The organism is Nostoc sp. DSM 114159, assembly GCF_053470285.1.
This window is the reverse complement of sequence record NZ_JBPFEH010000001.1, coordinates 2,021,001-2,078,671: the sequence shown is the minus strand read 5'-3', so window position 1 is coordinate 2,078,671 and position 57,671 is coordinate 2,021,001. Positions and strand designations below refer to the sequence as shown.

General features: G+C 40.8%; 50 protein-coding genes and 2 pseudogenes. 31 read left to right on the top strand and 21 right to left on the bottom strand.

Features of this window, described 5'->3' with window-relative positions:
* The first annotated feature begins 179 nt into the window (after positions 1 to 179).
* The 18 genes and pseudogenes from ACR5KR_RS08405 to msrB all read left to right on the top strand — a co-directional run bounded on the left by ACR5KR_RS08405 (position 180) and on the right by msrB (position 17,958).
* Positions 180 to 1,280: a phage tail sheath family protein gene (locus ACR5KR_RS08405; protein ID WP_448266155.1), complete on the top strand. Its 1,101-nt coding sequence runs from the start codon at positions 180 to 182 to the stop codon at positions 1,278 to 1,280.
* A 327-nt stretch (positions 1,281 to 1,607) separates the two neighbouring features.
* Entirely contained in the window at positions 1,608 to 2,048 is a 441-nt protein-coding gene (locus ACR5KR_RS08400) for a phage tail protein (RefSeq protein ID WP_445626956.1), read from the top strand.
* A 20-nt stretch (positions 2,049 to 2,068) separates the two neighbouring features.
* Positions 2,069 to 2,431 (top strand): hypothetical protein, encoded by a 363-nt coding sequence (locus ACR5KR_RS08395; RefSeq protein ID WP_012408133.1) that lies wholly within the window; start codon positions 2,069 to 2,071, stop codon positions 2,429 to 2,431.
* A 17-nt stretch (positions 2,432 to 2,448) separates the two neighbouring features.
* Positions 2,449 to 2,583, top strand: a pseudogene (locus ACR5KR_RS08390) (DUF6760 family protein); the annotation flags it as partial.
* A gap of 11 nt (positions 2,584 to 2,594) precedes the next feature.
* Positions 2,595 to 3,077 carry a phage tail protein gene (locus ACR5KR_RS08385; protein ID WP_448266154.1) on the top strand — a complete coding sequence of 161 codons (483 nt, stop codon included), beginning with the start codon at positions 2,595 to 2,597 and terminating at the stop codon, positions 3,075 to 3,077.
* A gap of 4 nt (positions 3,078 to 3,081) precedes the next feature.
* Entirely contained in the window at positions 3,082 to 4,605 is a 1,524-nt protein-coding gene (locus tag ACR5KR_RS08380) for a hypothetical protein (RefSeq protein ID WP_448266153.1), read from the top strand.
* Entirely contained in the window at positions 4,596 to 5,258 is a 663-nt protein-coding gene (locus ACR5KR_RS08375) for a CIS tube protein (protein ID WP_448266152.1), read from the top strand. Before ACR5KR_RS08380 ends, ACR5KR_RS08375 begins: the two co-directional genes overlap by 10 nt.
* Before the next feature lie 3 nt (positions 5,259 to 5,261).
* Positions 5,262 to 6,332: a phage late control D family protein gene (locus tag ACR5KR_RS08370; RefSeq protein WP_445626960.1), complete on the top strand. Its 1,071-nt coding sequence runs from the start codon at positions 5,262 to 5,264 to the stop codon at positions 6,330 to 6,332.
* Positions 6,329 to 7,036, top strand: coding sequence for a phage baseplate assembly protein V (locus ACR5KR_RS08365; RefSeq protein WP_445626961.1), 708 nt, complete (start codon positions 6,329 to 6,331; stop codon positions 7,034 to 7,036). Before ACR5KR_RS08370 ends, ACR5KR_RS08365 begins: the two co-directional genes overlap by 4 nt.
* On the top strand, positions 7,036 to 7,422 hold the full coding sequence (locus ACR5KR_RS08360) for a GPW/gp25 family protein (RefSeq protein ID WP_445626962.1): 387 nt from the start codon (positions 7,036 to 7,038) through the stop codon (positions 7,420 to 7,422). Before ACR5KR_RS08365 ends, ACR5KR_RS08360 begins: the two co-directional genes overlap by 1 nt.
* Before the next feature lie 6 nt (positions 7,423 to 7,428).
* Positions 7,429 to 10,971 carry a baseplate J/gp47 family protein gene (locus ACR5KR_RS08355; protein ID WP_448266150.1) on the top strand — a complete coding sequence of 1,181 codons (3,543 nt, stop codon included), beginning with the start codon at positions 7,429 to 7,431 and terminating at the stop codon, positions 10,969 to 10,971.
* 134 nt (positions 10,972 to 11,105) lie between these two features.
* Positions 11,106 to 11,468, top strand: coding sequence for a four helix bundle protein (locus ACR5KR_RS08350; protein ID WP_445626964.1), 363 nt, complete (start codon positions 11,106 to 11,108; stop codon positions 11,466 to 11,468).
* A 132-nt stretch (positions 11,469 to 11,600) separates the two neighbouring features.
* A complete protein-coding gene (locus ACR5KR_RS08345; protein ID WP_445626965.1) occupies positions 11,601 to 12,548 on the top strand; it encodes a baseplate J/gp47 family protein in 948 nt (315 codons plus the stop codon).
* Entirely contained in the window at positions 12,529 to 14,127 is a 1,599-nt protein-coding gene (locus tag ACR5KR_RS08340; RefSeq protein ID WP_448266149.1) for a phage tail protein, read from the top strand. The genes ACR5KR_RS08345 and ACR5KR_RS08340 overlap by 20 nt, the downstream gene beginning before the upstream one ends.
* Before the next feature lie 14 nt (positions 14,128 to 14,141).
* Entirely contained in the window at positions 14,142 to 16,121 is a 1,980-nt protein-coding gene (locus ACR5KR_RS08335; RefSeq protein ID WP_448266148.1) for a hypothetical protein, read from the top strand.
* Between the two features lie 47 nt (positions 16,122 to 16,168).
* Positions 16,169 to 16,597 (top strand): hypothetical protein, encoded by a 429-nt coding sequence (locus ACR5KR_RS08330; RefSeq protein WP_448266147.1) that lies wholly within the window; start codon positions 16,169 to 16,171, stop codon positions 16,595 to 16,597.
* Positions 16,598 to 16,604: 7 nt separating this feature from the next.
* Positions 16,605 to 16,838, top strand: coding sequence for a hypothetical protein (locus tag ACR5KR_RS08325; protein ID WP_012408145.1), 234 nt, complete (start codon positions 16,605 to 16,607; stop codon positions 16,836 to 16,838).
* A 625-nt stretch (positions 16,839 to 17,463) separates the two neighbouring features.
* Positions 17,464 to 17,958 carry a peptide-methionine (R)-S-oxide reductase MsrB gene (gene msrB / locus ACR5KR_RS08320; RefSeq protein ID WP_448270132.1) on the top strand — a complete coding sequence of 165 codons (495 nt, stop codon included), beginning with the start codon at positions 17,464 to 17,466 and terminating at the stop codon, positions 17,956 to 17,958.
* 227 nt (positions 17,959 to 18,185) lie between these two features.
* On the opposite strand, the gene ACR5KR_RS08315 is transcribed toward msrB, so the two are convergent.
* Complete coding sequence (locus ACR5KR_RS08315; RefSeq protein WP_322694109.1) at positions 18,186 to 18,785, bottom strand: MBL fold metallo-hydrolase; 600 nt, start codon at positions 18,783 to 18,785, stop codon at positions 18,186 to 18,188.
* Between the two features lie 264 nt (positions 18,786 to 19,049).
* Between ACR5KR_RS08315 and ACR5KR_RS08310 the strand changes: the two genes are divergently transcribed.
* Together ACR5KR_RS08310 and ACR5KR_RS08305 are read left to right on the top strand one after the other, a co-directional pair.
* Positions 19,050 to 20,294, top strand: coding sequence for a pyridoxal phosphate-dependent aminotransferase (locus ACR5KR_RS08310; protein WP_448266145.1), 1,245 nt, complete (start codon positions 19,050 to 19,052; stop codon positions 20,292 to 20,294).
* 490 nt (positions 20,295 to 20,784) lie between these two features.
* Positions 20,785 to 21,156, top strand: coding sequence for a four-helix bundle copper-binding protein (locus tag ACR5KR_RS08305; protein WP_448270130.1), 372 nt, complete (start codon positions 20,785 to 20,787; stop codon positions 21,154 to 21,156).
* A 269-nt stretch (positions 21,157 to 21,425) separates the two neighbouring features.
* Here ACR5KR_RS08305 and ACR5KR_RS08300 read toward each other — a convergent pair whose 3' ends face one another.
* Together ACR5KR_RS08300 and modB are read right to left on the bottom strand one after the other, a co-directional pair.
* The gene (locus tag ACR5KR_RS08300) at positions 21,426 to 22,163 is read right to left on the bottom strand and encodes a hypothetical protein (RefSeq protein ID WP_448266144.1); all 738 of its coding nucleotides are present in this window, start codon (positions 22,161 to 22,163) and stop codon (positions 21,426 to 21,428) included.
* Between the two features lie 328 nt (positions 22,164 to 22,491).
* Entirely contained in the window at positions 22,492 to 24,363 is a 1,872-nt protein-coding gene (gene modB, locus ACR5KR_RS08295; RefSeq protein WP_448266143.1) for a molybdate ABC transporter permease subunit, read from the bottom strand.
* Positions 24,364 to 24,656: 293 nt separating this feature from the next.
* On the opposite strand from modB, the gene ACR5KR_RS08290 reads away from it, so the two are divergent.
* Positions 24,657 to 26,705: a potassium channel family protein gene (locus ACR5KR_RS08290; protein WP_448266142.1), complete on the top strand. Its 2,049-nt coding sequence runs from the start codon at positions 24,657 to 24,659 to the stop codon at positions 26,703 to 26,705.
* 277 nt (positions 26,706 to 26,982) lie between these two features.
* On the opposite strand, the gene ACR5KR_RS08285 is transcribed toward ACR5KR_RS08290, so the two are convergent.
* Positions 26,983 to 27,885 (bottom strand): class I SAM-dependent methyltransferase, encoded by a 903-nt coding sequence (locus ACR5KR_RS08285; RefSeq protein ID WP_448266141.1) that lies wholly within the window; start codon positions 27,883 to 27,885, stop codon positions 26,983 to 26,985.
* Positions 27,886 to 28,137: 252 nt separating this feature from the next.
* On the opposite strand from ACR5KR_RS08285, the gene ACR5KR_RS08280 reads away from it, so the two are divergent.
* Positions 28,138 to 29,646, top strand: coding sequence for a hydroxysqualene dehydroxylase (locus tag ACR5KR_RS08280; RefSeq protein ID WP_448270128.1), 1,509 nt, complete (start codon positions 28,138 to 28,140; stop codon positions 29,644 to 29,646).
* Positions 29,647 to 29,791: 145 nt separating this feature from the next.
* Positions 29,792 to 30,160, top strand: coding sequence for a DUF6464 family protein (locus ACR5KR_RS08275; RefSeq protein ID WP_322674884.1), 369 nt, complete (start codon positions 29,792 to 29,794; stop codon positions 30,158 to 30,160).
* A gap of 58 nt (positions 30,161 to 30,218) precedes the next feature.
* Here ACR5KR_RS08275 and fmt read toward each other — a convergent pair whose 3' ends face one another.
* Positions 30,219 to 31,223: a methionyl-tRNA formyltransferase gene (fmt, locus tag ACR5KR_RS08270; RefSeq protein ID WP_448266140.1), complete on the bottom strand. Its 1,005-nt coding sequence runs from the start codon at positions 31,221 to 31,223 to the stop codon at positions 30,219 to 30,221.
* A gap of 1,108 nt (positions 31,224 to 32,331) precedes the next feature.
* Between fmt and ACR5KR_RS08265 the strand changes: the two genes are divergently transcribed.
* Positions 32,332 to 33,666, top strand: a complete 1,335-nt coding sequence (locus ACR5KR_RS08265) for a hypothetical protein (protein WP_448266139.1) — start codon at positions 32,332 to 32,334, stop codon at positions 33,664 to 33,666.
* Between the two features lie 385 nt (positions 33,667 to 34,051).
* Here the strand turns inward: ACR5KR_RS08265 and minE are convergent, their stop codons facing one another.
* The 8 genes from minE to ACR5KR_RS08225 all read right to left on the bottom strand — a co-directional run bounded on the left by minE (position 34,052) and on the right by ACR5KR_RS08225 (position 42,651).
* Entirely contained in the window at positions 34,052 to 34,348 is a 297-nt protein-coding gene (gene minE, locus ACR5KR_RS08260; RefSeq protein WP_292776638.1) for a cell division topological specificity factor MinE, read from the bottom strand.
* A 36-nt stretch (positions 34,349 to 34,384) separates the two neighbouring features.
* Positions 34,385 to 35,191 carry a septum site-determining protein MinD gene (gene minD, locus ACR5KR_RS08255; RefSeq protein ID WP_012410009.1) on the bottom strand — a complete coding sequence of 269 codons (807 nt, stop codon included), beginning with the start codon at positions 35,189 to 35,191 and terminating at the stop codon, positions 34,385 to 34,387.
* A 172-nt stretch (positions 35,192 to 35,363) separates the two neighbouring features.
* Entirely contained in the window at positions 35,364 to 36,407 is a 1,044-nt protein-coding gene (gene minC / locus ACR5KR_RS08250; RefSeq protein ID WP_445626977.1) for a septum site-determining protein MinC, read from the bottom strand.
* Between the two features lie 145 nt (positions 36,408 to 36,552).
* Positions 36,553 to 37,875, bottom strand: coding sequence for a four-carbon acid sugar kinase family protein (locus ACR5KR_RS08245; protein ID WP_448266137.1), 1,323 nt, complete (start codon positions 37,873 to 37,875; stop codon positions 36,553 to 36,555).
* 160 nt (positions 37,876 to 38,035) lie between these two features.
* Positions 38,036 to 38,698 (bottom strand): hypothetical protein, encoded by a 663-nt coding sequence (locus ACR5KR_RS08240; RefSeq protein WP_322711332.1) that lies wholly within the window; start codon positions 38,696 to 38,698, stop codon positions 38,036 to 38,038.
* A 40-nt stretch (positions 38,699 to 38,738) separates the two neighbouring features.
* Complete coding sequence (locus tag ACR5KR_RS08235; protein WP_448266136.1) at positions 38,739 to 39,233, bottom strand: DUF29 domain-containing protein; 495 nt, start codon at positions 39,231 to 39,233, stop codon at positions 38,739 to 38,741.
* An 88-nt stretch (positions 39,234 to 39,321) separates the two neighbouring features.
* A complete protein-coding gene (locus ACR5KR_RS08230; RefSeq protein ID WP_445626980.1) occupies positions 39,322 to 40,545 on the bottom strand; it encodes a DNA-processing protein DprA in 1,224 nt (407 codons plus the stop codon).
* 6 nt (positions 40,546 to 40,551) lie between these two features.
* Positions 40,552 to 42,651 carry a RecQ family ATP-dependent DNA helicase gene (locus ACR5KR_RS08225; protein ID WP_448266135.1) on the bottom strand — a complete coding sequence of 700 codons (2,100 nt, stop codon included), beginning with the start codon at positions 42,649 to 42,651 and terminating at the stop codon, positions 40,552 to 40,554.
* A gap of 353 nt (positions 42,652 to 43,004) precedes the next feature.
* On the opposite strand from ACR5KR_RS08225, the gene ACR5KR_RS08220 reads away from it, so the two are divergent.
* The 3 genes from ACR5KR_RS08220 to ACR5KR_RS08210 all read left to right on the top strand — a co-directional run bounded on the left by ACR5KR_RS08220 (position 43,005) and on the right by ACR5KR_RS08210 (position 44,715).
* Positions 43,005 to 43,268, top strand: coding sequence for a hemerythrin domain-containing protein (locus tag ACR5KR_RS08220; protein ID WP_448266133.1), 264 nt, complete (start codon positions 43,005 to 43,007; stop codon positions 43,266 to 43,268).
* A 9-nt stretch (positions 43,269 to 43,277) separates the two neighbouring features.
* A complete protein-coding gene (locus ACR5KR_RS08215) occupies positions 43,278 to 43,484 on the top strand; it encodes a hypothetical protein (protein WP_448266132.1) in 207 nt (68 codons plus the stop codon).
* 109 nt (positions 43,485 to 43,593) lie between these two features.
* Positions 43,594 to 44,715, top strand: coding sequence for a Gfo/Idh/MocA family protein (locus ACR5KR_RS08210; protein WP_448266131.1), 1,122 nt, complete (start codon positions 43,594 to 43,596; stop codon positions 44,713 to 44,715).
* Positions 44,716 to 44,853: 138 nt separating this feature from the next.
* On the opposite strand, the gene ACR5KR_RS08205 is transcribed toward ACR5KR_RS08210, so the two are convergent.
* The 7 genes from ACR5KR_RS08205 to ACR5KR_RS08175 all read right to left on the bottom strand — a co-directional run bounded on the left by ACR5KR_RS08205 (position 44,854) and on the right by ACR5KR_RS08175 (position 51,022).
* Positions 44,854 to 46,143 carry a Glu/Leu/Phe/Val family dehydrogenase gene (locus ACR5KR_RS08205; RefSeq protein WP_448266130.1) on the bottom strand — a complete coding sequence of 430 codons (1,290 nt, stop codon included), beginning with the start codon at positions 46,141 to 46,143 and terminating at the stop codon, positions 44,854 to 44,856.
* A gap of 444 nt (positions 46,144 to 46,587) precedes the next feature.
* Positions 46,588 to 46,764, bottom strand: coding sequence for a hypothetical protein (locus ACR5KR_RS08200; protein ID WP_445626986.1), 177 nt, complete (start codon positions 46,762 to 46,764; stop codon positions 46,588 to 46,590).
* 19 nt (positions 46,765 to 46,783) lie between these two features.
* Positions 46,784 to 47,299: a GNAT family N-acetyltransferase gene (locus ACR5KR_RS08195; RefSeq protein ID WP_445626987.1), complete on the bottom strand. Its 516-nt coding sequence runs from the start codon at positions 47,297 to 47,299 to the stop codon at positions 46,784 to 46,786.
* Positions 47,300 to 47,445: 146 nt separating this feature from the next.
* Entirely contained in the window at positions 47,446 to 47,967 is a 522-nt protein-coding gene (locus ACR5KR_RS08190; RefSeq protein WP_448266129.1) for a GNAT family N-acetyltransferase, read from the bottom strand.
* Positions 47,968 to 48,195: 228 nt separating this feature from the next.
* The gene (locus ACR5KR_RS08185) at positions 48,196 to 49,341 is read right to left on the bottom strand and encodes a beta-ketoacyl-ACP synthase (RefSeq protein ID WP_448266128.1); all 1,146 of its coding nucleotides are present in this window, start codon (positions 49,339 to 49,341) and stop codon (positions 48,196 to 48,198) included.
* A 153-nt stretch (positions 49,342 to 49,494) separates the two neighbouring features.
* Positions 49,495 to 50,295 (bottom strand): peptidylprolyl isomerase, encoded by an 801-nt coding sequence (locus ACR5KR_RS08180; RefSeq protein WP_445626990.1) that lies wholly within the window; start codon positions 50,293 to 50,295, stop codon positions 49,495 to 49,497.
* A gap of 157 nt (positions 50,296 to 50,452) precedes the next feature.
* The gene (locus tag ACR5KR_RS08175) at positions 50,453 to 51,022 is read right to left on the bottom strand and encodes a photosystem I assembly protein Ycf4 (protein ID WP_322667183.1); all 570 of its coding nucleotides are present in this window, start codon (positions 51,020 to 51,022) and stop codon (positions 50,453 to 50,455) included.
* A 923-nt stretch (positions 51,023 to 51,945) separates the two neighbouring features.
* Between ACR5KR_RS08175 and psbD the strand changes: the two genes are divergently transcribed.
* The 3 genes from psbD (at position 51,946) to ACR5KR_RS08160 (ending at position 55,177) form a co-directional block, all read left to right on the top strand.
* Complete coding sequence (psbD, locus tag ACR5KR_RS08170; RefSeq protein ID WP_322694081.1) at positions 51,946 to 53,001, top strand: photosystem II D2 protein (photosystem q(a) protein); 1,056 nt, start codon at positions 51,946 to 51,948, stop codon at positions 52,999 to 53,001.
* Positions 52,985 to 54,376 carry a photosystem II reaction center protein CP43 gene (gene psbC, locus ACR5KR_RS08165; RefSeq protein WP_445626991.1) on the top strand — a complete coding sequence of 464 codons (1,392 nt, stop codon included), beginning with the start codon at positions 52,985 to 52,987 and terminating at the stop codon, positions 54,374 to 54,376. Before psbD ends, psbC begins: the two co-directional genes overlap by 17 nt.
* A gap of 615 nt (positions 54,377 to 54,991) precedes the next feature.
* On the top strand, positions 54,992 to 55,177 hold the full coding sequence (locus ACR5KR_RS08160; RefSeq protein ID WP_448266126.1) for a PCP reductase family protein: 186 nt from the start codon (positions 54,992 to 54,994) through the stop codon (positions 55,175 to 55,177).
* Positions 55,178 to 55,328: 151 nt separating this feature from the next.
* Here the strand turns inward: ACR5KR_RS08160 and ACR5KR_RS08155 are convergent, their stop codons facing one another.
* Entirely contained in the window at positions 55,329 to 56,165 is an 837-nt protein-coding gene (locus ACR5KR_RS08155) for an SWIM zinc finger family protein (RefSeq protein WP_445626992.1), read from the bottom strand.
* A gap of 803 nt (positions 56,166 to 56,968) precedes the next feature.
* Here ACR5KR_RS08155 and ACR5KR_RS08150 point away from each other — a divergent pair.
* Positions 56,969 to 57,136, top strand: a pseudogene (locus tag ACR5KR_RS08150) (hypothetical protein); the annotation flags it as partial.
* Between the last annotated feature and the right edge of the window lie 535 nt (positions 57,137 to 57,671).

Below are 57,671 nucleotides of genomic sequence, written 5' to 3'. Positions count from 1 at the left end.
TTTCATAGGCAAGCCAAGTATGAAAGTGGTTTTTTCCCACTCCTCACTGAATTACGAATTACGAACTATAGGACTTCATACAACTTAAAAAGCCTCCTTCCCTATTGCCTATTGCCTATTGCCTATTGCCTCCCCACCCAAGTAAGTTCAAAAATCAAAGCGGACTGCCATATACTCAAATGCCGACTTTAGAGCCAAAAATACCAGGTATCTCTTTAAACTATGTCGTTCCTACTCCAGAACCTGAGTTACTGACAGGTGTTCCGGTATTCTTTGGTCTGGTTACAGAGGAAGTGAAAGAAGCAAAAAAGCTAACTTTGGCGACGCATTTTCAGCAGTATTTTGGTCAAGCCAAAGGGTATTTAACAGATGCAATCAAAGGATTTTTTGAAAATGGAGGTCGTCTTTGTTATGTTATAGCCTTATCTGACAATACTATTGAGGCTCTTGAACAAGGTTTAGAGACAAGCGAAGTCTTAGAAAATGTTGATTTGATTTGTGTTCCCGACATCATGCTTGGTTCAGATGGGGAAGTTATGCAGATGCAGCAAGCTATTTTAAAACATTGCGAACAGATGGGCGATCGCTTTGCCATTCTTGATGCTTTAAATGATCTAGGGAAACTAAATGAGCAACGCAAACGAATTTCTAGCCAAAACGGAGCATTATATGCACCTTGGCTAAAAGTAGAATTTCGCGTCGATCCTATTCCCCCCTGTGGTCATATTGCAGGAATATATGCAAGTTGCGATCGCACAGTCGGGGTACATGGCGCACCTGCTAATATTCCACTTGCAGGGGTACTGGATCTTAGTTTTGCCCTAACTTCCGCAGATCAAGAACAGCTTAATCCAAAAAATGAAGCGGGAGTCAATTGTATTCGTAGCTTCCAAGGACGAGGTATGCGAGTGTGGGGAGTACGTACCCTCAGCCCAATCTCTGAATGGCAATATGTCAATGTACGTCGTTTATTTCTCACCTTTGGACGCTGGGTATATCGCAATTTAGCAGATACAGTGTTTGAACCAAATGCTTTTCCTTTATGGGTGCGACTGCAAAGGGAATTAAGCATTTATTGTGAATCTTTATGGCGACAAGGCGCTATCCAAGGTGCTTTGCCCCAAGAGGCATTCTATGTCAAATGTGATGCTGAAACGAATCCCCCTGAAAATCGAGAAATGGGACAAGTAATAGCAGAAATAGGTTTAGCTCCCACTATTCCGGGGGAATTTATTCAAATTTTAGTTGTTCAAAGTAGTAATGGAATTTCGCTGATATGAAGGCAATAGGCAATAGGCAATAGGCAACAGAAAAAATTGGAAAAAGGAGGTAGATATGTGTTGAGTGTTTCAAAAATTTAATGGGAATTATATAGGACTCATATTTGATTGCGTGAAAAAACCCCATATAACTCAAAAAGACTTCTTGCCTATTGTCCGTTGCCTATTGCCCGTTGCCTATCGCCTATTACCTATTGCCTATTGCCTATTGCCTATTGCCTATTGCCTATTACCCATTGCCTTCCTACCCAAGTAAGTTCAAAAATCAAAGCAGATTCCTATATAACTGATAACTCTTAATTCAAATTTATTGCAGGAGGTTCTTTTATGCCCACGATTTCTAATCCCCACGATCCATACAGTGGTTATAATTTCTGGGTGGAATGGGATGGTATTGTTCATGCTGGGTTTCGTGAATGTAGCGGTTTGACAGCGACTCGTAAAGCAGGAACTTATCGAGAAGGAACAGATAAAGCATTAAGCCAACGTCAAATTCCCGGTCTTAATACTTATGGTAACATTACCCTAAAACGGGGAGTTAGTGACAATAAAGAACTGTGGGAATGGCACAAAAAGTTACAGAATGGCGAGACAGATCGACGCAATCTTTCTATTATTTTGGCTAACGATCAAGGAGAAGAAAAGATTCGTTGGAATTTAGAAAATAGCTGGCCTACTATCTGGAATGCTCCAAGTTTTAATGCTACCTCAGACGAAGTAGCGATAGAAACTCTCGAACTAGTTCATGAAGGTATTACCATTGGTTAATATTTACTTTCAGTAAAATCATGCAGCAAACCGAATTTCCTTTTATCTTGCCTCAAGGATATCTCGACTCGGAAGGTAACACTCACCGCGAAGGCATTATGCGCCTTTCAACTGCCTATGATGAAATTGCCCCCATCCGAGATCCAAGGGTGCAGAAAAATCCTGGTTATTTGGTGATTATTCTCTTAGCAAGGACGATAGTCCAACTAGGAACATTAGACCAAATTAATACCAAAATAATTGAGGGTTTATTCTCAGGAGATTTAGTTTATTTACAGGATTTTTATCAAAGGATTAACCAAAACGGTCATAGTCGTCTGCGGGTAGCTTGTCCCCACTGTGATGGAGAGTTTGAAGTAGAAACTATTCCCGTGGGGGAGTAGTTTGCTACCCCACAGAACGACTGCTGGAGGAGGTAGCTTACCTTGCCTACAATTTTCATTGGTCTTACGAACAGATTATGGCAATGGAACACCGAGAACGTCAGCAATGGGTGGCGCAGGTAGTACAAATTAATCAGCGACTTAGCGATTGAACAGAAAATAAATGAATCCCAAACTTATCGCATTAAATGCAGCTTTAGCCGCAGGTTCAACAGCCAGTTTATTGGGACACGATCCCTATATGGCTTATAACTTTGCAGTGGAAATTGGAGGAGTTGTTGTTGGTGGTTTTAGCGAAGTTAGCGGTTTAAGTAGTGAAATTGAGTTGGAATCTTATCAAGAAGGAGGCTTAAATGATTTTGTTCATAAATTTCCCAAACATACTACTTATCCCAATTTAGTTTTGAGTCGAGGATTAGTAAATATTGATTTGTTTTATATTTGGTATAAAGCAACTAGCCAAGGGTGGATTGAGCAGTTAAACGGTACGATTCTCTTACTTAACGATCGGCAAATTCCGGTGATGTGGTGGACGTTTAAAAAAGCGTATCCCGTCAAGTGGCAAGGGCCAACTTTTAACGCTAGTAGCGACGAAATTGCTGTAGAAAAAATTGAATTAGTGCATCAAGGAATTTCTAAGTTATAGCATCATGGCAAATTTATCCAATTGGCAAGATTCAATCGATGAGAGGTTGGTAAATCGCCTGCATTGTCCTTTACGTCAACCGGGAATGATGAAAATGGCGATGAGTCAGCGCATTATTAATCGTTGCGATCGTTTTTTAAATCGTTTACCTCTTTTGACTCAACAAATGCAACGTTGGGGTAATACTAATAGCCTATCATCTGAGTCAATACCCATTGTTTATGCACAGCCTGTTTCATTAGCACAAGACCAAAAAGTAGAGAATAGAGTACATAATTTGCCAACTGTCTCCCAAGTTGAACCTTCTGCTAATATAATTCAAAGAAAATTAGATCCTTCTCAATCTCTAGCAGCTAAAACAGTTAATAATACTATCCCTTTCCAAAATATCACAGAATTCTCAAACTCGGATGTTGCGGATGAAACAGCCAAATCTTTAACTTTAGAAACACAAAGTAATAAAACCTCTATATCTTCATCTGAAGTTCCGGTAGTTTCGGCAAAACCAATTGCTGAACAATTACCAAAAATAGCAGAAATGACGTTAGGAAATTCGACAGACTCGCAAACATCTCCACCTAATAGCGCTGAATCAAATCCTAATCACCCATCTCAACCGATTGTAGATGTCGATTCTATGTTTTCACCAAAAATTCCCGTAGTTTTGTCACAATCTATAACCGAACAATTGCCAAAAACAGCAGAAATGACGTTAGCAGATTTGACAGACTTGCAAGCATCTTCGCCTAATAGCGCTGAATCAAATCTCAATCACCCATCTCAACCGATTATAGATGTTGCCTCTATCATTTCATCAGAAATTCCCGTAGTTTTGCCACAACCCATTGCTGAACAATCGCCAAATACTGGAGAAATAGAGTCATCACAAGAATTTACCAGCTTTACTGATACAACCCTACCTATTATTCAAGCAAAACTCCAGAATTATTCCAGATCGCGGTCATCTCTTCCTATTGTTAATGATTTAAATAATTTAGCTGACCAACAACAAACGCAAGCAGATAATTACGCAGGCAATTTAAGCTCAATTAAGCACCAATCAAAACAACTTCCCATTGTCACTGCTCAAGCTAATTTGACTCAACAAGAAATATCATTTGCTATCAATTCGGTAAGTTATCAAAATCAACCTGCAACGTTAGTCAACACACAACCTGTTACTGTTTCTACCTCACAAAATAATCAAACTAATCACAAGCAAAATATATCTTCTCTTCCCCTTGTCTCTGTAACTTCTGCAAGTAACCCATCCTTAAAAGCTCAATCTCTGCTTTTACCCGGAGCTAAAAATACCTCATCATCAAAAAGTAATAGTCAACAATCAAACCGCAATTCGATATCAAATACTGATTCTTTATCACCTCCTATAACTTTTGCTAGTCCTGTATCACCAATAGCAACTCAATCCAATATTGACGTTGATGCTATAGCGAGTCAAGTTGAACGCAAACTAATGCGACGGCTAGTCGTTGAAAGTGAACGCAGAGGAAAAAATCAATGGCACTAGAGAAATTAACTATCAAAGCCGAAAAAAATAATCCAGGAGACTTTGCTGATAAATTTAAAGTTCTTTTTAACCCTAATCAAGTGGAAGTTGTTAAAACAGGCTGGTCGATGGGAGACTATGGCCCAGTTGCATCTAAAGAATTAACTCAACTCAGTCTTGATTTGTTCTTTGACACCACGTTGATGGGATTTCCCCCAGAAAATGTCCAAAACTATACCCGCAAAATTTTTAGTTTGACTCAGCCTCGTATTGGCAAAAACCCTAAACGTCCCCCTCGTTGTCAATTGATTTGGGGAACTATATCAGGTAAAGATAGCTTGTTATTACCTGATGGTTTTTTAGAAAGTGTCACCAAAAAACTTACTCATTTTCTCGAAGATGGTACGCCTGTCAGAGCAACTTTAAGCTGTAAATTTAAGGAGTGGAAAGAACCGAAAAAAAAGGCAAAGATTGCTAATCCCATTGATGATCCTGTGAGAATCGTTAAACGAGGAGAAACTTTAAGTAGTATTGCTACTGAAGAATATGGCGATCCTGCTTTATGGCGTGTAATTGCGGTAGAAAATCGCTTAAACAATCCTCGGATGTTAAATCCTGGAACTGTGCTGACGATTCCTCCTTTGCGAATTACTAGCCTGACTCAGAGGAGTTAAATCATGCCAAATGATGCTTCCTTATTAAATCCTAATGTCAAAATTTTGGTTCAAGACGAACCCTTAGCCGCAGAAATAGAAGCTGATTTAGTATCAGTTTTGGTATCTGAGGATTTGGAAGCTCCTAGTATGTTTGAACTGCGATTGATTACTTGGGACTTATTAAAACAAGAAATGACATGGGTAGATAACAAAGTATTTGATGTTGGTAATAAAGTAGAAATTCAGATGGGATATGAACAAGAAATAAAAACTCTCATGGTGGGAGAAATTACAGGATTAGAACCAGAATATAGCCAGGATGTAGCACCTATATTAGTGGTGCGTGGTCATGATTTACGCCATCGTTTGTTGCGAGGAAGCCACACAAAATCCTTCCTAAAAATTAAGGATAGTGAAATTGTCAGTCAAATTGCTAGAACTAGGGGAATTACAGCAAAAGTTACTGATAGTAAAGTGAAGTTAGAATATATCTTGCAGCACAATCAAACAGATTGGGAGTTTTTAAAAGAGAGAGCTAAACGCATTGGTTATGAAATTGCAGTAGAGCAAAAAACTCTCTATTTTCGTCCCCATCAGAATGGTAAAGGTAAAGCTTTGACTCTAACTTATGGAGAAGATTTACAAGAATTTCTACCACGCTTAAGTACTATGAATCAGGTACAACAGTTAGAGGTAAAAGGTTGGATTTATCAAGAAAAAGAGAAAAAAGAAGTATCAGGTAAAGCAGGAGTAGGAAAAGAAGGTGGCACAATGGGAGGTTCAACTTCTGGAACGAAAGCAGTCAAAAAAGCCTTTGGTGAATCGAGCTATACGATAGTAAATCAACCTGTATTAAGTAAAGAAGAAGCTGATAGTATGGCATTGGGGCAGTTTCAAGATATGGCGATCGCCTACATTACTGGTGAAGGAACTTGTCAAGGTAATCCCAATTTACGCGCCGGAAAAGTGGTTGAAATTCTTGGGCTTGGTCAAAGGTTTAGTGGACTTTATTATATTAAAACTGCCGAACATAGTTATTTAGTAAACCAAGGTTATAAAACTTCATTTACGGTAGGGAGAAATGCTACATGAACGGACTAGATGTTTTATTATCAAACAACCAAAATCATCATTTTTACGGCGTAACTGTTGGTGTAGTCACTAATAACAAAGATCCAAATAAATTAGGAAGAGTCAAAGTAAAATTTCCTTGGCTATCTTCAGAAGAAGAAAGTTACTGGGCTAGAGTGGTAACTCTCATGGCAGGAAATGACCGTGGTATTTATTTTTTGCCTGAAGTTAATGATGAAGTATTGGTTGCTTTTGAACAAGGTGATATGAATTTTCCTTACATTCTTGGTGCTGTATGGAATGGAAAAGATAAACCACCAATAACAAATGAAGATGGGAAAAATAATCAACGAGTCATTAAATCTCGAAGCGGTCATATGATTGTTTTAGATGATACTAAAGAACAAGAAAAAATTATTATTCAAGACAAGACTGGTAAAAATAAAATTGTGATTAATTCTAAAGATAACAAGATGAATATTCAAGTTGAAAAAGATTTAACTATTGAAACCAAAGGAAAAGTTATCTTAAAAAGTAGCGATGATGATATCTCGATTGAATGTAAAAACTTGCAAATAAAAACTCAACAAAATTATCAATTAGAAGTAGGTGCAAATTGTACAATCAAAGCTAAATCTAAATATAAATTGGAAGCGCAATCTGGCTTAGGAATCAAATGTGCAGCCGGAGTGAAAATAAATGATGGTTCATTGGAAGTGATGTAATGGAGATTGATTTTTTAGGTGTGGGATGGGCTTTACCTGTCCAACTTGATAAAAATGCTCAAATTGAGGTGGCGCGCTATGAAGATGTTGTGCGTCAATCAATTTGGATGATTCTCAGTACTGCCAAAGGAGAACGGATAATGCGTCCTGATTTTGGCTGTGATATTCACGAAAAAGTATTTTCTCCTAATAGTTTGGGAACAGTTGGACAAATTGTTAGTGATGTGAAAGATGCTTTAATTGAATGGGAACCTCGCATTGATGTTTTAGATGTGGATACAATTCCCGATCCTCACCAACCAAATGTAATTTTAATTCAAATAAATTATCAAATTCGGACAACAAATAATATTTTTAATTTAGTTTATCCTTTTTATTTGCAGTAATTGTATATGCCTTCTTTACCTCCCAAAATTGACCAGCGTACCTATGAAGAAATTGTTGAGCAAACCGAGAAGTTAGTAGAACAATCTACCGGCTGGAAAGCTGCATCTGGAAATAAAACTGATGCGGGTGGGGCATTAATTCGCATCTTTGGGCGGATGGTAAAATTAGTCAGCGATCGCATCAACCAAGTTCCAGAGAAAAATTTTCTGGCTTTCCTTGATTTAATTGGGGGAGAACTCAAACCTCCTCAACCTGCTAAAGTCCCTTTAACCTTTTATTTGGCACAAGGAAGCCTTACAGATGGGTTAGTTCCCGCTCATACTCAAGTTTCAGCGCCACCAGCAGAGGGTACAGACGCAGAAATCGTGTTTGAAACGGATCGAGAATTGGTTGTCACAACAACGCAATTACAAGCAGTATTCCTGCGCGAACCCAATCAAGATAAGTATAGCGATCTCTCTGAGATCCTTTCCGAGGAGCGCACTTTGGCAGGAACAGGACAACAAGATGCAGCTTTTTTAGCTTTGGAAGGCGATCGCTCTATTACCCATTCTCTTTACATAACTTGTCCCGAAATTTTTACTTTACCAGACTTAAAGGATCTGCAACTAATTATTACTACCAATAATACGATTGAAAGTGTTAATCAATTACAAATACCGCTTAACTGGTCTTATTGGGATAGCTCTCAATGGCAAACCATTGAAACTCCTAGCCAAAGTCAGAACAATAATCAATCTACTATTACTTTTACTTTTGCAAATTTACCTATTCCGGCTCCTTATGAGCTTCAAGGAAAAACAGCAAGATGGTTACAAGCCAATTTAAATAATATATTTTCTTTAATCGAAAATTTACCTCAAGTTACTAATATTCAAGGTGTTATCAATATAAAGCAAGCTAACTTAATTCCTGAAATTTGCTTATTTAACACTACTCCTTTAGACCTTACCAAAGATTTTTATCCCTTTGGCGAACAGCCGGAACTTAATGATACATTTTATATAGCTTTAAACGATACATTTGTGAAGCCAAATGTAACTATTATTATTGATATAATTTTAACTCATCAGCCTGTAAATATAAATAATTTAAAAATTGTCTGGGAAATTGGTAACGGTCAAATATGGCAAGAAATAGCAGATAAAAATAACCAACTAAAATGGATAGAAAAATCATCAGCAATTCAGTTTACTGAAAAAGATACTATCCAGGCGAAGTTACAATTTCCCAATGCAGAAAATATACCTTCTCCTAGCACTGTAAATGGAGAAACTCGTTATTGGGTTCGCGCTCGGATTACTCAAGGTCATTATGGTAAAGCCGCAGATGAGCGCCTGTATCCTGTTTATGATGACTTAGCAGTTCTGCGAAAGGAATTCAAACAAGGAGCCAACGAAATTGAAGTTGATACTTTAGATTTATTTAACACTGGCGATACAATTCGTGTTCTTCCTTATACTGAGGGATTTCCAGAAGAAAATAAAATTACACAAATCATTAAAGATAATAATAGGCTGAAGCTAGAAACCGGAGTTTTAAACACTACTTTAGGGGTTGGGACGCGAATCATGCGTAAGTTAATTATCACGGAGACGATTCCTCCGACTTACGATCCACCTCTGATTAAGTCATTAAAATTAACCTACGAATTTACCCTTACAGAAAAAGTTATTTATTTTGCTGAAAATGATTTTACATATTCTCATCCAGAAAATTCGAGTACACAATCTTTTCAACCTTTTACACCTACCATAGATCGAGAACCTACCCTCTATTTCGGATTTGATAAATCATTTGATAATAAAACAGTTACTCTTTATGCACAGTTTGATACCCCATTACCTAATGAATTATCAGCTGACATTACAGCAAATACCGTCCTTGCATTAACAGTAAATACTGGAGAGAAAACGCTGCAAATAGCCGATGTAACTGGTTGGCAAACAGGCGATCGCCTACAAATTCAGAACCCACTCAACGCCAAACAATACGATAATTATACTATTAGTAATATTAGTAAAAATTTAGTTACCACTAATCAACCTCTACAACAAGATTATCCTCAGAATACCCCAGTGATTCGTTCGCAGCAACCCCAATTAGTTTGGGAATATTCTAGTACTCTGGGTTGGCAACCATTAGGAGTAGAGGACGAAACTCAAGCATTTTCTCAACCAGGTTTAATTAGATTTATTGCTCCCGCAGACTTTAGCCCAGGAGAAAACTTTGGCAAAGAACTATATTGGTTGCGAGTGCGTTGGGTATCAGGTAATTTTCGGGTTAAACCTCGTCTACGTCGCTTGTTAACTAATACTACATGGGCAGTTCAGGCAATTAGTCTCCAAGAAGAAGTATTAGGTTCAAGTAACTACGATCCAAATCAGGTTTTCATTGCCAATAATATTCCCATTTTGATGGGACAGCAGTTAGAAATTCAAGAAGCACAAATTCCCCTAAACATAGAATCTGATCGCATCAAGGTAATTAAAGATAATTTGGGAGAAATTGATGAAGTTTGGGTACTTTGGCAAGAAGTAGCAGATTTTTACGATTCTAGTGCCAGCGATCGCCATTACACTTTAGATCGGCAAACAGGCGAAATTCGCTTTGGAAACGGACAAGCCGGGATGATCCCCCCCAGAGGACGCAATAATATTCGCCTATCTTTTTATCGCACTGGAGGAGGTAAACAGGGAAACGTCACTGCACAAACCATTAGCCAACTGAAAACTACCATTCCCTACATCGATCGGGTAATTAACCTGGAAGCAGCAGCAGGTGGGGCGCAACAGGAAACTTTGGATCGTCTGAAAGAACGAGTACCAAAGCAACTACGTCACCGCGATCGCGCTGTCACTCTTGAGGATATAGCAGATTTAGCTTACGAAGCTTCTACAGATGTAGCTAGAGTCAAAGTAGTTACACCAGATTTGCTGACGGCTGATTTTAGCCCTTTGAATGAAAAACTTTGGCTCGATCCGACTAAACCAAATGTGCTATTTGAAGATAGCCTCCGAGAAAAGTTGCAGACAATTAATGCTACCGAAGCAGAAAACTTTGAAAAAATGATGCGGGAAATTAACCGCCGTGCAGGGCAAGTTAAGCTAATAATTCTGCCCTACAGTAGCGATCGCCAACCAACCCCTAGTTTAGCTTTACTAGAGCAAGTCGAAACCTACATTCGTTCCCGTTGTGCGGGGACAGTAGATTTAGTGGTTACAGCCCCAAAATGGCGAGAAGTAACTGTGACTGCAACTATCACTCCTGTGTTGCTCGAAGACGCAGACATGGTGAGAAACAGCGTTAGACAACACTTAGAAGCCTTTCTCCATCCCTTAACTGGAGGAACAGGGGAGGGGTGGCAATTTGGACGCTACCCGCAAAAATCGGATTTTTACGCCATTATTCAATCCATTACGGGAGTAGATCATGTTAATTCCCTAGAGGTGGAGCTACCTGCAACAGAAAGCAAGTTATTACTAAGTGCTGATTCTTTAATTTATTCTGGCAATCATAACGTCAAGGTAGAAGGGAATAGGGGATAGGGAAGAGGCAATAGGCAATAGGCAATAGGGAATGGGTAATAGGCAATAGGCAATAGGCAATAGGCAATAGGGAATGGGTAATAGGGAATGGGTAATAGGCAATAGGTTAGGTTGGTGAATATAAGGAGTAAAAAATGTCAGGGATTCGGGATTTTAAAGACTTAATAATTTGGCAAAAAGGTATGGAAATTGCTGAAAAATGTTATTTATTAACGAAAAATTTTCCTAGAGATGAACTTTTCGGAATGATTCAACAAATAAGAAGAGCATCTGTTTCTATTCCAGCCAATATTGCGGAAGGCTATGGCAGAAGATCGCCTGGTGATTATGCGAGATTTTTAAACATCAGTCAAGGCTCAATTAATGAATTACAAACTCATCTTATTCTCTCTTCCAGAGTAGGGTTATGCACTGTAAAAGATATAGAATTGATTCTCCAACATCTTCAAGAAGAAACTAAAATGATTATTTCCCTTCTCAAAAATTTAAAAAATTAAAAACTATTCTTTACCCCTATTCTTTTTATTACCTATTACCTATTACCTATTACCTATTACCTATTTGCCTATTGCCTATTGCCTATTGCCCATTGCCTATTCCCTATTTCCCCATCCCCCATTCCTCTAATCATGACTCTACCCTTACCCAATCTCGACGATCGCAGCTATGCCAACTTACTAGAAGAGGCAATTTCTCAGATTCCGCTTGAATACCCAGAATGGACAGATCATAATCCTACAGATACAGGAATTATCCTGATTGAATTATTCGCATGGTTAACAGAAATGGTTCTCTACCGAGTTAATCAAATTCCTGATGAGAATTATGCTAGTTTTTTGAGTTTACTTAAAGGAGAAGAATGGAACTTACCCATTAATATTTCTACCCAGGAACGACAAAACATTTTACAATCAGAAATTCAAAAGACTTTATTAGAAGTACGCAAAATTTATCGTGCCGTTACTCCAGAAGATTTTGAAAAATTGGTACTTATCGATTGGAATAAATCACAAGATGCTGATAATTTAAAAATTGCTAGGGTTAAATGTTTAACACAATGTAATTTAGAGTCAACATCTGATAATTTTGCTAAAGGACATATTAGTTTAGTAGTTGTTCCTGAAGATAACGAAATAACTCAAGTAAATAAATATGAACCTTTATTTAGATTTCTTGAAGATCGCAGACTATTAACTACCCGCCTGCATATCTTAGAACCTGAGTATGTATCCATATCTATAGAAGCAGAATTAGTGCTTCAGGATGGCGCACAAGCAGAAGCAGTTAAAACACAGGCAGAAGAGGAAGTCAAAATGTTTTTTGAACCTCTGCGATCGCAAAAATATTGGCAGGGAAAAGGATGGCCTTTTGGTCGGAGTGTTTATCTATCGGAATTATATAAATTATTAGATGACTTAGAAGGTGTAGATTATGTTGAAAACCTGCAAATTAAAGATAAGAATAATAACTCTAAATCTGAAATTAATTTAGCAGATAATCAGTTAGTTAAAATCAATCTCACAGACAGTAAATTTACAATATTGGTAGAAGTTGGTAATGAACGTAAAAAAATCTGAATCTATTAGTACATATCATCAATATTTACCAGCAATTCTCCAAAAAGATGTTTTTATTGCTCAGTTGTTGCTGTCATTTGAAAAAATTCTCAGTGGATTAAGTGAAACTCCGAATCAAGAGCAAATTATTACAGCCAAGACTCAAAATATACCAGGATTAGAAGAAATTATTGATAATATTCATGTTTATTTCAATCCTCAACATACTCCAAAGGAATTTTTACCTTGGTTAGCGGGTTGGGTAGCCTTGAGTTTACGAGACGATTGGGAAGTAGAGGTCAAAAAAGCATTTATTCAACAAATTGTTCACCTATACGGTTTACGAGGAACAAAAGCAGGATTAATCGAAATTTTGAGTGTTTATTTAAAAAATTCAGGATTTGGAGAAAAGGTTGAAGTCTTCGATCAATTTGATAATTTACCGAATTATTTTCAAGTTCAACTAACTCTCAAAGACCGCGATCCTGATAAGTATTGGCGACAAGCTAAAATTGCTAAAGCAATTATCGATAGAGAAAAGCCTGCACAGACATTTTATTCCTTAAAAATCCTTGTCCCAACGATGCAGCTAACTCAGCGATCGCACGTTGCTTATCCTTTCAAATTGTTTGCATCTCCAAATAATCAAACCTTTGCCATAGAAGTCACAATTACTCCTAACAACATTAATAGTATTCCCATTAATCAATTAGCGAACCAGTTAGCTATTCAGATTCAAGGAAACTCGGAATTAATTACCCCTTACTCACCAGAAATAATTATCAATAATCAATCATTTTCAATTAAACAAAATTTAAATTATCAGCATTTACAAGAAAATTTAGCAGGTTTCAATGTTATATTATCAAACCGAACCGATAAACAGTTCGTGGGCAATTTAACTATTAAGCTATATTTTTTAATTAATGAAGTTGAATATAACAATACACTCCTAGAACAACCTGTAAATCTATCACCAGTCCTAAAAATTTGTCATCAAAATGATAAAAGAGAAATTATTGCAGGAAATACAATTTTTTACCAAAATAGTCAGCCGCAACAATCGGGAATGAAGCTGACAGAATCTATATGGACTAAACCCTATAGTTTTCTACTGTTTGATCCACCGAAAGTTCAAGAGTTACAACCTAATATAACTGCAATTATTGAAAAATTAGACTTTGAAGCAATTGTAGAAATTACCCAACCAAATACAATCAACTCAGATTTACTAAATCAAATCACAGTTCGCCTTCAAGATGATGTTTCAGGATTTTATTTATTAACACCAGAAACTCTTAGAGAAAATAATACAATTAGAATTCAGCGTACCCTCTACTACCAAGAGTTTATGCAAACTATAGATAAATTTACAGTGACAATGAAAAATCTCAATAATCTTGATATTGCTGGTAAAGTCACTGTTCAAGCTTCCTTAAATATTAATCAGCGTTTATCTACTTATAAAATACTAGAGCAAACCTTTAACCTCACAGCCGTCTCTCCCTATAATATTTTACAAATTTGCCGTAAAAACGAGGAAGGTAAAATTGTTTTTGGTAACACCATTCTAGGAACAAATAGTCAATCATTGAACTAAATTCAGGATCAAACATGGCTAAAATTACTGATTTCACTAACTTTGGTAATGAACGTCCTAACTATTTTGCAGGGCAATACCTGCTAGAAGATGACTTTGAAATTCAACATAAATATCTTAGCGATCGCCAACGCTATCATAATCAAAGTCTTCATATTTCAGGAATTATTGAAGGGTTAGAAGTTGCAGTTATTCAGGATACAAAATCTGTTCAAATAAAATCGGGTTCGGCTATCAATAGTAGCGGCGATTTAATTATTTTAAAAGAAAATATTACATTTTCCGACTTCAAAAATCTTACTGACGGTGTACTCTACATCCAATATGCTCAAGGTAAACAAGTTCAACAGCAAAAAGATGTACCAGATAGCTATACTCGTTGGATTGAAAAACCTATTTTGGGATTTTCAACTACAATTCCTGAAAATAGCGTCAATCTGGGAAAACTAACAATAGCTCAAAATACCATTACTCTTGATGCTAACGTTCGGGAATATTCTGGTTTATCCTTACCAAATTCTAATAGTAAAGCTTTAACTCTTCGCTCTGGAGGAAATGCCACTCCAAACTTAGCAGTTTTGACAGGTAGCTTAAAAATTGATGGGGATTTAACAGTAACTGGGACAATCTCAGGAACAATAGATACAAAAAATATTACTTCTGGAATATTAAATGTTGACAGAATTGCTAATTTATCGACTGATAAAATCACTTCTGGAACATTAAATGTTGACAGAATCCCTAATTTATCGACTGATAAAATCACTTCTGGAACATTAAATGTTGACAGAATCCCTAATTTATCGACTGATAAAATCACTTCTGGAACATTAAATGTTGAGAGAATTCCTAATTTATCAACTGATAAAATCACTTCTGGAACATTAAATGTTGACAGAATTCCTAATTTATCAGCAAATAAAATCACCTCTGGAACAATTGTTGGCGATTTAACTGTTAATGGTAATATTACAGGTAAAAACTTATCCATTTCAGCAGACGGTAGTAAGCGTGGTGCATTATTTCTGGCTTCAATAGGAGACTATAACCACGTACTGTATAATAACCTGTCTAACATAGATAATGAAGGAGTGTGGGATGGAGCCAAGTGGAATGTCTTTAACGGATTAAATATCCGAGTAGGAAGTGGTAGCTCTAAAAGTACAGCTTTGTATATAAATAATACTGGCAATGTTGCCATTGGCATCAATAATCCAGGTGACTACAAATTAAATGTGCAAGGTAATCAGTTGCTTCAAGGTAGTCTGACTATTCAGGAAGGTAAAGTTAGTCTTGATGGCAGTCAACAAATTATTTTTTCAGATAATGGAACTACAAACCAACTGAAATTACAACTTTGGAGCGGATATGGTCTCGGTATTAATGGTTCTACTTTATTCTATACAGCTAACGGCAATCATTCTTGGCGAGATAATCAAAATACTGAAAGAATGTTGTTAAGCACTGCTGTAGATGGTGGGTTAACAGTCAAAGGAACAGGAAGTTCTTCTTTTGCTGGAAATTTAACTGTAACTGGTTCTTTATCGGTGGGTGTATCTGTTAACAGTACAACGAATATTGACCTATCGGGTCATGTCCAACTCAAGGAATATGGACTAAAGAATATTGCTTTTCTTCAAGCAAGAGACGACTCATCCAATCGAGATATTGGCTTGAGAATTAGAACACAAACACAAGGTAGTACACAAAGAAATCTTGTAGATGCAGTAACCATTACTCCTAGTGGAGAAATACAGGGAAAGATTTGGTATTCTGACGAATATGTATGGAAGAATGGTCAAACTGATGTCAAAATGGGACACAGTAGTAAATGCGTCGCATTCTTAACATATACGCAAGGAAAATTTGCTGGTAGTGGCGAACAAGTTTTCACTTATATAGGAAGTGACGGATATTGGTATCTTGGTGGAAAACAGGGAAGTGGAGGTGCTGATATAGTCGCGAAAGCAAGATGTATTGGTTCTCCTAGTTAGTGCGATCGCCAAGCTTATAAAATATATTTGCAATTCAATATGACTCTATGGCTGACTTCATTCTCATCACTGGCGATCGAGCCATGTTTAACAAAACTTTTGGCCAAGCCATTGTCACCGTCCGTCCAGGCGATCTAATTGGCACAGGTAAGGATAAAATTAACCAGAAACTAGTCTGTGTAGATGGCGACGAAAAAAAAGTTATCGTTCCTGGTTGTCCTTATATGACTTCCCAATATACTATCCCTGGAGTTGGGATACTGTCCATTGAATCCCTTGCTGGCAACCAAAAAGCCAAAAAGACAAAATCTGGTGGGAAACCAGTACTGCTCAAAGGTGCTTCATTTAAAGCCAAATTTCAAGTCACAGTTCCCGCACAAAAACCCTCTGCACCTAGTCCCATACCCGACGCTACCCCCCAATATTCCGGTACTGGCACATTTATTTCCCTAAATAGCAAAGTCAAAGGAACTTAATTAAATAATGAAAGAACAATTAGAAAAACGTCTCACTGAACTCAAAGCCGAATTGGTATCAGGACAAAAAGTCATGGCAGATTTAGAGGCGAAACAAGCAAATCTGCGCGATACCTTACTGCGGATTAGTGGTGCAATTCAAATTTTGGAAGAACTCACATCTTCTACTAAGCAAGATGATTATCAAAATAATAATTACGTACAAGAAGAATCAAACGTTCAATATCAATTAAAAGATTGACATCCTTCTTGATTAAAACATAGGATATTATGTGCTTTTACCCATAATTTAGCCAAAATTGTGAACCAAGATCAGCGATCGCACAGCGGTAAATAGAGTTTTATGACATCTTGAGATGCAAAGATGTAAATAACGTAAGGATTCAGCTGATGGCCTTGTACCAGACACTATAATTAATCTCTTCAAGGGGCGACAATCAAGCTAAAGTGCTTGCTGTATAAGCATCATAGCCTTTAAACCTCGTCGATAATATGCCTGCTTATTGCGAATGAAACCGACCAGTTCCTCGACCCATACTTGACACTCATGCAAAGCTGTTGTGGCAGTTGTTCCCATACCTGAATTATTATTTTGTGTAATGGCATCTGGAGAGATGGCGCTAACAACGCCTTTGAGAGTACCGTAATCGGGATAGGGACATACTCTTTTTTTGGCTAAGGTATTGTTGTTTCTTAGCCAATTTTAATCAGTTTATTAGGGCTAATTCAGAGCGTAGATGCGTTCGCGTAGCGTCTCGTAGAGAAGCGGCTTGTCGCCAGACATCGCTGATTATAGTCATTCATGTAGGGAATCCCGTACTGGAATTGATTGGCCAGTGAACCGGAAAATAGAAAATAATAGATATATGGACAAACGCTATTTTTTACAGGCTAGTGCAGTCATAGTCGGCACAGCATTGTTATCAAGGTATATCAAATGGGAGCCAGAAGCGATGACAACTTCTAAGAGTGGATTTGAAGTTACCAAACCAGAGTCAGAGTGGCGCACGATTTTAACGCCAGAACAGTTTAATGTATTGCGTAAACATGGGACTGAACGCCCTTATACCAGTCCATTAGATAAGGAATACGACAAGGGTACTTATTATTGTGCTGCGTGTGAACAACCACTGTTTACATCTGATACCAAATTCAACAGTGGTACTGGCTGGCCTAGCTTCTTTAATCCAATTGAAGGTGCGATCGCCACAACTGTAGACAAGTCGTTGTTTATGACCAGAACTGAAGTGCATTGTAGTCGCTGTGGTGGTCATCTGGGCCATGTTTTTGATGATGGGCCTGCGCCCACTGGGAAGCGCTACTGCATGAACGGTGTTTCGCTGAAATTTGAGCCTGCTTGATAAGTTGCGTCACCGATAGCGTAGCATTAGCGAGTCAAGACCTTCCTGTGTCGTTAACGCTGCACTATCGAGCGTCACAGCCGTCCTCACATCGCACACACAACTTAAATCATCAGATTTTCATAGTTGACCAAGAGTGAATAAATTTTTGACAATAACTTCTTCTATTCAGTGCTATTGAAAAAGTATTGTCAGGGTAGCATAGCTAGCTGTGCTACCCTAATTATTTACAGTGTCGCTACAAGCTCCTTTAAGCGATCGCGTCCATCCCGAAAGACGGGCCAACCATCCCCCACCAGCACTGCTTCTACCCGACTCAGTTGAGCCAACCTGCGAATAGAAGCAACAGCCTCCTCTCGATTCAGCAGCTTGTCATCTGGTAAAATTGTCAAGCTACCTGCTTTGCGTGCCCGGACTAAATCCCCTGTAATTAAAGTTGTCTCTTCTAGTAACAGAGCCAACTCACCGGGAGTTTTAGAACCATTGAGTTCAATCACTTCCAGTCCTGGGACAAATTCTTCACCATCAGATAGCCAGCGATCGCAAGGTATAGGAAAAGTGTCTTTTTCTGCAATCGGGCCAGCAATCTTAGCATAGGTTTGATCGGCAATTTCTTTACTTGCCCTGACATGCTCAGAATTCGTCAGCACAATCCAAACCACACCACCGAGGGATTTTAGATGATTCCAATCATGGTTTGATAAGGCTACTGGGTCAATCAAGATGTTGCCATCTGGGCGAATCCAGGCAATCCCATTGAAATCAATATTTCTTGCCGGATTGAAATTAGACCAGCTATACAGATCGGGACGGTGCAAAGATTTCATGATGATTCTGGATCGATACTTCAATAATTGACTATTAATCTCAATAATTAAGTATATAGATAATAAGGGCATTGGGCATTGGGCATAAGAGGCAGAGGTGCAGAGGGGGAGAGGGGCAGAGGGGCAGAGGGGAAAGACTTACTGCAACTTCTCCTCCGCTCCCCTGCTCCCCTGCTCCTCGGTCACTGAGCGTAGTCGAAGTGCTGCTCCCTTGCTCCCTCTAGCTCAGAAATTTGAGTATACTACGATAAATCTATCAATCTTATGGATTTAGTCTGGGTTACAGAAATTCACAGGATTTCGGCAATAACGATCGACGGAGGTATAGGGGTGAGTGAGATTAAGCGCCAAAAAATATCAGCGAAGGCAGAACAGTTTACAGAGTCTGTGATTCGAGAAATGACCAGGGTGGCACTGCAACACGATGCAGTAAATCTGGCGCAGGGCTTCCCTGATTTTCCTTGTCCTTTGGAGTTGAAACAGGCAGCATATCAGGCGATAGAGGCAGATGTTAATCAGTATGCCATTACTTGGGGCGATCGCCCATTTCGTCATGCGATCGCTAACAAAGTTCGTTGGTATCTCGGCTTAGATATCAATCCCGAAACCCAAATCACCGTTACTTGCGGTTCCACAGAAGCAATGGCATCTGTAATGCTGGCGACAGTCGATCCCGGTGACGAAGTAATTGTATTTGAGCCATATTATGAAAACTACGGCCCCGATGCGATTTTAGCTGGTGCTATACCCCGCTACGTGACACTGCATCCTCCCCATTGGACATTTGATGAAGCACAGTTGCGTCAAGCTTTCAATGCCAATACCAAAGCAATTATTATCAACACACCCCATAATCCCACAGGTAAAGTCTTTAGCTGTGAAGAACTCACCTTAATTGCAGAACTTTGTCAAAAATGGGATGTGTTAGCGTTCACAGACGAAATCTATGAACATATTCTCTATGACGGCACTCAACATATTGCCCTAGCGACTCTTCCCGGTATGGAAGAACGCACCGTTACGATTAACGGTTTGTCCAAAACTTATAGCGTCACTGGATGGCGAGTCGGCTATATTCTAGCAAACCCCGAATTGACAGGGGCGATTCGCAAAGTCCATGATTTTCTCACCGTTGGCGCACCTGCACCATTGCAACGAGCCGGAGTTGCCGCTATGCAACTACCACCATCCTATTATGAAGAATTAGCCAAACTTTATCACCAGAAGCGAGACAGCATTTTACAAATTCTAGACCGAGTTGGGATTCCCTATTTCGTTCCTCAAGGAGCCTATTACGTTCTTGCAGACATTTCCAAATTTGGCTATAAAACAGATGTTGAATTCACTTACCATCTAATTAAAGATATCGGTGTTGCTGTAGTTCCCGGTTCCAGCTTTTTTAGCCAACCAGAAAAAGGACATTCATTGATTAGATTTTGCTTTAGCAAAAGACCTGAGACATTACAAGCAGCGAGCGATCGCTTACTTAAATTGCAATCAAATCTATAACGTACATCATATCTTATGTAAGTTGTGAAAATTATTTTTTTCGAGGAAATTTTCTTTTAAGTGCAGTTGAAATTCCATTATGAATTACGAATTTTTCAAGACCTATATCTTCAAGTTAATATAAATTAATCAAATACAAGTTAATATAAATTTACAAATGCTTAGTTTAGGCATTCATTTGTTAAAAACAATAACATTATTTTCGACTTAAATTTAACTCTAACTTTTGATCCCCGATATAAAGTTGACTTGCCAAAGGAAACCACACTTGTAAGCGAGGGTTTCTAAACCTTAATGTATAGTATTTTCCAGAAAAACAACACCAAATTAGTGTAGAATTAGTTCAGATTCCCGGTAATTATATCGGGATAGTAGGCTTAAAAATTCTCTCTTAAAAACCCCATTGACTCTTTAAAAGGATAAGACTAATGTGATGAATAGTCCTTCGGGGACACTATTTTATGCATCAAAAAATCAGGAGATATTTCCGATGATGATGATGATGACTGAAACCATGACTCCAGAAATGCAGACTTGCATGAATGTTTGTATGGATTGTCATAAAATGTGCATGGAAACCATGACTCATTGTATGAGCAAAGGTGGTCAGCACATGGATAAGAACATGATGAGCATGATGAGCATGATGCGCGATTGCTCTGAAATGTGCATGATGTGTATGAATATGATGATGAGCGGTTCTGAGTTCATGGAACGCACTTGTATGCTTTGTGCGGAAATGTGCGATCGCACTGCAATGGCGTGTGAGATGATGAGCGATGACGCGAAAATGATGGAATGTGCTGCCGCTTGCCGTAAGTGTGCAGAGTCTTGCAGAAGTATGCACATGATGCCCGCATAATTCTACGACAATCTAGCAGAAGTTTCTCTGCAACCTAATATTCAAGCGCTCAGACTCTTTGGGGTCTGGGCGCTTGAAGTAATATTTTTTTGAAGAATTTGCCGCTTCTCGTGTATCTCTGCGTTCACTCTAGGAAAGTAAAAAGTAAGAAAGCCTGCCTGTAAAGACTCATAAAACTCCCTCAGGCAGATTTTTGCTAAACCAATGCTGTTCAGCTTTCTTACGCGGCACTGGCTAATATCTATACTTATTACAGAATTACTTTAATCTTAAAACGGGCACTTCTCAAACCATCGTGGAGTCTGGTTTTTAGCACTCAAAAAGTACTGTATAAGGTTTTTAGCAGTCTCATACGTCTTTGGAAGAGGCTTACATGATATTACATTCCATATCGAGTTCTCATCCTCACCTTGGAACTCTCTATCTTTTGTTTTCATGTGAATGATGCGATCTCGAATGTCTTTCAGTTTATTGAAATCATTCCATAGACTTTTGCCTTTTGGACTTTCAATGCTAAGAACCGCAGGAAGAACATCTCCTAATTTAATGTCCAATTTTAAATGCCTTTCGATTTGCTCTTTGTTGTACTGTTGAGTGCTTCTTTTCTCCACAACTGTGTGAATATAATTATCTGGTAATTCTTCATTTACAAATGATTCCAATGAAGTATATGCAAAAACTATTGATGCCATCATTTGTTCATAAAATGCGAATACATCAGGTTCCGGTAAATGACTAAATTTGTCCTTATTAGAAATAGACTTACTAATTAATTGCCCAGCCTGTCGATGGCACATCTGCGACAAATTGAGAAGCAAAGCAGTAGCGTTAGGAATTGTGATGCCAAGACGTTCTTTCCCATGATGAATGATTGCAGCTTGTGTCACTGCGGTTCCAGGGGGTATAGGGGTTGATGAACCAGGAACAAGAAATGGCTCAGTAGTCCATGTCAAATTGTTAATGCGCCAATCCATACTACTAATATGTTCTGGAGTTTGTTTACTCATACATTCACTTAATTAATAATCTAGTTACCTTCTTTTCACTTAACTGTGCATTCACCGATAGCCTTGAAGTACCATCTCAACCCATAACCGTGAGCAGCACAACAACCTAGCTCTCTGGTGGCACAATCAATTGTAACCGAATCTCCTAAAAATAGAGGTTAATCTTTATACCTGTATTCATGTATCTATCATGAAATTCATTTAGTTAAATCTATTTGCCATTTAGCAATTTACATCTAGAGGTGATCGTCACTGCGAACACATCTCAAACCCTCATAGCTTCGTAAACCTGCGTTTGCCACTGTGGAAAACACAGGTTACTGGGGATTCATTCCATCAAAATCAACCGCAGAGGATCTAAACGCACATACCAAGGAAAAGGTTGGTCTTTCATCGTTGCCCATTTTTCTTTGAAGACTTCAGCTTGCAGATGGTAATCTTGAGAATTCTTTCCAGTCGAATGTAATTTGAGAAACAACGTCATTCGATGGGGCGTTTCACTTGTTCGCACTAACCAGCAAGGAAAGGTATTTTCCTGTGATGAGTCGTTGGTAAAAATAAACTGATGGGCACGAATGCCGACGTGAGATAATTCGCTCTTAACTGGTTCAATTACTTGCAAAGTACAACCCCAATCAATCGCTTCTACCTGTTGTAATGACTGGAGAACAGCACGGGAGAAATTTTTGCATCCAGTGAGTTGGGCGACACTAACGGTAGCAGGATGCTGGAAAATATCATATTTGCTACCATAATGAACAGCTCTACCATGCTCCAATACCAATAGATTTGGGCAAATCCGATAAGCTTCTTCCATATTATGGGTGACAAATAAAGTCACACCTTGGTAGTCAGCAAGAGTTTCTGTCATTTGCTGTTCTAATTGGCTACGTAGATGGGTATCAAGTGCGGAAAACGGCTCATCTAAAAGTAATGCCTCCGGTTGACTTGCCAATGCTCTTGCCAAAGCTACCCGTTGTTGTTGTCCCCCAGAAAGTTGGTGCGGATAGCGATCGCCTAATCCCTGCAACTGCATCGCTATTAGTTGCTCCTCTACCTGCACCCGAATACTCCCAGCCGATAGGTTTTTAGGCAAGCCAAAAGCGATGTTTTGCGCCACATTCATGTGGGGAAATAGGGCATAATTCTGCACTAAAAAACCGATGCGGCGATCGCGACTGGGTAAATTAATTCCTTGTTCTGAGTCAAACAAAACTCTGTCATTTAAAACTATGCGCCCGGTTGTGGGTGTTTCTATTCCCGCAAGACAGCGCAAAATCATGCTCTTACCCGCTCCAGAACCTCCTAACAATCCCAAGGGTTGCTCATCAGTATTGAAAGCAACTTTTAAATCAAAACTAGGAAGTATTTTTTCAATGTTGACAAACAATCCCCCAGATTCAAAGCTAGTGTACGCAGTATAAAGATTTTCTCCCCCTGCCCCCTGCCCGACTTCGACTACGCTCAGTGACCTCCTGCCCCCTGCCTCCTGCTCCCGTTCGACTACGCTCACGGCAAGCCTGCTCCCCGCTCCCCTCTTCTTTTCTCTCAATTCTTGCCAGAAGTTGACTGCAATAATTCCAAAAAGAGAAATCGCCATAATTGCGATCGCCCAAAACCAAGCCTCATTCATTGCTCCCGCTTCCACTGCAAAATAAATCGCCATTGGAATTGTCTGCGTTTGTCCTGGAATGTTACCAGCCAGCATCAAGGTTGCGCCGAATTCTCCTAAAGCACGGGCAAAAGCTAACATTGTGGCGGCGACAATGCCGGGTAATGCTAAGGGTAAACTGATGCGCCAAAAGATTGTGGTTTCATTTGCACCAAGGGTTCTAGCTACTCGCAGCAAATTAGCATCTATTTGTTCAAAGGCTCCCAGTGCAGTTTTATACATTAAAGGGAAAGAAACTACCGTGGCTGCGATCGCTGCACCATACCAAGTAAAAACGATGCTGAAGTCAAAAGCCCCCATGAATTTCCCTACAGGGCCATTTTTGCCAAAAAATAGCAGCAACAAGAACCCGACAACTGTAGGCGGTAAAATTAGGGGCGCAATAAAGATACCCTCAATCAACGATTTACCTTTGCCACCATATCCCAGCATCCAGTAGGCAGCAGCGATACCCAAAAAGAAGGTGATAAATGTGGCAAGTAATGAAGTTTTGAGTGATATCCAAAGAGGCGATAAATCCAATGGCATAGTTGCGTAGGGAAGAATTAGCTCAACTAATCCCTAATTTACCAACTTTGGCTTTAATATGTTGGAAAAAGTTGGTAAATTACATCACAATCAATCAAGGAAATCCCAAAAATATCCAAGCTTTAAATCAGATTCGCCTTCAGTTAGGTATCAAATATCAGAATTCGATACGGTTTATTATCATTTGATACTCATCTTAAAACCAACTGCTAAAATTGTTGGAAATTACCGAAGTGTAAAAACCTTAGCAAACACATCCTGTTAGCAGTATCGAATGCTACCGTCAACAGAAAGTGCATCCTCCTCCTACCAGCAATCAAAAAAAACCCCAAGACCTTTTCTTAGTATGTGGACTCAAAAGTTTAGGGCAACATTGCGTGGCAATCCTCAAAGAATACGATGTTAAAGTCAGTGCCATTGAGGATGTGCAGCCCGAACATTGGGAAGTCCCAGAAGTACCTAACTTACTAGAAAAGTTAATTGTAGGAGACTGCCGCCAGCCAAGTGTTTTAGAGCAAGCAGGTATATGTCAGTGTCGTGCAATACTTTTAGTAACCAGAAATGAGCGGATAAATATAGAAGCTGCCTTTGCAGCACGGCGTCTTAATCCGCACGTTCGCTTGATTGTACGTTCTGACAAACAAAATTTCAACAAACTCTTGTGGGAAAATCTTGGTAATTTTGTTGCCTTTGAACCTACTCATCTTTCAGCTCATGCCTTCGCTCTCACAGCCCTTGGTTCTGAAGCTATTGGATATTTCACCTTAGAAGGGCAACTGTTGCAAGTCATAAAGCACCAAGTACAAGCAAAGGATAGCTGGTGTAATGGCAAGCCAGTACATAGACTCAATCTGACAACTCGCCGCATCTTGAGTCATACACCTGTTTCATCTAAGCCACTCAAAGAATTGTTTGGCTGGAATCCAGAGGCAGAAGTACAGGTAGGAGATACGCTAGTTTACATTGATGTGGCATACGATTTAGCTTTCTCTGAACAACGTCGGCAATCTCATAAGCAAAAGTGGCATTGGCAACAGTTTATCCAAGGTATCACAGCGATAAATCTCAAGGATAAAATAGTGCAATTTTGGCAATCTTACTACCAAAGCCAAAATCAAATCCGGCGAATTGCAACAATCTATGCGATTACTGTACTCATCTTGTGGTTTGTTGGGATAGTTCTTTACCGCTTATATTATCCTGATATCAGCATCCAAGAAGCTTTCTATGCGACAGCAATTTTGCTCTTGGGAGGATACGGAGATTTATTTGGTGGTGTTGAGTTTGCAGCGCAATCAAAGCCCTCAGACGCTATCCCTTGGTGGTTGCGGTTGTTTAGCTTGGGACTAACGTTGACAGGTCAAGCTTTCGTGGGAGTATTATATGCACTGCTGACTGATGCTCTTGTCACTTCAAGATTCCATTTTTTCAATTCCCGCCCTCCTATACCACAACGCAACCATCTAATAATTATTGGCTTAAATCGCTTGGGACAAAAAGTAGCTGCTCTTTTGCAAGAACTCAACCAGCCGTTAGTAGGAATTCATCCTACCACTCTCGACCAAGAAACTTTACCCGATATGCCCCTTGTCGTTGGTAATGCTACCGAAGCACTTACTAAAGCGAATATCTCCCATGCTAAAAGCATCATTTTAGTTGGAGACGACAATATGGAAAATCTGGAAATTGGTTTGATGGCTCATGCAATGAATCCCGCCACTACCTTGATTATCCGCTCTCAAGACCGCCAATTTAGTGATAATGTCGCCCCTCTGTTCCCTTATGCTCAAGTTATATGTGGTGCGGCTTTGTCGGCAGAAGTTTTTGCTTGTGCTGCTTTTGGAGAAAATGTTCTCAGCTTGTTTCACTTGAACGAGCAAATAGTCATGGTGACGGAATACAAAATTGAAAATGGCGATACCTTGAATGGATTGCTTTTATCTGAAATAGCATCTGGCTACAGTGTTGTACCGATTCTCTACCAGAAATATCAGCAAGACAATTATTCTTTAATGCCCTGGTATGATGTTAAACTTGATGCTGGCGATCGCTTAATTGTCTTAGCCACAAGCAGTAGTTTGCAGCAAATTGAATGGGGTGAAATGCTGCCTCGCCAATGGAGCGTGCAGATTGAAAAAGCTCTGACTACAAATGCCATTATGTATGGTGCCCAAGAGATAGTTTTGATTACGGGCTGTAGTTCCACCACCGCTAGACAATGGATGAATAATTTGCCTAGAGTATTGCCAATACCACTTTATAAACATCAAGCTCAACGTCTCGTGCGCGAGTTAACAAAAGTACAAGTTTTGGCAAATCTAATCTTCATTGGGCAGCCTTGAATCTTCCGTAACTATAAGTCATATCATGTCCGGTTAAACACTTATAATATCTGTAGGTTGGGTTGAGGAACGAAACCCAACATTTGCTCCATGTTCATGTTGGGTTTCACTGCCGTTCAACCCAACCTACGATTGATAGATTTTATTATAAGTCATATTATTTGTTGATAATGATTGGAGTTTATAGGCATTTATTGCAAAAATAAAAGCACAACAATGTTGTGCTCATGTAGATTATTTATATTCCGTTTATTGTGACAACCAGAGAGTTTCTTAATCAGTCCAGTTTCGTACTGTACGCACTAAAACCGTAAGCCAAAGTTTCTTTTAAATTATCTGATGGCTTGAGACTTCTGTTGATAGCATTAGCAAACGGCACGGGAATCCCTTTGATGGTTTCCGGCAAAATTGCATATTCTGCTGTTGGTTCGACAATGTATTCTGGACACTTCATTTTCATCCCAGCAGTAGCTAACATTTCTTCTATTTCAACAGCTGAATATTGCTTGAGATAAACTGGATTTCTCACAAATGGGTTCAGCCTTCTGATAAAATTATGGATAATATGAGAAGGACAAGACTTATTGTGAAAGGAATGATTAAAAACAAAAATTCCACCAGGTTTTAGCACGCGAGAAATATCAGCTAATAAATTTCTTAATTGAGCATCTGGAATATGCATAAAAACGCAATTAGAAATTACCAAATCTATAGAATTATCTTCTAAAGGCAATGTCTCAGCAGAAGTGCAAATCAAGTTAAATTCAGCTTCAGGGAAAAAATTGTATTCTTGTTTAACTTTGATTAGCCGCCGCAATAAAGGTTCAGAAATATCAATGCCGTAATATTTCTCGCATTTGAGATTTTTCGCTTTCGAGAGATGTAAAGGTGCGCGACCATAACCAGAACCAATTTCTAGAATAGAACCAACAGATTTATTCAACGGAAATTTGTTCCAAGTACCTCCAGGCGTACCAGTTAGCAGAGTGTAATCTTGTTTAATGGGCGATGTTGCTGCAACTTTTTCAATTTTTTGGGAGCCATAATATGTTTTACCAATTGCATCCCATGTTTTTTTATGTTGAGTATTAGTTAATTGTTCATAGTCGCTGGGAAAATAAATTCCATCTCGTAATTCAAAGTCATTTAGACTGGATTTTACATTTGCTAATTGAGACATTATGATTATCCTCATCAATAGTGAATTCTGTTTTCTGTTATACTCTTAACTCAGCATTAACCGCAAGTGATTTTTCCTGAACGGCTAACTCTCAAGCCTTTTTTAAAGTCTATAACTATTTTAAATTCGATGGAATGTGCTAGCAAAGAGCCTATTGCATCCAAGTGAAAACCGCTATAATGACAACCCTTGCTCGATCGCAACACAAGTTCGTATACATTAGTTGATGGACTGCAACAATTGGAGGCGGCGATGGTAGGAGGGTTACAACAAAAACGGGTGGTAGTTGTGGGTGCGGGTTGGGCTGGTTTAGGAGCAACCTACCATTTGGCAAAACAAGGTTATGATGTGACACTTCTGGAAGCAGGCCCCTATCCTGGTGGATTGGTGGCAGGTTGGCAAACATCTGCTGGAAAGTCTGTTGAAGCTGGCATTCATGGGTTCTGGTATCCTTACAGAAATATTTTTTCTTTAATCAATGAATTAGAAATTAATCCTTTTACTACTTGGACTCGTTCTTCGCAATATTCGCCAGCCGGTTTGGAAGTTGAATCACCAATTTTTCAAGATTTACCGCGACTCCCCTCGCCACTAGGAACTTTTCTCTACACTCAGTTTAAGCGGCTGCCACTAATTGACCGTCTCAGCGCCCTGCCTTTACTTTATGCTGTCGTTGATTTTGATAATTCCGATGCAGCTTGGCGGCGCTATGATTTTGTAACTGCCCGTGAATTGTTCAAAGACTTTAACGTTTCTTTCCGACTTTACCGCGATGCTTTTGAACCGATGTTATTAGTGGGCTTATTTGCCCCTGGCGAACAGTGTTCAGCCGCCGCAACTTTAGGAATGCTTTACTTTTTTATTCTGGCTCATCAACCGGATTTTGATGTGGTTTGGTGTCGGGGAACTGTCGGAGAAAAGATATTTCGTCCTTGGGTAAAACGTATCGAAAAAGCTGGGGCGAGAGTATTGCCAAAGCGTCGGGTTACAGACTTAATTGTTGATAGTAATCAAGTCAAGGGTGTGGTTTGCGGTGATGAAGTTTTTGAAGCAGATGCGGTGATTTTTGCGGTTGGAATCACGGGGATGAAGAAAATTGTCTCAACTAGCCCTAGTTTACAAAGCCGTGAAGAATTTCGTAATTTGAGCAATTTAGGAGCAATTGATGTTTTAGCCACGCGACTATGGTTTGACCGTAAAATTGATATTCCTCGTCCTTCTAATGCTTGTTTTGGATTCGATGCAAGTACGGGTTGGACGTTTTTTGATTTGAATGCTCTACATGATAAATATCGAGATGAGCCGGGAACAGTGATTGAAGCTGATTTCTATCACGCAAATCAGTTTCTTGGTTTGAACGATGAGGAAATTTTAGCAATCGTTCAGGGTTATTTAGCAACTTGTGTGCCAGCATTTCGGGAGGCAAAGATAATTGATAGCAGTGTAATTCGGCTACCTCAAGCAGTTACTCACTTTGCACCTGGTAGCTATCGTTATATGTTGCCCGCGAAGACAAGTTTTGAGAATGTGTTTATGAGTGGGGATTGGATTGTGAACCGTCATGGTTCCTGGTCGCAGGAAAAAGCTTATGTTACTGGTTTGGAGGCAGCGAATTTGGTAGTGTCTTATTTGGGAAAAGGTCAGCCATCTGAGATTTTAGCTGTAGAAGAGGATGAAGTGCATATCCAAATGGCGCGATCGCTCAACCAAACTTTGCGTAAATTGAGCAAATCTATCCTACCTGACTTTTGGCTGCCATAAACTGTAGGGTAGCACAGCAGTGCATCCCTACTGCATGTATATTTCTCGCAAATCTAGTTAATCATCAATTGTAATTTAAATTCGATAAGCTAAAGAAAGCGATCGCGATACTATCCTTATAATGTAAATCAAATCACATAAGCTTATGGAGCCAGACTCTTTACCAACTGAGGTGATTCTGACGCACCCGCGTGAGTCCCTCGGTAGAGTGCAACTTGATTGGACACCCCAACCCGGAAACTATCTTGATTTTGAAGGTAAAACCTACGCGGTTTTAGAGCGCCGTCATAGATACAAACTTCAAGCTGGGCGCTACCGCTTGCATAATATTGCCATTTATGTACAGTCTGCTAAACGACCATCTGAGAAAAGTTTGGTAGCGGGACGTTGGGTAGTCGGCGATGCCACCTGCTGCTACAATGCTCATTCAGAACTTATTCGCTGTGCAGTCAACCCCGATGGCCCTTGCGAATCTTGCCGCTTTTATGAAAAGTCTTCGGAGAGACGCGATTAACCGCGTCTGTACAAAATGAGGAGTTAAAAGTTATTCTCCTTCATCTCTTGCATCCCTGTCAGCTTCCCGTACCAAAAACTTCTCCCACAGTTAAGCGGGTACCATTAACAAAATCCCATCCAGACTGGGGACGTTTACCTGCTAACTGAATCTCTCGCAACAGCAATAAACCTTCCCCAGTCTGGACAATCGCACCAATTCCTTTAGCAATGCTGACTACAACTCCTGGTCGATCTGATGTATTTGACAAATCAGGCAATTTATGTACTAATTCTTGTAATTCTGGTGGGAGATCGCAATCGCTTACAGAACCAAGAGGAGCAGAAGCAGTGATTTTCAGCAGGTTGTTACGAAAGGTAGCGGTGCAGTTAGGGTAAAAGCCTCTGATTTGATTGTGTAATTGGATCGCGCTTTTTGACCAATCTAAAGCATAATCTTGTTTTTGAATCAGAGGCGCGTAAGTAGCTGCTAAATTATCTTGGGGTATTGGTTGAATTTCTTTACGTTCCAACTTCAACAGAGTTTCTACCAACAAATCCCCACCGATTTCTGCTAGTCTGTCGGCTAAATCTTGGGCATTATCCAGTAATCCAATCGGTGTAGTGGCTATTTGGAGCATTGCGCCGGTATCCATCCCCACATCCATCAACATGGTGGTGATCCCTGTTTCCTTCTCTCCGTTATACAAACACCACTGAATCGGCGCTGCACCGCGATATTTGGGTAAAATCGAGCCATGCACATTAATGCAAGCTAATTTCGGCATATTCAAGATTTTTGCCGATAAAATCTGTCCATAAGCGACAACAACAAACACATCTGCATCTAATTGTTTGAGTTTAGTTAAAGTCTCGGTGTCTTTTTTCACCCGTTCGGGTTGCCATACTGGTAAATTGTGAGCAGTGGCGATCGCTTTTACTGGTGTTGGCGTCAGTTGATTTCCGCGTTCCCGGCGTTTATCTGGTTGGGTGACAACAGCCAGCACCTCAAATTCTGAATGATTCAATAATTTTTCCAAGGTGGGTACAGCAAATTGAGGTGTACCAAAAAATACAATTTTCATTAATAATTAATAGTTTTTAGTCGTGAGTCATTAGTTAATCGTAAGTGCGCCCCTGATAACTGACAACATTTAAGTTTCATGTTGAAACAGAATTAACTAAGCTGCATCTAGCAGTTCGCCAAGGAAACTTGGCAAGAGAAAGGGGAAAGGGCAATGGGTAAAGGTGTTTTATCCTTTCCCCTTTAACCTTTAACCTTTAACCTTTACCCAATCCTCACAAGCGCATTTTTGGGTTGGCTGACTACTAGCAGGTTTCTGTATTCGAGACGCAGTTGCAAAATACAGTTGTTAGCTGTAAATAATATTGGCTGTTTGGTGGTACAATATTTTCGTATTCATGAAACCAAAGGCTGCTTGATTAACTTACCGGGTTAAGTTGACAAGCGTAACAGCTAGTATCAGCCGCATTTGCCTCTAGTGAAACTAATCACTTAGTGGTTTTTCTTTGCGAGTCGCTAGAGCATCTACCGAGTGAATTTTGTTGTGTTCCCGTTCGTCTGCCCGAAATTAACTTTAAATGTAGTTACATTTCCGAAAAACTATTGCATCTAACTACTTCTGTAGTTTAGATAGCAATTTATAACTTTGGGTTGCTGATAGCAATATATTCTGAGTATGATGTATTATGCGTCCGGTTTCCCAGGTTTTTAATTAACGCCTCACGTTTACTATCATGAGGGTTTGCGCTGTTATATTTAGTGTGTAACCTAGCTTATTTGCTGTGTACTAGCGATCGCTAGTACGATCCCCGATAGCTGAGTTATCTAACTCTTGTTCGCCAGCCTCATTCCTCAAACTATATCCTAAATATTCCTTAACCAAGACTTATTTTTGGTGTGTTTGGGTATAGGGACATTATATATCGTGTAGTAATTACTGAGTTCTCAGCATATTTACTATACTCGCATATTTTTGCGAAAAAATATTCCGTATCTAGGTAAGAAAAGGTGTAGACAATGATACTTAATTTTTGTAAAGCTCTGCAAACTTTGAAGATATTATTTCGTCATTAGTTTTAGTTTCTTGTTATACATATAACTACCACCTGCTCATTGCTGTTGATGTATTGCTTCTCACATAGCAATTGCCCCCTCTAGAGAGTCTACAAATGCTTAAACCCCTTTTGCTGTCAGGATGGTTCCGCACCCAACCATTTCTCAATTATGTTGTCGTTGCGATCCTAATTGCGCCATTATTAGGAGCATCGGCTCACTCGATCCCAGTAAAATCCGAAGTACATAAACTAACTTCGATAACTGAAGAATCTGACTCTGGATCAAAGGAAATAGCTGTAGTTGGGGAACCTGAGATAGCTGAAACATTAAAAACAGATCAAATCGAATCGATAACAGAAGAATTTGACTCTGTGCCAACACAAAGTACTGCTGTTCAGGAACCGCAAGTATTACCAGCAAATAAAATTGAGTCTCCAACTGAAGTAGATAATTATCTCTCAAGCAGCGATTTAGATGTAAGTGATGTAACTGTTCCCGATTCTTTGGCAGCAGTTGAACTCGCACCATCAACAGATGTTCCTGTTAGTCAACTTAATTTAATACGCAAACTTAAAGCTGCTAATGTCAAGTCTTTAAGAGGACAAGAAAATTATCTCTCTAGAGAAAAGTCTTTGACTGAATCATTGACAGCAACTCAAGTAGCACCAGCGATTAAAGAATCTCAATCAACCACAACGACGGAAATACCTGTTGTGGAACCAGTTGATGAGTCCCAAGCAGAACAAATAGACCCAATAGGTAGTCCTCATCCGATTCCTTGGAAATGGATTACAGCAACTCAAGAAGCTGTTGCTGCTAATGGTGGTTCTGGAGTGCGTCACTATCGCAGCGTACCCGTGATTTCTCCAGATGGTAAATATGCTGTTTATAGCCGGGTGCAACTGGAGGTAAAACCCCAAATGTACAACAGCCGTGTCACCAGCGTGCTGTTTGTCCAAGATATGCACACTAAGAAATTGTGGGTGATGGCTTCAACGACTCCAGTTAGCGATCCTTTATTAAAGGTAAAGGCTGCAAAAGCGGAGTCTTCAGAAGAAACTGATACGAGCGGTAAGATTGGAGTATTAGTTCCAGTTAGCTGGTCAGAAAAAGGCGATCGCTTCTTAGCACGCAAGTTTGATGGTATATTTAACACGGGTGATTCTACAGATAGTGCTGTGATTTGGGATCGGCAAAAAAATCACGCTAACACAGTTGCTCCTCTTAGTGACGAAGAACATGAAAAAGTTGCTGTATTGTTAGGGTGGAGTAAAAGCCAACCAGATCGCGTGTTATTCCGTGCGGGAGAATTGGGCGAGGAAAACTGGCCATTAATACAAGTTGCTAATGATGGTAAGGCTATTACTACAACCGACAGCGATCGGCCGATTACTTTTGGTAAAAAGGTGACAGAAATTTGGGCAGGCCCCCAAGTTGCCTACCGATAGATTATAAAAAACCCTACATACTCCCGTTGTCGTCACTGCTGATAACGGGATTTTTTTATCTGTGTTTTCGGAGAGTGACAGAGGTTGAATATCTTCAATAGACCTCTTGCAAAAGTGCTTTTGCAAGAGGGAGAAAAGGGTAAAGGTTAAAGGGGAAGGGGACAATACAGAGCCTTTTCCCCTTTTCCCGACAAATGCCAAGAAGTCTAATTTTTACTGTTTTGGTGAGATAAATTCATATTTTCAATCAGCAATATAATATCTGCCAAACCATTTATAAAAAGTAGTTTGTAGTGGGGACTTTAGTCCTCAAAGCCAGGAATAAAGTCCTGACTAGGAACCAACAATTTAACTAGATCGTAAATAAAAATACTTAAAATTAAAGCTAGAGAGGCTTATCACCTCTTTCCCATTCAGGTATAGCACCCTTCACCCGGCGGATGGGTAAATTGGCAATTAAAGCTGTGGTTCGTTGGTTGCTTTCTAAGGAGAACTCCAAGCCCTCTGTCTCAATTTCTACATAGCGACAGACAACATCTAGGATTTCTTTGCGCATTTTTTCCAACGTTTGAGGATCTATATCAGCGCGATCGTGAGCAATCACCAATTGCAGGCGACGTTTAACTTGAGTTCGACTGCTATCAGGGCCGCGAAAAAAAAGTTTTTCTAGAAGTTCAATCATTACGAATAGGTCTGGGGCGGAGACTGGAAAGGTAAGTTAAACAATCTTTGTCCACAACAACCTTCGTAGGCGGGCGAAGATGCTGTCTTGGGACGAGTCGATCTCCAGAAATTCGACACTTTCCCCTTCTAATCTACGAGCAATGTTCTCAAAGGCTGTGGCAGCTAAAGAGGGATTTTCTGCTAACACTAAGGGTTCGCCGCGATTGGTAGATACAATAACACGCTCGTCGTCAGGGATTACCCCGATGAGGGGAATGGCGAGAAGTTCCTGAACATCTTGCACTGACATCATATCATTTGCCTGCACCATTGCGGGTCTGATACGGTTAATTATTAAATGAACACGCTTGATACCTTGTGCTTCTAGTAACCCTACTACCCGATCGGCATCACGAACTGAGGAAATTTCTGGTGTGCTGACAACTAGCGCTTCTTTGGCCGGGCCGATCGCATTTTTAAACCCATTTTCAATACCGGCAGGGCTATCAATAATCACGTACTGATATTTTTGCGCTAGTGCATTCACCAATAACTTCATCTGTTCGGGTGTGACTGCATCTTTAGAGCGATTTTGGGCTGCCGGCAAAAGTACGAGATTCGGTTGGCGCTTATCTTTCACCAAGGCTTGTTCTAATCGGCACTCTCTGGCTAAAACTTCTACCGCAGTATAAACGATGCGGTTTTCTAGCCCTAAGAGCAAATCCAAATTTCTCAAACCAAAATCCGCATCAACCAAAGCAACTTGACGCCCCATTTTGGCTAAAGCCATACCCAAATTTGCTGAAACTGTGGTTTTACCCACTCCTCCTTTACCGGAGGTAATCACAATAATGCGAGTCATGATAGAAATGCGGTCAATGAGGGTTCAGGAAATATAAAACAGTAAATTGCAGTATAAAGTATGAAGTATCGTATCAAGTATGAAGAAATATCTGTTCTCCCTGATGAGGGCGAGGCATAAATATTTGTTTTATTTCATCTTTACTTATATACTTCATTCTTTAAGTAAATATTTATGGTTCTTGATTGCTCTTGGTGAATTGGTTTCTGGAAAAATCAGTCGCCCTAGCGATCCGAATTCCTTGGGGCGTAATATGTGCCACCTCTGGATAAAACTGCACTGGCGGTTTTTCTGGTGCTCTAGCGACAGCATCTGCGATCCGCAGTTGGGTTGGTTCCATTTGCAAGGCCATAATCAGACACTCACTATTGCCTCCAGCCCCAGCATGAGCGATTCCACGCAGACGACCCCAGATAATAATATCTCCATCTGCAATTACAATACCACCTGGATTTACATCTCCCAAGATAATTACTGTCCCAGGATGACGAATTTCTACTCCAGAGCGGACTGTGATTTCTAAATAAAGGGCATCTTCTTGGGGGATCGCTGTAGTTGTTGGCTCAGAACTCAGGGAAGTTACGGGCTGTAATTGTTCTACTGAATACCCAGATGTCACAGCAGCGATCGCAGTTTGCCGCCGACTTGTCGAGACAGATATCAGTCGGAGTTGGACTTCACTCAAAGCCTCGGCGAGTTCTTGGAGTTGTCTGGTATCTACCAAACGGTCTTGTGCCATTAAATGCACAGGTGTATTAGATACCCGAAAGCGATCGCCTGCACTCAGACGTTGTCTGATTTGCTGCCAAATATCAGACCAAGTAAGTTCTGAAGCAGATACTTGAGATTCTGAGGGCAAAATTAATAACAATCGTCCCTCCTTACTTTTTAACTGGACTTGAGTATTATCATTTACGCGATGCGCTGGTAATGCTAACTCATTGGGATTTAAATCAGTCAGGATAAAATCCGATCCGGCATCAGTATTAGTTGACTTTACATCTGGGTCAGCAGGATTTGACTCTACATCTCCAAGAACAGTATTTGATTTTAAATAAAGCAGGACAGATTTTAACTCAGCATCCGGGAGGATAGAATCTGACTCTACATCAGAAACAGTAGAATTTACCTCTATCTCAGAAAGGATAGAGTTTGATTCTGCATTAGGAAGTGCAGAATTTGACTTTAGATTGGGAATCGCAGAATCAGAAGTCATGGAGTACTAGCCAAAAGACAAAGGATACACAGATTTTGGATTTTAAATTTGGGATTTTGGATTTGTATTACCGACAAGGAGTGATGCGTAGCAAAATGTTAGTCTGGCATGAACCAAAATATTATTTAATCTCAAGTCTCAAATCTCAAATTGGCAAGGTCAACCTCTGATAAACTGTCCCCAAGGCATCAGCATCGCCGACATTACCTGGAAACAGCACCACAGGCAAATCAGGAAACTGGGGATGATCGGATGACGTTAACACCATTGAACAACCAGCTAAAATTTGACCGAGTAAACGGGCTGAAGTTAAAGCTAGTCCAGTACTCAAGACATCGTTTGAAGTAATGCCACCCTTGCTGATTAAGAATCCTATATCAGATGGTAAACCGCGCACAATATCCATCAATAAACTTGAAACTTTTTCCCCAAACTCCAATCGTGTCTTGGCATCTTGAAAATTTAGTTCCTGACGGCTAGTATAAACCACTGGTGTTTTGCCATCTTTGTGTGCCGTCCGTGTACTTTCTTGGATTTCAGTTAGTAATGTCGCAGATTGATTTGCATCATCGAGTAATCGCTCTACATTTACTTCGATGCCTACAGTTCCTTCTAGTTGCAACAGCGCCTCTAATTGCTGGGTAGTCTTTTTCACATGGGAACCAACAATCACCGCACCTGGTTTGCCTTGGCGCACGTACTGAGCCATGTTTTCGGCAGCAATGGGTTGGGGAGGTAAAGCAGCTAAAGCCGTTAAAATGCTTGCAGCACTGCGAAATAAAAAGCGTTTGCCTTGACTTGCGGCTGCTAATATATCCACTGCAAAGCGGTTGAGATCGGCTTGAGTTTCACCATCGACGACAGCGCACTGATTACCATGAAGTTGTAACAATCGTTCCAAACTGCCAGCGCGAATATCGGCCAAGAGAAACCTTTCTACAGCTTCGGCACTAATTCGTCCTTGAGTCTTTTCTTCGACGTACTTGGGTAAGTAACTGTGATGGTAGCTGAAGACGGAATCACGGGCAAATTCGGTTTCATGGACTGGGGTGGGTACACCGCCAATCATCAAGTAATGCACGCTGTCACGGGTGATGCGTCCCCCCTCAAAAAATGCTGGTACGAGAAAATGAGCATCAAAGGGGCCGAGTTCTTGGGCGATCGCATCTGTTTCAATGGGATAATGTCCCCGCAAAGTAGAATCAGAACGGCTGACAACTAGAAAATCTTCAATTCCTTCAGCCTTCAAAGCGATTTTCAGGTTATGGCAAACTTCTTTGGTGACAGATGCAGCTGACTCTGGCGTTAGCGCTCTAGTATTAGTCAGCACAAAGAAAATCGGCGAATCATCCTGTAACCCACTGCGTAGAGTGTCTACATCCCAGTGCATTAGCAGCAGGCAGCTGTGGACTGTTTGAGAACCTGTAGGGTCATCATCCAGGACAATTATTTTGGGTTTGTTGCTCATTTAAGTCAACGGGGCGATTGTTTTCTGAAAAAATATTGGGTGACTAGAAGTCACTACTACATGAGTAAAGTCCACCTCCCGTGAACTAATCCAAAATCAAGGGTTTTCTAACCTGTGGAGGCAGGTAAATTCTCGTGTAACCACTTTTACAAACATTCTCTTAGCCTTTTTGCAATTTTCTGATTTCTGCTTGCACATCGATCGCAATTTGCAATGATTGATTTAGCAGTTGAGCATATTCGCCTGCTTGACTACTAACTTGTAAAGCTCGCAGACTCGCTAAATTATTCACAAATAACTCTTGGTTATTAGCAAGCAATTTTTTATTATCTCGCAAAATTCGTTCCGTTTTCAGAGCGCGAACTAAATCTTCTCTAATTAGTTGCAAGGCAGCAGTGACTTTATCTCGGTCATGGATACTGCTTTCTACGTTTCCTGATGCTGCTAATTGGTCATTAATATCTATAGCAGCAACTAGGTCATGATATTTATCAACTTCATCTAAAAGTATTGTCAGTCCTTCGGGACAGGTTAATTGTCGCCATAGCCATCGCCCCACTAATATCGGCATTGGCACTAAAATTAGTAAAAGAATTCCTAGTCGAACTGAAGAACCAATAGTTGGTAGAATAATAAACGCGTAAACAAAGCCTACAATTATTGGCGTTAGCGCCAGCGTCACCAGCATTTCACTGATAAAAAACCCTAATCGCTTTTTGCCATCTCGCAAAACCGAGGGTCGAAAAACGTCTTCTGGATCGAACCCAGTCAAACGTCTCAGTTCCCCCTTACTAATTTCCAAGCCTATTAAGTCCGGCTGCACGTCTGCATACTCCTATGGAAACCCAAGTTGCGTATTCATTTTAATCGGGTTTACCGTGATGATTGTGGTTATATTCAGGAAACCAGTTTTCATCTAAGATTTGTTCTAAAGAGCCAATGGGTATAGAGGGGAATATGTCAATGGCAAGTTGAGAGCGATCGCTTGCTTCTTTCCTTGCATCTTGATAACATTGATCAAATATTTCTAAAATGTAAGGTTTTAAGCTAGGACTATCTTTGAGTTCATCCTTAATATCTCTACGGAATGTCCTGATTTCACCTTTCCAATGCCCTTCATTTCGCTCCCGTTCCATATCCCAGTATGTAAGCTTAAGTAGATGTTCAAAAAGTCGAATTAACAAACTTTTCACCGTTCGCTTGTGGTTCCTCCCCATATCTTCCAACTCTTCAATTAAGTTATCTAAATCTACAGATGAAAACTGACCAGCGCGAAGTTGGTTGATGGTTGTCCTCAGCCAAAGGTAATAATCTTGGTCGTATAAAGTCTGAGTTGTTGGTTCTATTTGTATCACCATACACTTGTTAAACTCCTATTATTCCTATTAGACACTGGTGTTTTATACACCAATTATGCTTAAGATTTTGAATTCCCTGATGACACCATCATAATAAAGAAAGTTGAGTCACTGGTTTATTGACTATATAAGCCACTGGTCTATTAATTTTTCTCACCTTACCTTCATTTACAGCCCTGTTTAACCAATCCTGCATTTGAGATAATCTGATATCCAAAGATTCCGCCAGAGATTTTGCATCTTTCGGTTGCTGTAAATGATTAAGAATAAATGGTAAAACAGCTTGATAAATATCTTGTGGATGAATATCCAAGACAGTCTTTTGAGTTGTTGTTTCTACCTCAACCTGTACTGATTCAACCAAAGAAGCCGCTTTTGCCAAAAGTTCTCTCAATGAATTATTCCAGGGTTCAGCCGGAAAAGCTTTTGCGCCTTGATTGTGGAGTTGCTGATTACCTTCTGACACAGACCCATCCAACCGGGCAAAAACTGGGATATCTTGAAGTTTGGAAAGCGCTTCTACTGCACCCGCCCAAGTACCGCCTTTACCAAAAGAAGAACTGACTACAAGAGCATAATCTGCTAAAGCATAAATATATTTGTTTCGCCCCATCGCATTACCAGTATTAAAACCAGCTTCAGGGTCATAACTAGAAACTAAAGTAAGCCTACCCTCTTGAATACTAGAGCGATATTTGCTGTTCACTGCCGATTTCGTCAAACTATCCGCTAAGACACCAACAGATGTTCCTCCTGCGTCCAACACGGCTAGCATTGCTGCTTGGTCTACCCCACGCGCCCCACCAGAAATCACTTGCATTTCTTGTACAGCGCTGTTTTGTGCAACTCTTCGCGTGTAACCAAGTATTTCGTCATCGACATCACGAGAACCGAGAATTGCTAATCCTCCTAGAGATAGCAGTTCGATATTGCCAACACCATAGAGAATTGCTGGTGCTGAATGTCTCAGCTTTTGCTTGAGACGTTTAGGATAGTTTGCGTCACTTCTTCCCAACACCCACAATCCCTGATTAGTCCACTTCTCAACAGCTAAACTTAGCATCATACCCCGTTCTAATAAAGCTGAAAGCCTTTCAGGGTTAAGCTTATTAACAGTAATTTTTTCTAACTGTTCTTTGCCTGTAGATTCTAGTAAATCTGCTGGACGCATCTGGTTTTCCCGCAACCACTCTGTTAGTGAATTATATTCACTCAGAGTCAGGGGTTGTGGCTCAATTTGGCGATTTTGCCCAAAGCTGGCACACAACAGCAAAATTGCTTGAGTATCTGGTTGCAGGACATGATTTAACATGATTTTCTAATCCCCTTGACCGAATGAATTGAGTGCTAATGCCACAGGAAAAACTACCCCACTGTTAGCACGACGCAAAAGTGCTGCAATTACAGTAAAAGTCCAACGGGAATCAACTATATCATCAACCAAGAAAACAGAACCACTCATTCCTTGCCAAGAGTCAACAGCAAAAGCTCCGTCCAAATTATGAGCTTGTTGGTAACTGTTGCTCATCTTTTTCTGCAATTCAGTTTGATGAACTTTCTGCACAATTGGCATAAAAGGTAAGCTTAATTTCTCTGCCAGTTTTTGAGCAAAGCTTGGTACGAGTTCTGGACGATTCAATGAGGGAACACAAGTTATCCAAGTCGGAAAGGGTTGTGGTTGCCAACGTTGAATCATGTCAAAAATACCCTGAACTAGTGCATCATCAAAATGATTATCTTGATATTTACCTTGCTTGACTAATTCTCCCCAACCTGCATCGCCCCATAAAGATAATGCCCTTCCTTCTTCTGCTTGAAAATTATTTTTAATATTGCCTGAAAAGCCATAATTAGGCAATGCTTGTGGTGGCCATTTTTTACGTGGTTCAATGATTTGGTCGCTGCGACGTAAATATTGAATTGCTTTATTTACAAGCTCAATTGAGAAAGCTTCTGGTAATAACGGTCTATTCAAACACACAGCACATTTACCGCAAGCTATGGGATGAGGATCGTCTAATTCTGTTGCGAGAAAACTCATCAAGCATTCTTGACTTTGCATATATTGTAACATTCTAGCTTGTTCTTGGCGACGAATGTGTGTAAGCTTTTCAATCTTTTCAGTGTCAGGTTGAAAAGAGACTGGGGTCAGATACCATTTGGAATTTTGCTTAGTTACAGGTGCAGTAAATTCCAATGAAAGCAGTTTTAAAACTTTCTCAATTTGTCCTCGTGATAGATTCAGTTGCTGCTCCAATTGGGGAATAGAAAAACCATCTAAAGCTGCATTAAGTGCATTTAAAATTTGTTGCGTATGCACCTCTGGAGGAAAAGCTGTATTGATGAAATAGTTAGTGATATCATCATCCTCATCACCACTGAGAAGAATTCCATAAGCTTTTTCTACCGCTCTCCCTGCTCGTCCTACCTGCTGATAATAATGGACAACTGAGCCAGGACGCTGGTAATGAATGACAAACCCTAAATCTGGTTTGTCAAAACCCATTCCTAATGCTGGTGTTGCTACTAATACTTTAATTTCATTGTTCAAAAGTTCATCTTCTAATACTATACGAACTTTATCGTCTAAATTACTATGATATGCCTTAGCATTAATATTTTGAGTTTTTAACCAATTAGCAACTCTTTCAGCATCTCTCACAGTTAAGGTATAAATAATCCCACTTCCTGGTAAGTTAGGAAGCTGTTGAGCTAACCATGCCATTCGTGCTGCTGGGCTGGGGATAGAAATATTTTGCAGATGTAAACTTTGTCTGGTTAAATTTCCTCTGGAAACACGCAGATTTGATCCTAATTGAGCAACTAAATCGTTTACAACTCGATTGTTAGCTGTAGCCGTTGTTGCTAAGACTGGGATATTTTGGGGAAGTGCCTGTAAAATTCTCACAATCCGGCGATAATCAGGGCGAAAATCATGTCCCCAATCGGAAATACAATGAGCTTCGTCAACAACAAATAAACCTATGCGTTGAGATACTGGTAAAAGAATTTTTTCCCGAAATTCTTCGTTAGCTAGTCTTTCGGGAGAAATTAGCAGAATATCTACTTCTCCTGCTAGCAACTGTGTTCCTACTAATTGCCATTCATCTGTATTGCTAGAGTTAATTGTTTTAGCTTTTACACCAATGCGTTGGGCTGCTGCAATTTGGTTTCGCATCAAAGCCAGTAGTGGCGAAATCAAAAGAGTAGAACCAGCGCCTCGATCGCGTAGTAGGCGAGTTGCTAAAAAATAAACTAGACTTTTACCCCAACCGGTACGTTGAACAACTAGTAGACGCGATCGCTGCTGGAGTAATTCTTCAATCGCTTCCCATTGTCCAGGGCGAAAATTGGCTGTGGAATTATCAAGCGCTTGACGCAGAAGCAATAATCCCTGTTTTTGGAGGTCGGTTGTCATATATACTAAGTAGCTTTTGTCATTTCTGTTGTAACATCAAAGACAAACAAAACTTAGTTGTGTTTAAGACTTACACCGCTTCTTTGTAAGGCTGTACCAAATGTGTGGGAATCTTCAACAGGTGTTCGAGGTTTGGGTTGTAGCTTTGACCTGCTAACGCTACATACTCAGCATCCATCATGCTGAGGTTATGAATTTCAGTTAAGGTGCAATACCGAAAATATTCCTTAAGTCTAAATTAAAGCTTACTCAAAGACTGAGGTTTTCATTTCCCAAGTCATTGAGAATATACGAGTTCTCATTCATTAACCTCCAAATATCAGTCTGAGAAATCGATTATTCCTGAGGTAAAAATGGCTAAAACTAAAGCTAAATCAGCAGACATTCTTTCATTAATTGAAGCAGAGCATCGCCAAGTTGAGAAACTTTTTGCAGAAGCAGAAAAAGCTAAAGGTGCAAAGTTGGTTGAGCAATTCAATCAAATCTATATAGAATTGATCTTACATGCAAGAACTGAAGAATTAGTTTTCTACCCAGCTTTGCGAGAATACGAAGAAACTGAACAATATGTTGAAGAAGCTGAAGAAGAACATGAAGAAGTCTCAGTTATTTTATAAGAAATTAAGGTGCTTAAGCCTACTCAACCTGAGTTTAAAGAAAAAATGAGCGAATTGAAGGAAACACTTGAGCATCATGTAGAAGAAGAAGAAGGCGAAATTTTTAATGCTGTGCGCGAATGTATGAGCGATCGAGAACTAACTGAATTGGGACATGAGTTTCAAGAAACTAAAGCTAAGTTGGTGTCAAATGTAGAAGCTGCATTAGCAATGTAATAATGCACTTGGTTGTAAATGTTTGCATAAGCATAAATAGTTAGCCATAATTTCCACGTAATTAGGGCATCAAAATTACCAAAATATTCCTTCATCAAAGAGTAGAAAAATGACCACTACAAATGGTAAGAACAAAATTCGTTACGCCGTTGTTGGTTTAGGTTGGTTTGCCCAACAAGCTGCCTTACCTTCCTTTACCCACGCTGAAAACTCGGAATTAGTCGCACTGGTTTCAGACGATCCGACAAAAAGCGAAGAACTAAGCAAAAAGTACGGTATTAACCATACTTACTCTTACGAGGAGTATGAAGACTGTCTGGCAAGCGGCGAGGTTGATGCAGTTTATATTGCGCTACCTAATCACTTGCATTGTGACTATACTGTGCGGGCTGCTAACCAGGCAATTCATGTATTATGTGAAAAGCCAATGGCAGTAACAGAACAAGAGTGTGAGGCAATGATTAAAGCTGCCAATGACAATAATGTGAAGCTGATGATTGCCTATCGCTTACATTTAGAAGAAGCTAATTTACAAGCAGTCGAAATTTTGCGCTCAAAGCAAATTGGTGAACCACGAATTTTCAACTCGGTTTTTACTCAGCAAGTAGAAGAAGGCAATATTCGTTTACGAGATATTACAGGTGGTGGCACGCTCTATGATATTGGCATCTACTGCATTAATGCTGCACGTTATCTATTTCAAGATGAACCAATTGAAGTATTTGCTGTAGCTGCCAATAAAGGAGAAGAACGCTTCAGCGAAGTGGAAGAAATGGCTAGCGTTATCTTGCGCTTCCCAAATGAGCGTTTGGCAACATTTACCTGTAGCTTTGGAGGTGCAAGTGTTTCAACTTATCAGATTGTAGGTACTCAAGGCGATTTACGAGTAGAACCTGCATATCCTTGGCAGGGCGAAATCAAGCATTACTTAACAATTAATGGTGAAACTCAAGAGCGGACTTTTAAGGATCGCGATCAACTAGCAGCTGAATTTACCTACTTCTCTGCTTGTATTCTGCAAGATAAAGACCCAGAGCCATCTGGAACGGAAGGATTGATTGATGTTAATATCATTCAAGCACTTTATCAGTCAATTGAAACTGGTCAACCTGTGCAGATCCAAACTCGCGATCGCCATCAACGTCCCACATCGGCTCAAACTATTGAGCGTCCTCCTGTTGAGGAAACACCAGACTTGATTCATGCTGCTGCACCTTCTAGCGAGTCATAATGCGATAAACCACTAGTTATGTTGTAGCGATCGCTTAACAGAAACATCGGCTATTCATAACATAATAAGGACACAATATTATAGTTGTGCCCTTATATGTTATTTATTCAATTAAAAACTGCTGTCTATGCCCAAATATTAAGGATAAAGACCTCTGTCAGTCAACGCTTGAGCCACTCTACCTACCCCCAGTGTATAAGCTGCTAGCCTTAAAGAAATTTGCCGTACCTCCGACTGATGAATCACCTTGCGATAGGCTTGCACCATCAAATGTTCCATTTCGCGGTTGACGCGCTCCTCATCCCAAAATACGTAAGAAAGACCTTGCACCCACTCTAAATAACTGACTACTACACCGCCAGCATTCGCCAAAATATCTGGTAACACTGTCACACCCCGCGCCTCTAAGGCCAAGTTAGCCTCAAGAGTAACCGGGCCGTTAGCTGCTTCTGCGACAATTTGCGCCTGCACCTGATTCACATTTTCTTCAGTGATTTGGTTCTCCAAAGCTGCTGGTATTAAGACATCACAGGGTAGAGTTAATAAATCTGCATTGCTAATTGGTACAGATTGCGGGAAACCGACAATACTCTTGCGATTTTCAGCCGCGTAGACTTTTAATTTGGGAATATCAAGACCAGCTTCGGAGAATATTCCGCCTGCACCAGTTGAAACGGCGATAATTTTCGCGCCTGCTTCATGTAGTAATTCTGCTGCGGCACAGCCAACGTTACCGAAACCCTGAATGGCTACTTGCACTCCTACCAAAGATTTACCTCGATCTGCTAGCGCCTCACGGACAATAATCATTGTGCCACGTCCGGTTGCCATTTCTCGTCCCAGAGAACCACCAATCGAAAGGGGTTTCCCAGTTACAACTCCTGGTACAGCATGACCAACATTCACAGAGTAAGTATCCATCATCCAAGCCATTTCACGGGCAGAAGTACCCATATCTGGCGCAGGAATATCTACAGAAGGCCCAATATCTTTAATCAACTCGCTGATATAACGGCGACTGATTCGCTCTAATTCGCCAACACTGTAGCGTTTGGGATCTATAGCAATGCCACCTTTCCCACCACCGTAAGGAATACCTAATAAGGCACATTTCCAGGTCATCAGCATTGCTAAAGCAGATACTTCGCGCAATGTCACAGCCGGATGGTAACGAATTCCGCCCTTGTATGGGCCTAAGACATCAGAGTGCTGCACTCGGTGTCCAGCGAGAACTTGTATTTCCCCATCATCTAGTTTCACGGGAATGGAAACCGTGACAACCTTACGCGGGTGGCTGAGAATTTCTAGCAAACCCTGATTTAAATTTAATTCTTTAGCTGCCGCTTCTAAGTAACTACACGCTTGGTCAAAGGGGCATATATGCGCTGGCGAAGCAGGTTCTGACAGCAACGAGGATCTTGAAATCATAAATTTTCTCCTAATCACGGTATCTTTGCGAACCGGATCTCATCTGTACCTAAGCTTATCCTTTTTTTTGGGTAAAAGACTTATTTTGTAGTTTTTGTTACAGTTTTATATTGTATATTCTGATCTGGGTGTAAAGCAGTCCGCCCACCGTTAAAACGGCGGTCTAATAACCCAAGTCCATTAAAATGGACTGTAATCTTCAGTCCTCTTCAGAAGACTTTTGCTATGAGACAGGGATTTTAATCCCTGGCGGACGTTCGGTTTCACGTTAAGTTGACACCAATGACATCTTGTCCGCCCCTGTCAACGGGCGCTCGTGTCGCCCACCCCACAAGAGTGGATAATTTATTTCTTGGAAGTCCCATAGCAAAGTGCTGTACATGGATAGCGGGGCGTTGAGCCAGTGCTAAGTATAAAACCCAGTTTTGTCAAGGCTTTGAGCGATCAACACTGTCGCAATCTATGTAACTGTGGTTCTGGTGCATTTGTTCTAGGAGAATAGTTTACTGCTGTAGGCATCGCTTCGCACCGTTGATTGCCTCTTCCTCTAAAGTTGCGATGAAAGGTTCTGCCTGCGATCGGAATTGGCTTGTTAGCTGCCGATGATGTAAGCTTTGACAAAATCTATAAAAAAATTTCTTCATCCACTGTGAATAATGCTATCGAGTTGGAGTTCAAGATAGATAGTTTTAAATCCGCTTTTGTTTGGGGATTCACCAATTTGGTAAAAACCGCGTTTGAGATAAAGCATCCGGGCTACATAAGAAGAAGGATGTTCCCAAGTATACAAACGTAAGTACCTTTTTGCTTTTGCTTGTGCTAAGTCGATGGTAAAGTCTAATAGCTCTTTTCCAATTCCTTTTCCTCGAAATCGTGATGCTACACAAAACCAGCCTAACCAGTCAGCTTCTTGTTCGTCTTCGCTTTTGCAATATAACCCAGTTAGCCCAATTACTTGGAAAGATTGCTCATCGATCGCAACCCAGTAATTGAGTTGGGTAATTCCACTGTTTGAAAACCATTGAGCATATTCATCTAGATATAAACTTGCCACCAGCGATGGACTATCACTACTATTACTCACGCCTGGGAAAACTTCTTCTCTTAGGTGAATTGCTTGCTCCAAGGTTGCTATCGATAATGATTCAATGTACATAGCACTAGTCACTCAAGCTTAAAGTAGCTATACCTATATCGAAGCTACTATCTCAATTAATCTGTAAATTTTTCGGTGAGCAGGCATTAAGTGGGAACCATTATTGCTGCCATTCTCTCTCTTCATCCTGAAGAACTAATTTTACCCTAGCTTTCATACCTAATTTGCTTTTCCTCTTTGAGTTTGTTTTTCTTAGTTGAGGATGGCACCAAATCGAAACGAAATACAAGCATGTCCTGAATCTGAATGCTGTTTTCGTAACTTGGCTGAGGTAAATACCAAAAGTAGTCATGGCGCACACGATCCATCCGAAATCCGCACTTTTGATAAAAAGCAATGTTGCCAAGACTTGAGTTAGACGTGCCAACGAGCATCTGTTTCTTGCCGCGTTGCTTCGCCTCTTGAATCAACCAAGCAACGAACTCCTTACCTAAACCCTGCCTTTGAAACTCAGGGGCTATACCAAGTTCCATAATTTCGCAGGGGTCGCTGCGCCATTTCATCGTTGCTGCACCAACCAAGTGTTCGTTGTCGTCCATGCGATATACAGCATCAACGAGGTTAGCAAGCCCCCATTGCAGTGCACGCTCCGATTCTTCTGCCAACAGTAGTATCGGAATCAGCGCTTCAAGTTCGTCGTCACGAGCTTGTCGAATAGCAATCGCCATTCATATTCCCTTTTAATCACAATTTATTTTTCAAAACTATAGTAACAAGTAGATGCAATACTACTCGCTTTGTGCATTTTGAACTCAGAATTTGGTTTGGGGAAAAGGTTACTGGGGTTGGGTTAAAGGTTTTTTCTTTCCCTTTTCCCCCGCCCCTTATCCCCTTCTTGGGGCCCCACCTTCCCCTTTTCCCTTTAACGTTTTTGACTTGAGGAGGTGACAAGGGAGCTAAAGAGCTGCTAACGCGATCGCGGCATTCTGTCCCCCAAAGCCAAAACTCAAACATAATACCTGTCGAATTTTACTTATACGTGCAGATGTCACGATATCTAAATCAAACTCTGGCTGCTGCAATCCTAAACAAGGCGGTAATATTTGATGCTTTAGCGCCATGAGAGAAAAAGCTACACCTATAGCTCCAGATGCCCCTAGTGTATGACCTGTGCTTCCCTTGGTGGAACTAACCGCCACGCCTTGGGGAAACAAACGCTGAATTACCATACTCTCCATCTGGTCATTTAGTTGGGTAGCTGTACCATGAGCATGAATGTAATCAATATCGCCTGGTAATAGACAACTACGTTCTAGACATTGTTTGATAGCAGCGATCGCACTTTTCCCTTCTGGTTCTGGTGAATTACTATGATATGCGTCGTTGGTTAAGCCAAAACCGAGAATTTCACCATAAACTTTTGCCTGACGCTGCTTTGCCAATTCTGCTGATTCTAAGACAAATACAGCCGCACCTTCACCCAAGACTAAGCCTTCTCTGTGCAAATCAAAGGGATAAGCCCCAGTTTTCGCCAAAGCACCCATCTGCTGAAATCCAGCTAAAGTTAAGGGTGTAATCGGTGCTTCTACTGCACCTGCGATCGCTTGTTGACATTGCCCAGTTTGTATAAGCATAGCTGCTTGGGCAATAGACCAAATTCCAGTAGCACAAGCTGTCATTGGTGCTAAAACTATACCTGATGCACCGATTTGTCTTGCGGCTGCGATCGCATTTATATGAGGTAATGTATCTAGCCAATTTCCCAAAGAGGACACAGGAAAATTTTCCGCGTTATACATTTGCCGCGCCAATTTTTCCCAAGACGCTTGATAAGAGCGACTCGATCCAATGACTACAGCACAATCAGCTAAAGGTGCAACTAACCCAGAATCTTGTAAAGCAGAAGCAACAACCATCTGAGTTAACCTTGTCAACTCAGATGGTTGTTCGCCAATCAAACCTAGAGGAAGTGGTGTAAGTTCTGGAAACGGTTGATGTAACCGAATTCCAGATTTACCTGCGATTAAATTTCGCCAGCTATCCTCGAAGCTTCCACCCAAGGCGGAAACTAAACCAATACCAGTAACAACAATTTTGACCAATTTAGGAGTTAGGAGTTAAAAGTAGAGACGCGATTAATCGCGTCTGTACAAGAGTTAAGAGTTTTTCCTTTGCCCCCCTGCTCCCACTTCGGCTCATTTCGGCTACGCTCAATGACCAACGCTCAGTGACCACCTGCTCCCCTGCCTCTTTCCCTACTTTCCTGGTGTTTTCAGGTTTTCAGCACCTTGAGTGACTTTAGCAGAGTCAATGCGATCGCCTTGCTGAATTTTGTTTACGACATCAAAGCCTTGAGTGACATTGCCAAACACGGCGTAGTTACCATCCAAAAATGCTAGATCCGCTAAAGCAAAGTAAAACTGGGCAGAAGCTGAATCTGGTGATTGCGATCGCGCCATTGCTACTGCACCCTGTTTATGGGGCAATACGACGGGTTGAGCAGTAGCATCAAATGGTTTATTGTAAATCGGAGTATCTGAACCTTTGGGCTTAACTTCTAAAGGTATATAACGAGCATTTCCTGTTTTTGGGTCAATATAGCTACCTGTTCCCAGTCTGTCTGCTGGAACTTTCGGGTCTTTGCTTTGAGGATCGCCCCCTTGAACTACAAACGGTTGGGGTTCGCGCACAACTCGATGGAAAGCTAAACCATCGTAAACCCCCTTTTGCACTAAATCTACGAAGTTGCCAGCTGTAATGGGGGCATCAGTACCGTCTACTTCGATAGTAATCGGCGAACCTTTAACCGTGATTACCACAGTAGCCTTGCCTTCGAGGCGCGGTAAATCTGCCAGTCCAGGAATGCTCTCACTACTAGTTTGAGATACAGAAGTTGCTTCAGTAGTTGTCTTGGTACTCGCCTCGGTTGTGGTCGAGGTAGCTGTCGAGTTTGGAGAAGAGCTATTAGAAGCGACTTGCTGTGTTGAACATCCTCCCAAGATCAAAGCACTGATAATCACAAGAGAAAGCAAAAATTGAGAAATTTTTAACCGCATTGCCTGTTACCGATTTAACCAGAGTATCTTATCGTTTTGAGGAGCATTGGGCACAAGAGACAGAGGGGCAGGGAGCTGGGAGCAGAGGGGAAAGAAGGAATTTTTCTTTTCCCCCTTGCCCCCTGCCCCCTGCTCCCCCTCTTCTTCCCTCACTCCCTTACAATCCTTCTAACGATACTCCCAAAAAGCGGGCTAACTTTGCGCCTTCTGTTTCCAACTCTGTTAAAGATACTGGTTGTCCAACCCGTGTTAATGGTATATCTCGCCGTCCTTTAATGCGTAGATAGAGGGCGCGACGGGGGTTAAGACCTTCTTTTATGTCTATTAATACAGATTGGACATCTTCTATGCGGCTATCAATCTGAATTCGGCGGTTTTTACCAGGAAACCCCCAACGGAAGATTTTGATTGCGCCAGTTTCCCGATCGAATTCGTTGTAACCGCCTCCAACATCCAATAAAATCACTAACCACAGGTATGTAGCTAATAGCAAGCCAGCAGTACCATATAACCCCATTACTAATCCTTGGGGGACAAATACCAGTTGAGTGGGATCGGAAACTATGAGTAAATTAACTTTTAAATAACTGGATATTCCAGCCAATAGAAAGCCGCTTGCTCCCAAGGTAACGATAGTTGCCCACCAGTAGTTACTGAACCGACGAGAACCGAGAACATTTTGGTGCAGGAGGCGATCGCCTTTGTTAATCGTTGTTGATGTCGTCATTGAACTACCATTGCCCGTGAGATACTCGCTGTCACATACTCGTACACTAAATGCTTTTGCATAGAGTGGTGGGTTTCTCTGCCAATCCGGCTATTGCTTAGGAGGCACAAAGAGCTATGTTTTAAGTCCACGGGAACCCTGCCGCAGACTAGAAATTTTTCACTTTGTACCCTACAAATTTTCCTGTTTCGGATAATGCTGGCTTTCTTGTACTACGGGACAAACCACTTAGGCTATTTGTATTAGTCAAGATATGCCAACTTCCTTTCTCCTTGTCTAACGTTTCACATAGGTTTTCCAGAGGTGTATCACCGACGTGGCCGCAAAGTCATTATCCAGATTATTTTACCAAATATCGTTGACAAAAACTCAACTGCGCCGTTCCATGTTCCTGCTACCGATATAATTTTTTCAGGTAATGTTGTACTATTTTTTTACTCAATGGCCGATCAAAATTCTTTACTCCCTCACTCTCTGCCCCTCTTAATTCCCTGCTTTCCTGTCCCTGCCTCTTTTTGACCTCTTGAAATGAGTTATTCTACCTACCTCCATCTGCATTAAATTTTTTTAGATTTCTGAGAAAAGTTGTGTCAAATTGTAAAATTTCTGATATTCATATTATTTATAAGGTTCGTGTTTCATAGCTCATTTCCTTTTGCGTATCAGGCAAAAACCCTGAGTAGTGTGATAAGTTAAGAATCATTAAGTTACCACAAGCTAAATTACTAGCCGATGGTACGTGTAATGTCATAACCCTGAGAAATAATGACTTAACTAGTCAGTAAGCTCTCAGAATCTCAGTTACTTAAAAGCAGTTGAGATTGTCAAAAAAACGTTAATTCCTCACGGCAGTCGGTTACATTGGCTTTCCGTAATGCCTTAGAAACGTTGCAATTTTAGTAAAAAAAGAGGATTTAAGTCCGATGACCATCGCAGTTGGACGTGCGCCCAGTAGAGGGTGGTTTGACGTTCTAGACGACTGGCTCAAGCGCGATCGCTTCGTATTCGTAGGTTGGTCAGGGATACTATTATTCCCCTGCGCCTTCCTAGCACTAGGCGGTTGGCTGACCGGCACCACCTTCGTCACCTCTTGGTACACCCACGGATTAGCCTCCTCCTACTTAGAAGGCTGTAACTTCCTAACAGTGGCAGTATCCACCCCCGCCGACAGCATGGGACATTCCCTATTGCTGTTGTGGGGACCAGAAGCTCAAGGCGACCTCACCCGTTGGTTCCAATTGGGTGGGTTGTGGCCATTCGTTGCCCTACACGGCGCCTTCGGTTTGATTGGCTTCATGTTGCGGCAATTTGAAATTGCTCGTCTAGTAGGTATCCGCCCTTACAACGCTCTGGCATTCTCTGCTCCCATTGCGGTATTCGTCAGCGTATTTCTGATGTACCCCTTGGGACAATCCTCGTGGTTCTTTGCACCCAGCTTTGGCGTAGCCGCAATTTTCCGATTCCTGCTATTCTTGCAAGGGTTCCACAACTGGACACTCAACCCCTTCCACATGATGGGTGTTGCGGGTGTATTGGGTGGTGCGCTACTGTGCGCGATTCACGGTGCCACAGTGGAAAATACCTTGTTTGAAGACGGTGATGGTGCTAACACCTTCCGCGCCTTCAATCCCACCCAATCGGAAGAAACTTATTCAATGGTGACAGCAAACCGTTTCTGGTCACAGATTTTCGGGATTGCTTTCTCTAACAAGCGCTGGTTGCACTTCTTTATGTTGTTCGTGCCAGTCACCGGCTTGTGGATGAGTGCCGTCGGCATCGTCGGTTTAGCACTCAACCTGCGGGCTTATGATTTCGTCTCCCAAGAATTACGGGCGGCGGAAGACCCGGAGTTTGAAACCTTCTATACCAAAAACATTTTGCTCAACGAGGGTATCCGCGCTTGGATGGCTCCTCAAGATCAACCCCACGAACAATTTGTATTCCCTGAGGAGGTATTACCACGTGGTAACGCTCTCTAATAGACCAAATATCTTAGGCGGCGCTGGACGCGACCAAGAATCCACCGGGTTTGCCTGGTGGTCTGGTAACGCCCGTTTAATCAACTTATCTGGCAAACTACTGGGTGCTCACGTTGCCCACTCTGGTTTGATTGTATTCTGGGCTGGAGCGATGACTTTGTTTGAAGTCGCTCACTTCATTCCTGAAAAGCCCATGTACGAACAGGGCTTGATTTTGTTACCTCACCTTGCCACTCAGGGTTGGGGTGTTGGTGCTGGTGGTGAAGTTATCGATACTTTCCCCTACTTTGTTATCGGTGTACTCCACCTAATTTCCTCAGCCGTCCTTGGCTTTGGCGGTATCTATCACGCCGTTCGCGGTCCAGAAACCTTAGAAGAATATTCTTCTTTCTTTGGTTACGACTGGAAAGACAAGAACAAGATGACCAACATCATCGGGTTCCACCTGATTATTTTGGGATTCGGTGCATTGCTATTAGTGTTAAAGGCAATGTTCTTTGGTGGGTTGTATGACACTTGGGCACCAGGTGGTGGTGATGTTCGGATTATTACCAATCCGACATTGAACCCAGCAGTTATCTTTGGCTATGTAATCAAGTCTCCCTTTGGCGGCGAAGGCTGGATTATCAGCGTCAATAACTTAGAAGATGTGGTCGGTGGTCACATCTGGGTCGCCTTTATCTTAATTTCTGGTGGTATTTTCCACATTCTTACCAAGCCTTTTGCTTGGTCACGTCGTGCATCCATCTGGTCTGGTGAGGCTTATCTCTCCTACAGCTTGGGCGCTCTTTCTCTTATGGGCTTCATTGCCTCAATCTTTGTTTGGTTTAACAACACCGTTTATCCAAGTGAGTTCTTTGGTCCTACTGGACCAGAAGCTTCTCAAGCTCAGGCTTTGACCTTCTTGATTCGTGACCAACGCTTGGGTGCTAACGTCGGTTCTGCCCAAGGCCCTACTGGTCTAGGTAAATACCTGATGCGCTCTCCAACTGGTGAAATCATCTTTGGTGGTGAAACCATGCGCTTCTGGGATTTCCGCGGCCCTTGGTTGGAGCCTCTACGTGGTCCGAATGGTCTTGACTTGGAAAAAATCAAGAATGATATTCAGCCTTGGCAAGCTCGTCGCGCTGCTGAATACATGACCCACGCTCCTCTGGGTTCTTTGAACTCCGTAGGTGGTGTGGCTACCGAAATTAACTCCTTCAACTACGTATCTCCTCGCGCTTGGTTGGCGACTTCTCACTTCGTACTAGCATTCTTCTTCCTAGTTGGTCACTTGTGGCACGCTGGTCGCGCACGGGCTGCGGCTGGTGGTTTTGAGAAAGGAATTAACCGTGATACTGAGCCGGTGATGTTCATGGACGACCTAGATTAGGTTGTAAAGTTTATTTCATCACTGACTATTAATTTAAAAGCTCTTGCATAAAAGCAAGGGCTTTTTTTATACGAAAATTAGTAATCTATTAATTAAACGTGAGTTCGACAGACCTCTCCCGGACAGCCTCCCTCTCCTAAAAGGCGAACGCGAGTGCGTCTCCCCTTGGGAGAGGGAGGAGTAACGAGTAAGGAGGGTTTTTGCTCCCCTCTCCTAGTAGGCTACGGTGTACACATATCTTGGTAATGAAGCTTAAACCCTGAATTTACCCCCCCTTAATCCCCCTTTCTGGGGCAGGTTTTTTTGATTAGACAAATTTTTGGGATTTTAAAACCAAAACCATTGTCTGAAAACTTAAAACTACGTTCAATAATTGAGAACATTCTCAACTATTTATCGAAAGCCTAAAAGCCTGCCCTTGAAAGCCTTAATCCCCCCGATGTTTTGGGGGGAAATATCCGGTTCTTCCCTTTACCAAGGGGGAGTTAGAGGGGGTCAGAAGGACTTGTGTGTACACTGTAGCTCCTGGTAGGAGAGGGGCTGGGGGAGAGGTCAAAATAGCACTCGTCGAACTCACGTTAATTAAAGTAAGCGACTTGCCAAGGTAACTAATTTATGAACGATTCCAATTTTATTGATACTTTGCGATGGACATCTGAAGCTAAAGAAAAGTTACAAAATATTCCCTTTTTTGTCCGCTCTCAAGCTAAAGCCAGAATTGAACAGCTGGCTCGTGAAGCAGGCCAAGATGTTGTGACTGGTGATTTGGTAGAACAGGCTAGGCTTGAGTTTGGACAATAAATCAGGAGTTAGAATACAGAATTGGTAAACACTCTACCCATAAAGAGATAGAGTTTTAAGGCGAGAATATTCTAGTCAATTTAATTCATAATTACGAATTATGAATTACGTAGCTTGCTTCTCGCATGAAGGCGAGTATTACGAATTATTATCAACTTCCTTCTACATTCATTGCTGCTAAAACAGCCTTCTGACTTACATCTCTGTAAACGGTATTTAAATATTTCATTACCACATCACTCGAAGTTGAATTTACTGCGTTTTCCTCTTCCTTTGCTAAGGGAATCGCTCCCAATACATCTAATATCGTCTCGCTGCTAGACGGTACAATCACTACCAAGGATGACTCTAGTGGCTCATTGTATTGCCAGAAAGAGTCAATTTTTACTGAGTATTTGTTATTAGTAATTGACTGTTGAACATCAACCGTTTCTGTAGTATTAGGTTCAATCTTGGCACTACGTAATTTACGCAAGTCGCTAATAATTTGCTCTTTAGAACGTCCGCGCAATTGAAATAGTACAAAGGGGTCTTCACTGAAGCGATCGCCTAACTGATAGTATATCGCACCAATGTGTTTACAAGGATTTGCTTTATCGGGACAAGAGCATTTACTGTGGACATCACCAAGGGTAAATGGAAATATCGAAAGACCATTAGCCGTGAAGACTTCTTCTATATTTTGTGGCATTTCTCCTGCTAGTAATTTGGCAGCAAAAATTGCCTTTTGGGACATGCTTTCAATTACATAACCCCACTGTTCATCGGTAAATGGTTCAAGGGAAAGAGAAACTTTATAAGGTTCTACTTCACTACCTTGCACCCTAGCCAATACTTTTGCACCTTTAAATTCAATGCTCAAAACATTTCCTTGACGAGCATAATTTCTGGCACGTTCTAAACGCTTTTTAAAGCGATAGGAATCTAGCAAATCTAGCCATTGTTGCGACCACCATTCTCGACTTGCTTGAAGAGTATAATTGGTCATGGTTGCTTCACTCAAAGTAAAAAGAACTGGAGATTGAGGACTAGTTAAAAAATCCGTAGGCGCAAGCCGCCGTAGGCATTGCACTTCTTAGACGAATAAAATAATTATAACTTTACCCTGCTTTTGTTCTTTACTAAGAAGTATTAGCCTTTAATCTCAACCACAGCCATCAGATCCATTAGCAATGTCTCAAGCATTTGAGAATTTTTGAGAACAGAGGTCATTTGATTGCTTTGCGCTTTAGAGCCGGAAGCACTAATCTCTGCGTTCGCAGGTTTCTTGGTTACAAACGTTATATCAGTCCGTAATAGCCTTCGGCAAGATTGACTATCAAAAGATTAATACTACATAAACAAGGTATTTTTACATAAATTTATCAGCAAATAATGTGAAGAATATACAAAGATGTATCTTTAAGCAAAGATATCTAAGTAAAAATGGTAGTATATGGTCAGTGTTGGGTTCTTTAGATGTTCTCTATTTTCAAGCTAGATATCTATGCAAAGAAGCCTACAAGGAGGGTATAAAAATATCTTTTCCGAACAACACTTGACTATTTTTTCTTCTACTAGAACTTAGACGCTCGCAAGAAACCAAATATCGAGTGTGAATTTTGGGCGTTGCTAATTCCATGTATGAAAATGATTTTGCATAATACCAGAATCCTTGTAGAGACGTAGCAGTGCTACGTCTCTACATCCAGATTCATACTTCAATTCAACAACGCCGAATTTTAGGTATTCAATTGTCAAATTTTTTAACCAAGCTGGAGATTTAATTCCCCTGTCTCTACAGGCAAGAACCTACTCTCTGGGGGTGATGGCAATGATACTCTTTCTGCTTATGAGGCATTAGGCAATAACACTCTTTATGGTGGTAATGGCAATGATATCCTCACAGGTGGAAAAGGTAATGACACCCTCTATGGAAATGATGGTACTGATACCTTTGCTTTCAATAGTTACAATTAAGGTGTTGATAATCTTTATGACTTCAACGCCACTAATGAACTGATTCGGGTATCGGCTGCTGGTTTTGGTGGCGGGTTGTCAACGCCTTCACTTAAGACAAGTCAGTTTACCATCGGAACATCTGCAACCACTAGCACTTAGCGATTTATCTACAACAGCGCCACAGGTGGACTGTTCTTTGACCTTGATGGTAGTACATCTGGGTTTACTCAGGTAAAATTTGCACAACTAAGTGCTGGATTGTCACTCACCGAAGACAATTTTGTGATTGTTTAATCTTTATTAGCACTCTGCCATCACCAAGCAGTACGGGGTTTGGGAGGGGCGTTGCATATTTTTTGCGGGATGATTTTGCTAGTTTTGTGGGATGGGCATAGCAACGCCTTGTGATATCATGTCCGGTTAAAGACTTATCATTAAGACCGCAGGGGGCAGGGAGCAGGGGGCAGGGGGAAAGAGGTTTTCCTGGTTTTTGCACAGATTCAGGAATCATAACTAATTAGGCGGACATGATATGAGGTGCTATTTTTAGCAT

Bases quoted from the DNA above. Each gene is read 5' to 3' on its own strand.
- ACR5KR_RS08405 (WP_448266155.1), top strand. From the start codon at position 180: ATGCCGACTTTAGAGCCAAAAATACCAGGTATCTCTTTAAACTATGTC.
- ACR5KR_RS08400 (WP_445626956.1), top strand. From the start codon at position 1,608: ATGCCCACGATTTCTAATCCCCACGATCCATACAGTGGTTATAATTTC.
- ACR5KR_RS08395 (WP_012408133.1), top strand. From the start codon at position 2,069: ATGCAGCAAACCGAATTTCCTTTTATCTTGCCTCAAGGATATCTCGAC.
- ACR5KR_RS08385 (WP_448266154.1), top strand. From the start codon at position 2,595: ATGAATCCCAAACTTATCGCATTAAATGCAGCTTTAGCCGCAGGTTCA.
- ACR5KR_RS08380 (WP_448266153.1), top strand. From the start codon at position 3,082: ATGGCAAATTTATCCAATTGGCAAGATTCAATCGATGAGAGGTTGGTA.
- ACR5KR_RS08375 (WP_448266152.1), top strand. From the start codon at position 4,596: ATGGCACTAGAGAAATTAACTATCAAAGCCGAAAAAAATAATCCAGGA.
- ACR5KR_RS08370 (WP_445626960.1), top strand. From the start codon at position 5,262: ATGCCAAATGATGCTTCCTTATTAAATCCTAATGTCAAAATTTTGGTT.
- ACR5KR_RS08365 (WP_445626961.1), top strand. From the start codon at position 6,329: ATGAACGGACTAGATGTTTTATTATCAAACAACCAAAATCATCATTTT.
- ACR5KR_RS08360 (WP_445626962.1), top strand. From the start codon at position 7,036: ATGGAGATTGATTTTTTAGGTGTGGGATGGGCTTTACCTGTCCAACTT.
- ACR5KR_RS08355 (WP_448266150.1), top strand. From the start codon at position 7,429: ATGCCTTCTTTACCTCCCAAAATTGACCAGCGTACCTATGAAGAAATT.
- ACR5KR_RS08350 (WP_445626964.1), top strand. From the start codon at position 11,106: ATGTCAGGGATTCGGGATTTTAAAGACTTAATAATTTGGCAAAAAGGT.
- ACR5KR_RS08345 (WP_445626965.1), top strand. From the start codon at position 11,601: ATGACTCTACCCTTACCCAATCTCGACGATCGCAGCTATGCCAACTTA.
- ACR5KR_RS08340 (WP_448266149.1), top strand. From the start codon at position 12,529: ATGAACGTAAAAAAATCTGAATCTATTAGTACATATCATCAATATTTA.
- ACR5KR_RS08335 (WP_448266148.1), top strand. From the start codon at position 14,142: ATGGCTAAAATTACTGATTTCACTAACTTTGGTAATGAACGTCCTAAC.
- ACR5KR_RS08330 (WP_448266147.1), top strand. From the start codon at position 16,169: ATGGCTGACTTCATTCTCATCACTGGCGATCGAGCCATGTTTAACAAA.
- ACR5KR_RS08325 (WP_012408145.1), top strand. From the start codon at position 16,605: ATGAAAGAACAATTAGAAAAACGTCTCACTGAACTCAAAGCCGAATTG.
- msrB (WP_448270132.1), top strand. From the start codon at position 17,464: ATGGACAAACGCTATTTTTTACAGGCTAGTGCAGTCATAGTCGGCACA.
- ACR5KR_RS08315 (WP_322694109.1), bottom strand. From the start codon at position 18,785: ATGAAATCTTTGCACCGTCCCGATCTGTATAGCTGGTCTAATTTCAAT.
- ACR5KR_RS08310 (WP_448266145.1), top strand. From the start codon at position 19,050: ATGGATTTAGTCTGGGTTACAGAAATTCACAGGATTTCGGCAATAACG.
- ACR5KR_RS08305 (WP_448270130.1), top strand. From the start codon at position 20,785: ATGATGATGATGATGACTGAAACCATGACTCCAGAAATGCAGACTTGC.
- ACR5KR_RS08300 (WP_448266144.1), bottom strand. From the start codon at position 22,163: ATGAGTAAACAAACTCCAGAACATATTAGTAGTATGGATTGGCGCATT.
- modB (WP_448266143.1), bottom strand. From the start codon at position 24,363: ATGCCATTGGATTTATCGCCTCTTTGGATATCACTCAAAACTTCATTA.
- ACR5KR_RS08285 (WP_448266141.1), bottom strand. From the start codon at position 27,885: ATGTCTCAATTAGCAAATGTAAAATCCAGTCTAAATGACTTTGAATTA.
- ACR5KR_RS08280 (WP_448270128.1), top strand. From the start codon at position 28,138: ATGGTAGGAGGGTTACAACAAAAACGGGTGGTAGTTGTGGGTGCGGGT.
- ACR5KR_RS08275 (WP_322674884.1), top strand. From the start codon at position 29,792: ATGGAGCCAGACTCTTTACCAACTGAGGTGATTCTGACGCACCCGCGT.
- fmt (WP_448266140.1), bottom strand. From the start codon at position 31,223: ATGAAAATTGTATTTTTTGGTACACCTCAATTTGCTGTACCCACCTTG.
- ACR5KR_RS08265 (WP_448266139.1), top strand. From the start codon at position 32,332: ATGCTTAAACCCCTTTTGCTGTCAGGATGGTTCCGCACCCAACCATTT.
- minE (WP_292776638.1), bottom strand. From the start codon at position 34,348: ATGATTGAACTTCTAGAAAAACTTTTTTTTCGCGGCCCTGATAGCAGT.
- minD (WP_012410009.1), bottom strand. From the start codon at position 35,191: ATGACTCGCATTATTGTGATTACCTCCGGTAAAGGAGGAGTGGGTAAA.
- minC (WP_445626977.1), bottom strand. From the start codon at position 36,407: ATGACTTCTGATTCTGCGATTCCCAATCTAAAGTCAAATTCTGCACTT.
- ACR5KR_RS08245 (WP_448266137.1), bottom strand. From the start codon at position 37,875: ATGAGCAACAAACCCAAAATAATTGTCCTGGATGATGACCCTACAGGT.
- ACR5KR_RS08235 (WP_448266136.1), bottom strand. From the start codon at position 39,233: ATGGTGATACAAATAGAACCAACAACTCAGACTTTATACGACCAAGAT.
- ACR5KR_RS08230 (WP_445626980.1), bottom strand. From the start codon at position 40,545: ATGTTAAATCATGTCCTGCAACCAGATACTCAAGCAATTTTGCTGTTG.
- ACR5KR_RS08225 (WP_448266135.1), bottom strand. From the start codon at position 42,651: ATGACAACCGACCTCCAAAAACAGGGATTATTGCTTCTGCGTCAAGCG.
- ACR5KR_RS08220 (WP_448266133.1), top strand. From the start codon at position 43,005: ATGGCTAAAACTAAAGCTAAATCAGCAGACATTCTTTCATTAATTGAA.
- ACR5KR_RS08210 (WP_448266131.1), top strand. From the start codon at position 43,594: ATGACCACTACAAATGGTAAGAACAAAATTCGTTACGCCGTTGTTGGT.
- ACR5KR_RS08205 (WP_448266130.1), bottom strand. From the start codon at position 46,143: ATGATTTCAAGATCCTCGTTGCTGTCAGAACCTGCTTCGCCAGCGCAT.
- ACR5KR_RS08195 (WP_445626987.1), bottom strand. From the start codon at position 47,299: ATGTACATTGAATCATTATCGATAGCAACCTTGGAGCAAGCAATTCAC.
- ACR5KR_RS08190 (WP_448266129.1), bottom strand. From the start codon at position 47,967: ATGGCGATTGCTATTCGACAAGCTCGTGACGACGAACTTGAAGCGCTG.
- ACR5KR_RS08180 (WP_445626990.1), bottom strand. From the start codon at position 50,295: ATGCGGTTAAAAATTTCTCAATTTTTGCTTTCTCTTGTGATTATCAGT.
- ACR5KR_RS08175 (WP_322667183.1), bottom strand. From the start codon at position 51,022: ATGACGACATCAACAACGATTAACAAAGGCGATCGCCTCCTGCACCAA.
- psbD (WP_322694081.1), top strand. From the start codon at position 51,946: ATGACCATCGCAGTTGGACGTGCGCCCAGTAGAGGGTGGTTTGACGTT.
- ACR5KR_RS08160 (WP_448266126.1), top strand. From the start codon at position 54,992: ATGAACGATTCCAATTTTATTGATACTTTGCGATGGACATCTGAAGCT.
- ACR5KR_RS08155 (WP_445626992.1), bottom strand. From the start codon at position 56,165: ATGACCAATTATACTCTTCAAGCAAGTCGAGAATGGTGGTCGCAACAA.